Annotated in this window: 52 protein-coding genes and 1 tRNA gene; 9 read left to right on the plus strand and 44 right to left on the minus strand. The window is 36.2% G+C overall.

Going from position 1 to position 50,151, the window contains the following annotated elements:
• Positions 1–52 precede the first annotated feature (52 nt).
• The 9 genes from H9564_RS05670 to H9564_RS05710 form a co-directional block, all read right to left on the minus strand.
• Entirely contained in the window at positions 53–304 is a 252-nt protein-coding gene (locus H9564_RS05670; protein WP_191684533.1) for a hypothetical protein, read from the minus strand.
• A 17-nt stretch (positions 305–321) separates the two neighbouring features.
• Positions 322–1,899 carry a peptide chain release factor 3 gene (locus H9564_RS05675; protein WP_191684534.1) on the minus strand — a complete coding sequence of 526 codons (1,578 nt, stop codon included), beginning with the start codon at positions 1,897–1,899 and terminating at the stop codon, positions 322–324.
• 201 nt (positions 1,900–2,100) lie between these two features.
• Positions 2,101–3,126, minus strand: coding sequence for a hypothetical protein (locus tag H9564_RS05680; protein ID WP_191684535.1), 1,026 nt, complete (start codon positions 3,124–3,126; stop codon positions 2,101–2,103).
• Positions 3,096–3,680, minus strand: a complete 585-nt coding sequence (locus tag H9564_RS05685) for a glycosyltransferase family protein (protein ID WP_191684536.1) — start codon at positions 3,678–3,680, stop codon at positions 3,096–3,098. Before H9564_RS05685 ends, H9564_RS05680 begins: the two co-directional genes overlap by 31 nt.
• A 114-nt stretch (positions 3,681–3,794) precedes the next feature.
• Positions 3,795–4,889 carry an acyltransferase family protein gene (locus H9564_RS05690; RefSeq protein WP_191684537.1) on the minus strand — a complete coding sequence of 365 codons (1,095 nt, stop codon included), beginning with the start codon at positions 4,887–4,889 and terminating at the stop codon, positions 3,795–3,797.
• On the minus strand, positions 4,890–6,614 hold the full coding sequence (locus H9564_RS05695) for a glycosyltransferase family protein (protein WP_191684538.1): 1,725 nt from the start codon (positions 6,612–6,614) through the stop codon (positions 4,890–4,892). It abuts the gene before it with no gap.
• Positions 6,607–8,097 (minus strand): BCCT family transporter, encoded by a 1,491-nt coding sequence (locus H9564_RS05700; RefSeq protein ID WP_191684539.1) that lies wholly within the window; start codon positions 8,095–8,097, stop codon positions 6,607–6,609. The genes H9564_RS05695 and H9564_RS05700 overlap by 8 nt, the downstream gene beginning before the upstream one ends.
• Positions 8,098–8,101: 4 nt before the next feature.
• Positions 8,102–8,815, minus strand: a complete 714-nt coding sequence (locus H9564_RS05705) for an NTP transferase domain-containing protein (protein WP_191684540.1) — start codon at positions 8,813–8,815, stop codon at positions 8,102–8,104.
• Position 8,816: 1 nt separating this feature from the next.
• Entirely contained in the window at positions 8,817–10,553 is a 1,737-nt protein-coding gene (locus tag H9564_RS05710; protein ID WP_191684541.1) for a phosphotransferase, read from the minus strand.
• A 144-nt stretch (positions 10,554–10,697) separates the two neighbouring features.
• On the opposite strand from H9564_RS05710, the gene H9564_RS05715 reads away from it, so the two are divergent.
• Complete coding sequence (locus tag H9564_RS05715) at positions 10,698–11,735, plus strand: glycosyltransferase (RefSeq protein WP_191684542.1); 1,038 nt, start codon at positions 10,698–10,700, stop codon at positions 11,733–11,735.
• 25 nt (positions 11,736–11,760) lie between these two features.
• Here H9564_RS05715 and H9564_RS05720 read toward each other — a convergent pair whose 3' ends face one another.
• From H9564_RS05720 to H9564_RS05735, 4 genes are all read right to left on the minus strand, one after another.
• The gene (locus H9564_RS05720) at positions 11,761–12,864 is read right to left on the minus strand and encodes a glycosyltransferase (protein WP_191684543.1); all 1,104 of its coding nucleotides are present in this window, start codon (positions 12,862–12,864) and stop codon (positions 11,761–11,763) included.
• Positions 12,865–12,883: 19 nt separating this feature from the next.
• Positions 12,884–13,741: a beta-1,6-N-acetylglucosaminyltransferase gene (locus H9564_RS05725; protein ID WP_191684544.1), complete on the minus strand. Its 858-nt coding sequence runs from the start codon at positions 13,739–13,741 to the stop codon at positions 12,884–12,886.
• Between the two features lie 18 nt (positions 13,742–13,759).
• A complete protein-coding gene (locus H9564_RS05730) occupies positions 13,760–14,566 on the minus strand; it encodes a LicD family protein (RefSeq protein ID WP_191684545.1) in 807 nt (268 codons plus the stop codon).
• A 113-nt stretch (positions 14,567–14,679) separates the two neighbouring features.
• A complete protein-coding gene (locus tag H9564_RS05735; protein WP_191684546.1) occupies positions 14,680–16,791 on the minus strand; it encodes a KxYKxGKxW signal peptide domain-containing protein in 2,112 nt (703 codons plus the stop codon).
• A gap of 182 nt (positions 16,792–16,973) precedes the next feature.
• Here H9564_RS05735 and H9564_RS09310 point away from each other — a divergent pair, with 182 nt between their 5' ends.
• Positions 16,974–19,085 carry a GH25 family lysozyme gene (locus H9564_RS09310; protein WP_098045294.1) on the plus strand — a complete coding sequence of 704 codons (2,112 nt, stop codon included), beginning with the start codon at positions 16,974–16,976 and terminating at the stop codon, positions 19,083–19,085.
• Positions 19,086–19,241: 156 nt separating this feature from the next.
• On the opposite strand, the gene H9564_RS05745 is transcribed toward H9564_RS09310, so the two are convergent.
• The 3 genes from H9564_RS05745 to glf all read right to left on the minus strand — a co-directional run bounded on the left by H9564_RS05745 (position 19,242) and on the right by glf (position 23,561).
• The gene (locus tag H9564_RS05745; protein ID WP_191684547.1) at positions 19,242–20,879 is read right to left on the minus strand and encodes a KxYKxGKxW signal peptide domain-containing protein; all 1,638 of its coding nucleotides are present in this window, start codon (positions 20,877–20,879) and stop codon (positions 19,242–19,244) included.
• 135 nt (positions 20,880–21,014) lie between these two features.
• On the minus strand, positions 21,015–22,436 hold the full coding sequence (locus H9564_RS05750) for a flippase (protein WP_191684548.1): 1,422 nt from the start codon (positions 22,434–22,436) through the stop codon (positions 21,015–21,017).
• A 6-nt stretch (positions 22,437–22,442) separates the two neighbouring features.
• Positions 22,443–23,561 (minus strand): UDP-galactopyranose mutase, encoded by a 1,119-nt coding sequence (gene glf, locus H9564_RS05755; protein ID WP_191684549.1) that lies wholly within the window; start codon positions 23,559–23,561, stop codon positions 22,443–22,445.
• 182 nt (positions 23,562–23,743) lie between these two features.
• On the opposite strand from glf, the gene H9564_RS05760 reads away from it, so the two are divergent.
• On the plus strand, positions 23,744–24,211 hold the full coding sequence (locus H9564_RS05760; RefSeq protein ID WP_191684550.1) for a hypothetical protein: 468 nt from the start codon (positions 23,744–23,746) through the stop codon (positions 24,209–24,211).
• A gap of 39 nt (positions 24,212–24,250) precedes the next feature.
• On the opposite strand, the gene H9564_RS05765 is transcribed toward H9564_RS05760, so the two are convergent.
• The 7 genes from H9564_RS05765 to recX all read right to left on the minus strand — a co-directional run bounded on the left by H9564_RS05765 (position 24,251) and on the right by recX (position 30,379).
• A complete protein-coding gene (locus H9564_RS05765) occupies positions 24,251–25,267 on the minus strand; it encodes a sugar transferase (protein ID WP_191684551.1) in 1,017 nt (338 codons plus the stop codon).
• A 6-nt stretch (positions 25,268–25,273) separates the two neighbouring features.
• Positions 25,274–25,918, minus strand: a complete 645-nt coding sequence (locus H9564_RS05770) for a YveK family protein (protein WP_191684552.1) — start codon at positions 25,916–25,918, stop codon at positions 25,274–25,276.
• Positions 25,911–27,113: a hypothetical protein gene (locus H9564_RS05775; RefSeq protein ID WP_191684553.1), complete on the minus strand. Its 1,203-nt coding sequence runs from the start codon at positions 27,111–27,113 to the stop codon at positions 25,911–25,913. The genes H9564_RS05770 and H9564_RS05775 overlap by 8 nt, the downstream gene beginning before the upstream one ends.
• Before the next feature lie 16 nt (positions 27,114–27,129).
• The gene (locus tag H9564_RS05780) at positions 27,130–28,059 is read right to left on the minus strand and encodes a glycosyltransferase family 2 protein (RefSeq protein WP_191684554.1); all 930 of its coding nucleotides are present in this window, start codon (positions 28,057–28,059) and stop codon (positions 27,130–27,132) included.
• A gap of 15 nt (positions 28,060–28,074) precedes the next feature.
• Positions 28,075–28,836, minus strand: a complete 762-nt coding sequence (locus H9564_RS05785) for a DUF4422 domain-containing protein (protein ID WP_191684555.1) — start codon at positions 28,834–28,836, stop codon at positions 28,075–28,077.
• Positions 28,837–28,846: 10 nt separating this feature from the next.
• Positions 28,847–29,500 carry a sugar transferase gene (locus tag H9564_RS05790; protein WP_191684556.1) on the minus strand — a complete coding sequence of 218 codons (654 nt, stop codon included), beginning with the start codon at positions 29,498–29,500 and terminating at the stop codon, positions 28,847–28,849.
• Positions 29,501–29,587: 87 nt separating this feature from the next.
• Complete coding sequence (gene recX, locus H9564_RS05795) at positions 29,588–30,379, minus strand: recombination regulator RecX (protein WP_191684557.1); 792 nt, start codon at positions 30,377–30,379, stop codon at positions 29,588–29,590.
• Positions 30,380–30,479: 100 nt separating this feature from the next.
• On the opposite strand from recX, the gene H9564_RS05800 reads away from it, so the two are divergent.
• Both H9564_RS05800 and H9564_RS05805 read left to right on the plus strand, forming a co-directional pair.
• The gene (locus H9564_RS05800; RefSeq protein ID WP_191684558.1) at positions 30,480–30,692 is read left to right on the plus strand and encodes a hypothetical protein; all 213 of its coding nucleotides are present in this window, start codon (positions 30,480–30,482) and stop codon (positions 30,690–30,692) included.
• A gap of 25 nt (positions 30,693–30,717) precedes the next feature.
• On the plus strand, positions 30,718–30,960 hold the full coding sequence (locus H9564_RS05805; protein WP_191684559.1) for a DUF2922 domain-containing protein: 243 nt from the start codon (positions 30,718–30,720) through the stop codon (positions 30,958–30,960).
• A gap of 61 nt (positions 30,961–31,021) precedes the next feature.
• Here the strand turns inward: H9564_RS05805 and H9564_RS05810 are convergent, their stop codons facing one another.
• From H9564_RS05810 to map, 5 genes are all read right to left on the minus strand, one after another.
• Entirely contained in the window at positions 31,022–31,936 is a 915-nt protein-coding gene (locus tag H9564_RS05810; RefSeq protein WP_191684560.1) for a YihY/virulence factor BrkB family protein, read from the minus strand.
• 83 nt (positions 31,937–32,019) lie between these two features.
• Entirely contained in the window at positions 32,020–32,376 is a 357-nt protein-coding gene (locus H9564_RS05815) for a type II toxin-antitoxin system PemK/MazF family toxin (protein WP_191684561.1), read from the minus strand.
• Positions 32,360–32,593, minus strand: a complete 234-nt coding sequence (locus H9564_RS05820; protein WP_191684562.1) for an antitoxin of toxin-antitoxin stability system — start codon at positions 32,591–32,593, stop codon at positions 32,360–32,362. The genes H9564_RS05815 and H9564_RS05820 overlap by 17 nt, the downstream gene beginning before the upstream one ends.
• A gap of 183 nt (positions 32,594–32,776) precedes the next feature.
• Positions 32,777–34,282 carry a glutamate/gamma-aminobutyrate family transporter YjeM gene (gene yjeM / locus H9564_RS05825; RefSeq protein WP_191684563.1) on the minus strand — a complete coding sequence of 502 codons (1,506 nt, stop codon included), beginning with the start codon at positions 34,280–34,282 and terminating at the stop codon, positions 32,777–32,779.
• 533 nt (positions 34,283–34,815) lie between these two features.
• Entirely contained in the window at positions 34,816–35,670 is an 855-nt protein-coding gene (gene map, locus H9564_RS05830; RefSeq protein ID WP_191684564.1) for a type I methionyl aminopeptidase, read from the minus strand.
• A gap of 114 nt (positions 35,671–35,784) precedes the next feature.
• Between map and H9564_RS05835 the strand changes: the two genes are divergently transcribed.
• The 3 genes from H9564_RS05835 (at position 35,785) to H9564_RS05845 (ending at position 37,068) form a co-directional block, all read left to right on the plus strand.
• Positions 35,785–36,234: a flavodoxin gene (locus H9564_RS05835; RefSeq protein WP_191684565.1), complete on the plus strand. Its 450-nt coding sequence runs from the start codon at positions 35,785–35,787 to the stop codon at positions 36,232–36,234.
• Positions 36,234–36,671 carry a GtrA family protein gene (locus H9564_RS05840; protein ID WP_191684566.1) on the plus strand — a complete coding sequence of 146 codons (438 nt, stop codon included), beginning with the start codon at positions 36,234–36,236 and terminating at the stop codon, positions 36,669–36,671. Before H9564_RS05835 ends, H9564_RS05840 begins: the two co-directional genes overlap by 1 nt.
• A 118-nt stretch (positions 36,672–36,789) precedes the next feature.
• Positions 36,790–37,068 carry a hypothetical protein gene (locus H9564_RS05845; RefSeq protein ID WP_191684567.1) on the plus strand — a complete coding sequence of 93 codons (279 nt, stop codon included), beginning with the start codon at positions 36,790–36,792 and terminating at the stop codon, positions 37,066–37,068.
• Positions 37,069–37,113: 45 nt separating this feature from the next.
• Here the strand turns inward: H9564_RS05845 and wecB are convergent, their stop codons facing one another.
• The 5 genes from wecB to H9564_RS05870 all read right to left on the minus strand — a co-directional run bounded on the left by wecB (position 37,114) and on the right by H9564_RS05870 (position 41,634).
• A complete protein-coding gene (gene wecB, locus H9564_RS05850; protein ID WP_191684568.1) occupies positions 37,114–38,241 on the minus strand; it encodes a non-hydrolyzing UDP-N-acetylglucosamine 2-epimerase in 1,128 nt (375 codons plus the stop codon).
• A 93-nt stretch (positions 38,242–38,334) separates the two neighbouring features.
• Entirely contained in the window at positions 38,335–38,970 is a 636-nt protein-coding gene (locus H9564_RS05855; RefSeq protein WP_191684569.1) for a helix-turn-helix domain-containing protein, read from the minus strand.
• Positions 38,971–39,139: 169 nt separating this feature from the next.
• Positions 39,140–39,212: transfer RNA gene (locus H9564_RS05860), tRNA-Arg, on the minus strand.
• 77 nt (positions 39,213–39,289) lie between these two features.
• Complete coding sequence (locus tag H9564_RS05865; protein ID WP_191684570.1) at positions 39,290–40,600, minus strand: DEAD/DEAH box helicase; 1,311 nt, start codon at positions 40,598–40,600, stop codon at positions 39,290–39,292.
• A 14-nt stretch (positions 40,601–40,614) separates the two neighbouring features.
• Positions 40,615–41,634, minus strand: coding sequence for a Gfo/Idh/MocA family protein (locus H9564_RS05870; RefSeq protein ID WP_191684571.1), 1,020 nt, complete (start codon positions 41,632–41,634; stop codon positions 40,615–40,617).
• A 155-nt stretch (positions 41,635–41,789) separates the two neighbouring features.
• Between H9564_RS05870 and H9564_RS05875 the strand changes: the two genes are divergently transcribed.
• Positions 41,790–42,152, plus strand: coding sequence for a DUF4828 domain-containing protein (locus tag H9564_RS05875; protein WP_191684572.1), 363 nt, complete (start codon positions 41,790–41,792; stop codon positions 42,150–42,152).
• Positions 42,153–42,399: 247 nt separating this feature from the next.
• Here H9564_RS05875 and H9564_RS05880 read toward each other — a convergent pair whose 3' ends face one another.
• The 11 genes from H9564_RS05880 to H9564_RS09150 form a co-directional block, all read right to left on the minus strand.
• Complete coding sequence (locus H9564_RS05880; RefSeq protein WP_191684573.1) at positions 42,400–42,972, minus strand: LOG family protein; 573 nt, start codon at positions 42,970–42,972, stop codon at positions 42,400–42,402.
• Complete coding sequence (locus H9564_RS05885; protein WP_191684574.1) at positions 42,965–43,894, minus strand: lactate/malate family dehydrogenase; 930 nt, start codon at positions 43,892–43,894, stop codon at positions 42,965–42,967. Before H9564_RS05885 ends, H9564_RS05880 begins: the two co-directional genes overlap by 8 nt.
• A 76-nt stretch (positions 43,895–43,970) precedes the next feature.
• A complete protein-coding gene (locus H9564_RS05890; protein ID WP_191684575.1) occupies positions 43,971–45,494 on the minus strand; it encodes a glutamate--cysteine ligase in 1,524 nt (507 codons plus the stop codon).
• Positions 45,495–45,631: 137 nt separating this feature from the next.
• Positions 45,632–46,300 (minus strand): type 1 glutamine amidotransferase, encoded by a 669-nt coding sequence (locus H9564_RS05895; protein ID WP_191684576.1) that lies wholly within the window; start codon positions 46,298–46,300, stop codon positions 45,632–45,634.
• A 134-nt stretch (positions 46,301–46,434) separates the two neighbouring features.
• A complete protein-coding gene (locus H9564_RS05900) occupies positions 46,435–46,923 on the minus strand; it encodes a prolyl-tRNA synthetase associated domain-containing protein (protein ID WP_191684577.1) in 489 nt (162 codons plus the stop codon).
• A gap of 10 nt (positions 46,924–46,933) precedes the next feature.
• Positions 46,934–47,137: a hypothetical protein gene (locus H9564_RS05905; RefSeq protein WP_191684578.1), complete on the minus strand. Its 204-nt coding sequence runs from the start codon at positions 47,135–47,137 to the stop codon at positions 46,934–46,936.
• 152 nt (positions 47,138–47,289) lie between these two features.
• On the minus strand, positions 47,290–47,685 hold the full coding sequence (locus H9564_RS05910) for an iron-sulfur cluster biosynthesis family protein (protein ID WP_191684579.1): 396 nt from the start codon (positions 47,683–47,685) through the stop codon (positions 47,290–47,292).
• A 77-nt stretch (positions 47,686–47,762) separates the two neighbouring features.
• Positions 47,763–47,960, minus strand: coding sequence for a hypothetical protein (locus H9564_RS09140; protein ID WP_225209566.1), 198 nt, complete (start codon positions 47,958–47,960; stop codon positions 47,763–47,765).
• Complete coding sequence (locus H9564_RS09145; RefSeq protein WP_225209567.1) at positions 47,960–48,271, minus strand: helix-turn-helix transcriptional regulator; 312 nt, start codon at positions 48,269–48,271, stop codon at positions 47,960–47,962. The genes H9564_RS09140 and H9564_RS09145 overlap by 1 nt, the downstream gene beginning before the upstream one ends.
• Positions 48,272–48,458: 187 nt before the next feature.
• Positions 48,459–48,815 (minus strand): hypothetical protein, encoded by a 357-nt coding sequence (locus tag H9564_RS05920; RefSeq protein WP_191684580.1) that lies wholly within the window; start codon positions 48,813–48,815, stop codon positions 48,459–48,461.
• 564 nt (positions 48,816–49,379) lie between these two features.
• On the minus strand, positions 49,380–49,661 hold the full coding sequence (locus H9564_RS09150) for a helix-turn-helix domain-containing protein (protein ID WP_318241078.1): 282 nt from the start codon (positions 49,659–49,661) through the stop codon (positions 49,380–49,382).
• Positions 49,662–50,151: the final 490 nt, after the last annotated feature.

Consider the following 50,151-nt stretch of genomic DNA (forward strand, 5'->3'; position numbering starts at 1 on the left):
AGTGAGTATACAAAAAATGCAGGAAAACCGACAATTTTAAACCGCCGATTTCCTACATTTTACAGCCGCCCTCTACAAAATTAGCATTACCAACTTTACTAAAAGTATCTGTAGCAATATAAGTAAGGAATTGTCCCCTTTTCAAATTCAAATAGATTTGTTGTACTCGTGCTGAATGATAGCTCCAATCAGAATGAACTCCTAATTGACCAGCTTTTAGAAATGGAATAATCATTATTAAAGTAAATATCATTATCCCAACTATAGCTAAAATTTGTTCAGTCTTCTTCTCTTTTAATCTCATTGTTCAACCTTGATTTTTTACAACTTACTTGTCAACTTCACATCCGGATACTTCTGCTTAAACCAGTTCTCCGCAAATTGGTTTTCAAACAAGAATAATGGTTGATCATGAATATCTTTAACCAAGATATTCCGTGATGAAGACATCTTTTCGTCAAGTTGATCGGGATCAATCCAGCGAGCTGTCTTATTACCCATTGGTTCCATCACCACTTCAGAGTTATATTCATTTTGCATCCGGAATTTGAAGACTTCAAACTGCAGTTGACCAACGGCACCAAGAATGTAATCACCTGAAGTATACGAACGGAATAACTGAACTGCCCCTTCCTGAACTAACTGGTTAATCCCCTTATGGAAGGACTTTTGCTTCATCACGTTCTTTGCCGTTACTCGCATAAATAATTCAGGAGTAAATTGTGGAAGCTTCTCAAACTTAATATCTTTTTTGCCAGTATAGATCGAGTCACCAATTTGGAAGTTACCGGTATCATAAAGGCCAATGATATCTCCCGCTACGGCATTTTCAACGTTTTCCCGGGTATCTGCCATAAATTCAGTCACGTTAGACAAACGAATTGGCTTCTTAGTTCGCTCAAGAGTAACATCCATCCCCCGATCAAATTCTCCAGAACAAATCCGTACAAAGGCAATTCGATCACGGTGACGGGGGTTCATATTTGCCTGAATCTTAAAGACAAAGCCAGAAAATTCAGGATCAAGTGGTTTAACATCCCCATCATTCTCTGTATGGTGGGCACTTGGCGCTGGAGCAAACTTGAGATAGGTTTCCAAGAAAGTTTGTACCCCAAAGTTAGTCAATGCTGAACCAAAGAAGACTGGAGTTTGGTCACCAGCAGCGATCTTTTCTCGGTCAAGTTGGTTTCCGGCAACATCAACTAGTTCCATTCCATCAAGAGCATCTTGCCATTCGCCATCGCCCTCAAGCGGGTTATCTCCCTTAACATTGCCATCTTCATCAAGTGGCAAGTAAGGATTTTCCGGATCTTCAGGGTGCGTTAAAGCTACCCGTCGATTAAAGCGATCATAAATCCCCTTAAATTGCCGTCCAGAACCGATTGGCCAGTTAATTGGGTAGGTTTCGATTCCTAAAGTCTCTTCAACCTCGTTTAACAAGTCCAATGGATCACGGGCATCCCGGTCAAACTTATTCATAAAGGTGAAAATTGGAATTCCTCGCATCTTACAAATTTGGAAAAGCTTCTTTGTTTGTGGCTCAATCCCCTTAGCAGAGTCGATAACCATCACTGCAGAGTCAACTGCCATTAAAGTCCGATAAGTATCTTCAGAAAAGTCTTCGTGCCCTGGAGTATCAAGGATATTAATTCGCTTTCCTTGGAAATCAAACTGCATAACAGATGAAGTAACGGAAATTCCCCGCTTCTTTTCGATTTCCATCCAGTCAGACTTAGCAAAATTACCAGTCTTCCGGGCTTTAACAGTTCCCGCTTCACGAACAACCCCACCAAAAAGTAAGAGTTGTTCAGTAATTGTCGTTTTACCCGCGTCCGGGTGTGAAATAATGGCGAATGTCCGCCGCTTATTAACTGCTTCAGCAAGTTGTTTTGGTGACATTTTATTTTCCTTTCATTAAATAATTTATTTTGCGCAATAACTATATTAGTTTAATATATTCTGAATTGACTTACAACAATCACAAAAGCAAAAAGCACAACCTCAGTTGGATACCGAAGTTATACCTTAAGTCTTAGTAGTTTAATTTTATCTTACACTTCAAATTTCATATCTACTATTTTTTATAATTATTACCAAAAATCAATATTTCTTGTAGGGAATCCTAATTACATTAATTACTCTTGTAAAGACATAAGCATATACTATAACATTGGCAATAACTGTTATACAGAAAATAGAAATAGTTAATAGGCTAGGATTGGATTCAACTTTTAATTTTGAGTTTCCTTCATGAACTAATAGTAAAAATCTTCTATTAGAAAGATTCCTCACTCTCTTACCATTTATAAAAATCTTATAATTTATTTTCTTATAAAACGCTAAATTTAGCTTAGATTTCTTTGTCTGCTTGGCTGATAATTTAAAAATTGTGGAATTATAATTTGACTTTTTCCATTGTAATTTAGTATTGCTGTCTCCTAATTTATATATTTTGCCTATTTGTGAATCACTACTTTGCGTTCCTCTTCCCGGAAGATAGTCTTCAAACGATATAATGGGAGAATTATATACATTTCTATTGAAACTATTATTACTTAAAGTAAAATCAATACCGGATCTATCACTATACAATTCAGGTTGACGGTTTGTTTCTAAGTTAATAATTCCTATAGCTGCAAATATAACTAAGAATATATTCATACTGAAATATATTGTTTTAGAAGTAACACTATTTATATTCTTTGCACACAAAATAAATGCCAAGAGCACACTCAATACAAAAAAAAATAAAATTCTTCCTTGAAATTGGATAAAGCCAAAATACCTTATTAATTCTTCTTTATTATTTAACCTATTAACTGGGAAAATAACTAATACGTAAACCACTACTGAGAAAATAACTAATGATCGTAAGTATGGAATTTTCTTCCTAAATGCTTGAACTATCACCCAAACAAAAATCAATATTGTTATTATCCCAACATTCCAAGTTGTTGATAACATTGTGATAATTAATTTAAACATTGCTCCAAACGCTAAGCCCTGTTCAACATTAACTAAACTCTTATATGGCATCACAATAGAATTAAATAACCTTATATGCAAAAAGCTATAAATTGAATACATTGATAAAATTATAGAAAAAATGCTGTCACAGCTATCCATCTTATTTGCCTTCGCTCTATTTTTTTGATAATCATTAAATAAATAGTAACAATTACAACCAAAAAAGATGTTAACGCTAAAGAAATAAAATGACTATTTGCAATTCCACTCATTCCAATTGCAAGTAAAAGTATTCCCTTCCTTTTATTATTTTTTAAAATACATAAGTAACCTGCAACAGCAAGTGGAAGGAATGCATATGCAAGTACCTCTCCAAATGCCATTCTTGCATATAGTAAAATCAAGTGATAAGAGTTAAATATATATATACAAGAAGCTGAGAAATTCACTAGTTTATTAGAAGATATCTTACTTGCTAATAAGTACATATTTAAACAAGTTACAAGATTAATAAAGAAAAAGCCTAACAAAAAGCTTACAACAATATTATGAAATAAGAATCTAGGAAAAATAAAAATGATACTAGTTAACCATGGATAACAGCTCATTAATGCATTTAAATTATGTCCTGGTCCAATAAAGGAAATTTCACTAGGTACTTTCCCTACTTTTAATGATTCATATATCTGTTCAAATCTTCCTAAATGTACCATTCCATCATATATGACCATTTACAGCAATTAGGGAACAAATAAATGCCATCATGCATAACCCTAAAAAGGTTAATATATTATATTTACTATTTTCTAAGTTCATTTATTAATCACCTATATTTTTGTACATTTCTCTAAAAAATTGCTTACTATTCTAGTAATTGAATTGAGCAAATTATTAAAGATGATTCTTCTAGTCATAATATCAATTAAAACGGTAATTATAAACACAATAGACGTACAGAGTAATCCAAATAAGAAATATTGAGTACCTGATCCCGCATACAAATTCGATGAAAAAATATTTTGCCAAATGAATGGCCTAACAAACGAGTCCTCATGAATCAAATAAACACCGAACATTGAACCAGCAATGTAATTGATTATCCTACTATTAAAATGGCTGTTCTTAAAATAAGAAAATATAAATATAGACGTAAGTAGAACAAGAGGGCTATTTACATCAAATAAGTCAGCAATTCCATTAAAAAGCTTCTCATTAATTGCTAAAGTTGACAAAAGTATTGCTATCAATACGCATATTATCGCACCAATCATTGTATAGCCTTTGGAATTTAAAATCTTTCCACTATATTTTCTAATATAAGCACTGACAAAGTATATTAAAAAGAAATACGTAGTTGGCGTATATCCAAAACTGTCAACAAATGTATCAGGCTTATCATCAAATATTTGTAGGCCAATTGAAAGAAACGACCACAATAAAATCAATCCAATTATTAGTAATAATAATTTTTGTCTGGTTAAGTTTCTTATGATGATGTTCAAAAACGGCATTGCAAAAAGCATTACAATATACGAATACACAAACCAATATCCACTTGGCAAGGGAAATGGCAGCAATACTCTAACTACACTATCAGTTCCCCATATTCCGGTTGGATCAAATAGCTTAAATACCAAATATAATCCAAAACTATAAAATGCTGTAGTAATGATCAAATTTATTGGACGTCTAAAATTAAACTGCTTTTCACATAAAAAGTATGCTCCAATCATAACAAAAAGTACTACGCCTAGTTTTCCAAAATAATGAAGGAACAAGTTAACTTTAATTGCACCTGAGTATTTAGGATTGTAAGGATTCCAATCAAAAGTTCCTTTTAATGCATAGTGATGAAGTACGATCGCAAACATACTTAATATTCTGAGCAATTCAATACTCGAATTACGACTTTTTGCTTTCAATTATTCTCTCCTGTAACTTCTAATAACTGGTATTAACATAAATAATATTGATATAAACGAAATAATAAGGAGGATCTTATATACCCTAGGCATTATAAATCGTATATCTATTTTCATAGAATTCATCTTAATATCTGCATTATTAATTACCATATTCCCTTGTTTATTAACCTTATATTGCACTTTTTTATTATTCAAAGCAATATGATAATCTAAGCTTCGATAACCCAAAATAGGTAATTCAATATTTACCCCTTTTTGTCTTTTTATGTTTTTTACATAAAAACTTAGATTTTGCTCACCTATCTTTTCTACAAAGTCATATGATTTATTTTCTACTTTAATCTTTTGATTCCATATTTGATCCAATCTAGATGGCAATAATTCGTATTTTCTATTCTTTACATTCTCTACCTTAGGAAAGTAGTCTGGATGTTCTCCCATAGCCATAATAGTCTTTTTTTGCTCTGAAGCTATAGGAGTAGTGGCCATTATCTGTGCAATAACATCATTATTTAACCTTAAAACTTGACCACTTATTAAATAAGACTGTGCAGAAATACTCAAAATTACTGATAAAAGTGCCAAAATATGACTAATTTTAATTCCAATAAATTGCTGATAGTCCTTAAAATTATCAGCAAACATAATAATTGGAATTACTGAAAGCCATATTCCAAACCGCCACGGAGTATACTGTAAATTGTTAATTAATGGAACATGATTAAATGCTTTCCATGGAAAAATCTTTAAACAAAGGATAAACATGTATCCTTCTAGGATCGACAATCTAATTAATTTACTTTTCATATTCGAATTAAAAAAGCAATATACAACTATTAATAGTACCAATGCAGCGATAGATAGTTGTTCCCGCGACCACCATGAAATAAAATTTAGCATTTTCGGTAAAGTGGCGGCTTTTATATGTCCCTTACCAAAAGGTTCTAATATACCCGAACTAGATATTTTCAAAACACGATATATAATTGGGGACATCCCAACTAAGACTAACGGAAAGCTTAAGAAAGCATTAACAAAAAAAGATATACTAATTTTCTTTTGAAAAATCCGAAATAAAACAACACTTCCTAAAAGAAAGCCATATACTATTAAACTAAGTAAATGTGAAAATCCTATAAGAATAATACAGAGTGAGAACTTACAAATTAAGGTAATGTCAATTTTCTTTGAACCTAATAGTTCTTTACTAACAAAGAAAATTGGAAAGACAAAAATATTTATTATTGCAGCACTAGGTTGAATTTCATTTAAGAATTGATACAAAGTATATCCTGAAAAGGTGTAGATCGTAGCAAGGTAAAATGACATTTCAATATTATTTGTCCTGATACTCAAGCAAAGCCAAGTAACAATTAATGTAAGGAAAAATATCAAGAAACTAATCGCTACAACTTGATGTTGTGGAGATAAGAAAATAGTTATGAGTACCAAAGGCCATAGGGTAATGTCTGGATACATCCCATTAACTGCTTGTCCTATTTCAAAAAAGGTAGAAAAATTTACCCAACTAGGCATCTGTAAGTGTAAAAAAGCATTACGAATTTCAAGAATACGCTGAACATGAAAGATCCCGTCGCCAAATAACTTTACCCCTCCATTAAATTGACATTCAGCTGAATATATATAAAACATCATTAAAACTATAAGCAACGTCCCAATTCTTATTTGTCTTGTTTTTCCCATGTTTTCTTCCCTAAGCATGATTCCTACTCTCCCTATAAAACCCAACCACAATCATAATCATCACAATCATTGTTGGTAGTGCTGCAATAATTGCTACCGATTGAATATTATCCATATTACTATTACTGATTAATAGCGCCATTGGTAATACCATGAATATCACCGCCCAAAAGCCTCGAATTGCTTTACTAGGTTCTTCCTCAATTGCCAGCTGTTTATACGAATATTTAGAGATAACCATAGTAATGGAATCAAACACTGTCGAATACAAGCCAATCATTGCTAAAGCCAAAAGAACCAAGGCAATGCGATACTGGGGCAAAGTTTCCATTAGCTTAATAGCTACTTGGGAGTAGTTTTGACCATCTGATATTAATTGGGTAGCGTTGATTAACCCTTTAACTTGCCGCGACATCCCAAAACTACTTAACACAATGAAAGCACAAAAGGTTCCACCTAGTCCCCAAACATAACCGCGTAAAATGACATCCTTAATTGTCCGTCCCCGACTAATACTACCAATAAAAAATGGCGTGGCCACACACCAAACAATCCAATATGACCAGTAGTAGATTGTCCAGTTTTGGGTAAAACTATGGCTATGAGTTGTCGTCGCCATCCCAATGAAATTTTGGGTTAAATTACCTACTGCCTGGACACCGGCATCGACAATGTAACTAAAAGAACCGCTGAAAAGTAAAACATAGAGTAATAAACCAATAAAGAAGACATAACAAATCGTACTTAACCGCGAAATTGCTTTCATTCCAATTACTGAAGCAATCAAATAAATTGAAACAACCACGCAAATTAAAATAATCGATAGTTGTTTGACCTGATGGATCCTAAAAAGGACACCAACCGTTTGTGACAATAAAGGCATCGACATCGAGAAAGTTGTCGCTGTTCCTGCGATCAAAGCAAAGATCGCAATCAGATCAATCAATTTTCCCGCTATGCCATCAGTATATTTACCCAGTAATGGTCGACAGGCTTCTGAAAATTTCTGTCGTTTGTTTTTGGTCACATATAGCATATAGGCAAATGCCACCGCCAACATTAAATAAAATGACCAGGCAATCGGGCCCCAATGAAATAACGAATAAGTTAACGACCATTCCATCGTTGTCCCTTTTTGCTTGATAAACGGCTCACTGGAATACATTAACCATTCACATAAGGCGTAAAAGATAATATCAGCTGACATGGTCGAAGTAAAAATCATGACTCCCCAGCAAAGGTTTGAATATTCAGATTTGTCTGTTGAATCACCGAGCTTGATTCGGCCAATCCTTGAAAAAGCAGCGTACAGCGTACTGATAAAAAAGAACAATCCCACCAAAATATAGAGAAACGATAATTGATTATTTAGGAATGACCGAATGCCTTCCAAAATGAGTTGTGAATTTTTGGGGAAGCGTTCTAATAAAAAACTCAGGCCAAAAACAACAATAATCGGAATAGTAACTAAGGACCAGTCAATTTGTTTATACTTTTTCACGATCCTATCCTCTCTTTGTCAGCCGCTGATCAACCTGTTTCAATTGGTCGACACTATCAATTTCGATAATATCATTAGCCGCAATTGGCATTACATATAACGAAAACTCATCAAAGTAATCAAACATAGCAATATCATCCCAGTAAATATCATAATGATGAGCATGTTCAAACTCTGCTTCTAAGTAGCCTTTCAGACGCAGACTATCTTCCGCTTGCCATTTTGATAGGCTATATAAGCGCCAACCATGATCATTTCCTGAACGGTCGCATTGTAAGATCTTACCATTTTGATCGGGATGCATAATCCATTCATCAGTAAACTGATCAATCTTTGCTCCAGCATATCCAGAATGGGTAAACTCCCTCTTTAATAATTTTGGATTCATTACTAACTGATCGCCATCGAGGATTACCGTGTTTTTTAATTCATTACGAGCCACATACAATGATGAGATATTATTGTACTGGTTATAGTACGGATTATTAATCAGCTTCACACCTGGATACTTTTCTCCCAGATAATTAAATTGCTTGGCTAAATAACCGACAACAATTGAAATATCATAAATTCCATTTTGGTGCAGTCCTTCAATTACTGATTCGACCATTGGCTTCCCCGCAACCCTAATTAGCGGTTTAGGTGTTTTATAGGTTAACGGACGCATCCGGGTGCCTAAGCCCGCTGCCATAATAATTGCGTTTTCTATTTCTGCCATCTTATTTCCTTTCCAAGTACCGAAGCACCTTTTGACTGTACTCTTTTGCGTACCGATACTGAGCTAATGAGTATTCACCAAAGTCTAAGCCTAATGACTGCTTGTATTCGCACCAATTACTCCAAAGCAGACCACATATAGCAACATAAGCGTAAATCTTATATCGAATATCCTCACTAACCGGATGTTCAAAATACAAGCCAATTAAGTAATCGATCTGCGATTGATCGTACATTGAGTAAATTGCAAACATGGCAATATCAACATGGGGATCCTGCATTCCAGCATATTCCCAATCAATTAAGAAAATATTCCCCTGTTGATCAAACACAAAATTATCGGCATTCGCGTCAATATGACATAACGTCCACTCTTTATCTAAGCTATCCACATATTGCAAGAGCTTTTCTACTTGTTGCTTAACTTTACCGTAATCACGATAAGCAGAAGGAACACTGCGTAACTGCTCATACTTATTAATTTGACCAGCTAAATCAAATTGATGATCAACTTTTAAGTTCTCCTGATGCATTTGTTTCAATAGGTGCATGCATTGTTGAACATCATCCCAACTATTAGGATCACAATTTCGGGAGTTTTCAATAAACTCAGTTAGTTTATAGCCGTTCTGGGGATTTAAATACAAGGTCCGTTCTACATAAGGTAATCCTTTAATCCTTTGATAAACATCGTATTCTTGGTGACGATTAATTAATTGACCAGTTCCTGCTCCAGGGATCCGCATAATGTATCGTTTTCCCTGACAAGAAAAGATGAAGGAACGATTAGTCATCCCTTTCTTCAAGACGTGGATCTGATTAATTGCTTCTCCAGGAACGTTTAGCGTCTGTTCAATTACATCAATTGCGTCATTTTTTAAATGGTTGGAATTACCATCAAGATCACGCAATTCTTCATAAGAGTTGATTTCGGCATACTCATGCTCATCAACCAAATTGGCATCAATCACCGAGCCATGAAAGTCTAGCGTTGATTCCCAAAACTGATTAAGCCCGTCACAAGATTCTACCCGTTCAATTAATCGTTGTTTTAATTGTTTTCCTAACTCATTATTCAGATATGCAAGGCCAACCATTCGATTACCATCTTGATTAACCGGCTTAATGTTTCCCCGATTGGTTACTTGCCAGTTTGAATCCGAATTAGTTTGTCGACTAAACATATACCATGCTTGATCTTCAAGTTCTGAAAACGGATTGTTCTTAAACCAAAGATCACACGGGACAATATAACTATTTTCTAAATAATCCTTGGCCAGATACAATGAATACAGGTTATTCCATTCACCATATTTAGTATTAACTATTAATTCAATCCCATATTGATCGATCAAGTATTCATAATGTTCTTTCATAAAGCCAACAACAATTTTAATCCGCTTGATCCCTTTAGCTTGAAGCTGCTTGATCAGGCGCTCAATTAATGGTTCTCCATTAATTTCTAGCAATCCTTTAGGCTCCTCAGTATTAATGGGAACCATCCGCATCCCAAAGCCAGCAGCTAAAATGACTGCCTGTTGAGGATAGTGATTTTTAATGTACTTTTTTCCCTTAATCGTTAGAGATAGTTCTTCATTAAAGAGATTATTCTGCTTTAATTGATCTAATAATTGATTAACCTTGCCTAAAGAGATATTCAGCTGACTTGCCAAGTCTCTTTGAGTTATTTGAGGCTTTTTTAATTTTAATTTGAATAAATCTAGTAATTGCTTGTTCATATATTCTATCCTTTTATATAAAATTGAACAAAATTATTTTACCACTACTAATAACTATCCACAATCATTGCTAAAAGTAAATTTACTGTTCTTTATGTCTGGTGTATAGTTAAATCATTAAAACGTCATGGAAGGAAAGTACCAATGATTAAATTTGTTGCATCTCACCTCTCTGGAAATGGTGGGACTGAAACCGTGTTAGTCCCAGTACTCAATCATTTTGCTAAAAGTAACTCTGTCGAACTAGTTATTTTCGGAACTCCCGATAATGATTATTGGTTAAGTAAGTTAAATTCTAATGTAAAAGTTAAAACGATAAATTATTCAGGTAAATTTTCGGAGCTACTCTCTTTCACACAAGAAGCTTTTTCTATTAAGAAAAATGACCTTCTTATTTCACTTAGCCCATCATTTATTAAACTTTCTTCACTACTTCGGAAAGCGAAGTTATCAAATTTTAAAATAATTTCCTGGATTCACTTTTCTCTAGTTGATCAAGATCTTTTCAATCCGCATGACATCACATATGCAGACTATCATTTAGCAATCAGTAATAAAATTAAGAAACAATTAGTAAGTTTAGGAGTGTCAGAAAAAAATGTCGCGGTGATTTATAATCCTATCAAGCAAGAACATATTTGGCACTCCCAGCAACATAATGGGGTTAATATTGCCTATATTGGTCGTATCTCTTTTAAGGGCCAAAAAAATCTGAAAGAACTTTTTGACGGTTTGAAAAATTCTTCTAATACTAGCCTATTCATTATTGGTAATGGTTCAAAAGAAGAAGTAGCAAAATGTAAGAACTATATCGACAAAAATCAAATTACTTCAAAAGTTACTTGGGCTGGCTGGCAAAAAGATCCGTGGCATTATCTTGAAGATAAGAACATCGATGGAACAATTTTAACTTCCAACTTTGAAGGTTTACCAATGGTTTTCTTAGAGTCAATTTCTCGTGGTATACCAGTTATTTCTAGTCAATTTGACGGTTACGACGATGTTGTTAAAGACGGGATTAATGGTTTTTCCTATGAACCAGGCAATATTGATAAACTCACTAAAATAATTAGTAAAATTAAAGATATTAAAGACAAAAAGAAAACTCAAAATAGTATTAATGAATTCTATAATGATAATTATTTCGCTAAACTAGATGATATTATTAAGAAAATATATTAAAAAGTTGATGTAACGGAACTTTTCCTTACATCAACTTTTCTATATCTTCAGCTTGACGATCAACACTAAATTTCTCCAGATTACTATCGAGATAATCACGGTTCTTATCCTGGCTTAATGAACCTTCCAACTCACTAGCCCATTTAGCAACGTCCAACCCATGCATCTTCTTAATATTACTTGTCGCGAATATGTCCTCAACATTAGTATCCGAAGCTAAAATTTGCAGATTACTAATTTGTGATTCTAAAGCTACTAACGATAATCCTTCATACATACTTGGAAAAAGCAAGGCATCCATTGCTGAGTACCAACGATTAACATCAGCAATAAAATCGTATTGAATAACACTATCTCTAATTCCTAGTAACTGAATTTTTTCATTAATTTGCTCTTTTAATGGTCCCTTTCCCAGCATCAAAAATACACTATTCGGATTTGACTTGTGATAATCTGCAAATACTTCTAATGCAAAAAGCGGATTTTTGCGGTCTTGAAGGACTCCAACAAAGCCGACTAATTTTGTCTGAGTATCAATATTTAACTTATTCCGAATGTCTTCTCTGTTCTCCATTGAAAAAGAGAATTTAGGGATGTCAATTCCGTTAATACTAATAAATACATCATTGTCTTCATTAAACATCCATCTTGCCGCTTCCTTTGAGGTAGCAATTTTTTGATCAGAGTATTTATTAAATACTTTTTTTCCATGATTATTAACTGCCACTAAAGTTTTCATCAATAATCTGTTAGAAAACTCATGACTAAAATAAGAATTATGCGAATGGCACACTACTTTTTTTACTTTTCCATACCGTTTAGCATAAATTACGGGAAGATAATTCCAAGAAGACGAATAATTAAAGTAAACAATGTCATAGTGATGCTCTTTAAAGAAAGCTTTCCACCATTCCCAGTGTTCAATTGGGTTCTTGGTAACCGGGATAACTCGCTCAAACTGCCATCCCAACTTTTCACATTTTTTGTCAGTTAAATTTTCAGGATCAGTTCCGTAACCTACGGCATCAATTTTATATTTTATAGGATCAAATCGACTAAACACGTTAAAAATAACCTGCGTTAAACCACTACCACTAATAAAATCCCCAACAACCAGAACTCTTTTCATTTTTAACCTCCCACAAACTTTAAGGTAATAATTGTCTTAGTTTATCTGAATAAGGACTCTCGAATTTTCTACCAAACATTGCATTACTTTTCTTAATTGCTTCATAGTCTCGCTCGTCCAAAATTGCAGGAAAGCTATTATGAATATGCTCCCACTTAATAAACCGATGGTAATCATACTGCAATCGTGATTTAAATTGTGGAGTATTACAAATAATTGTCTGTACCCAGAATTCATCAGAGAAACTCCCGGTTTTTAACATCTTACGGAAATTTTCATGGTTATCAAAATAATCCAGACAATATTCGACCGCATCACGCGGTAAATCACACCAATTAGCTCCTGTATAGATTTCAAGATCGATTCCTAATTTTTTTAACTTATTTACTCTCAATAAGCTTTGAACCCAGGTGCTTAAACGATTGTAGACTTTACCAAACAAAGAGTGACGATCTATTTTATCGTAATTATAGTAAAACTTTTGCCAATTAAGGGCATTGTCACGTCCCTTTTTTACGTCAGCTTTATAATACCGTAAATAGATATTATTATTTTCCTCATAAAAATTCTTAATCTCTTCAACTGGCTTCAAAGGCCAATCTTGTCCAGAAATCAAGTGGACATAATCAATTTCTGTATCTTGCATTGCCCGATGCATTAATTCAACTGCAACTTGCCCAATTGACCAACTTCCCCAATTAACACTAATTTTTGAAAAATAATCCACACCTAATTGTTGAAGCTTCTGTTTTTGCGCTTCTGAAACTGGTGTTTTCTTGTCAAAATGAATAATTACTTTAAATGTTGGTCTAAGTTTTTTGGATAATTCAATAACCTGATCAATATCTTTATGAGCGATAATTAGTACTGCTTGCATGATTTACCTTCCATTATCTTATCTAAGCCATGCTTGTAGGTTATGGTTAACTTGTTTACTTTTTGGTGGAATTTCCATGTAATCATTACCATAAAGTTCAGTTAAATATCTATCCCAACAAGCAAAGGTATCGAATGTGTAATCCTCAAAGGTAACCTTATTGGATTTAAAATATTCTTCGACAGTTAAAATTTCTTTACCATAATCTCCCCAAAGGACATCACCAATTAGCCCCGTCTTATGGTAATCATAGCTCTGGGAAAGCTTTGATAATTGATTATTTGCTCTTTTAAGCCCATATAATTTAGCAAGTGGGATCAATGGTGTCTTAAGGACTTTCTTAGCAAAACTTCGCCCCTGCCCTGGTTTGGCAAAGCTTAACATTAAAATCTCACGGATAGTTGATATCTTCTTGTAAAGTTGCTTTTGTTGTTTTTCATCATCTGGTAACCCATCCATTGGGAAAACATCAATCCATAAATAGTCAGCCACATCATTACCAAATTGTTGACTCATCTTTGTCCGTAAATCAATGACTTTAATATATGGGTAGTTCGAATCACCAAACTGAAAATCAATCACCTTATAATATTTATGGAATACTGGATTTTTCTTTGCAATACTTACTAACCGATTGTAGCTTTCACGGTCCATGCACACATCAATGTCATCATCCCAAGGAATAAAGCCATGGTGACGGACCGCACCTAATAATGTCCCCGCACATAAGTACATTATTAAATCATTTTGCTTACAAAATTGATCAAAATTAACCAAGATATCTAGTAAATATTGTTTAACTTCTTTTCGTGTTAATTGTTTCATATTATTCCTGCTTTATTTTTAATCTAACCTAGTAATTATAAGCTATTCCCATTATTGTTACAATTTACAAAAATAAGAGATTCCTATCAGCTTGATAAGAATCTCTTAACGAATTAATCAACTGTAATTGCTTGTCCCGCATATTCACGAGCAAATTGAGCGGTTGTGATCCAACCTTTTGCACCATAATCATATGCATTCCAACCAAATGAACCTTGATTAGCGTAATTGTAACAAGGATCAAAGATCCGGAACCAACCATTTTGATAACCAACAATTACCTTACAGTGGTTTCTTGCCCAGTAAGTATTTTCATATCTGGAGTAACCATAATATTCAACTGGATGACCTGAATTAATGATATTAATAATATCCTGAACACTGCTTCCTGAAATGTTCCGAACTGAAGAATCAAAGTGATGAGCAAGATCTACTAAAGAATCTGGTTGAATAACTAGTCTAAAACCAGCACCTGTATAAATGTTACCTGATTGACGTGGTTGTAATAAGTTCAATGCATATCCCATATTAATATATTCCTTAGGACTTAATAGCATTGCTAATGAATAAACTGAACATCCCTCAGCAACTGGAAATTGACTATACCATTGTGGGAACCATAAACGACCACTATTATCAGCATGGTATGTCCAGCCATTAACATTTACCCAGCGATTTTGGTATAAATTAGCATTAACCGGATCAAAGTAATACTCAATCCCATTGATAATATGATATCCAGTATCAGCCCAAGCATTAACTAAATCAAAGAAATACCAACTACCATTGATTAGATGCCAATTAGTCCAAGCAAAGGCATTAACATTATCAAAGTAATACCAAGCATTATTAATCTTTTGCCAACCAGTTAAGGCATTAGCATTGTTATTATCAAAGTAGTACCAGAAACCTGCCGCTGACTTATACCAGCCAGTGTGTGCCCAAGCGTTTGTTGGATCGAGGTAGTACCAGAAGCCTGCTTGAGTCTTAAACCAACCAGTATCCGCTGAAGCATTAGTATTATTAAAGTGATACCACTTATTATTAAGCTTTTGCCAACCAAGAAGGCTTGCTCCATCATTGTTGAAGTAGTACCAAAAACCTGCCGGTGACTTGAACCAACCAATAGAAGCTGTTCCATCATTGTTGAAATGATACCAAGAACCATTTAGTTTTTGCCAGCTATTAAAGGCAAAGCTGTTTGCACTTCGATTGTAATAATAGACATGACCAGCGATTTGATTTAACCCATCATTAAGAGTAGTAGTATCAATCACTCCAGTTAATGGATTGAACTTATAGGTGTGACCATTCACCGTAAGTTCAGTTTGCCGAATACCGGTACTTGGATCGTAATACTTTAATAGCTTAGTATTAGCATCAACTAACATTCCCTTTAATTGATGCCCAGATGCGGGATCGAAGTAATAGTAATTACCACTAATTAAAGTATCACCGGTTGCCATTTGCGCATTTTCTGGTTTGAAGTAATAAGTGTTACCATCAAGGTTTTGCCAACCAAGATATGCACTACCATCACCTTTGAAACTATACCAATGACCGTCAACATACTGCCAACCAGTCTTCATTGCACCAAGTGTTCCATCTGCCTTACCATTCAGGTAATAGAAATTATTGTTAATCTTCTGAATACCACTTTCTAGAACTGCGGTTTCTGGATTCATATAATACCAATTACCATGAAGATAGTTCCAGCCAGTATATGCACTACCATCGCCTTTAAAGCCATACCAGTTACCATCAACATACTGCCAACCAGTCTTCATTGCACCATACGTACCATCATGTTGTTCGTTTAGGTAGTAGGTTTTATTATTAATCTTTTGAATTCCAGTTTCCATCTTGGCGTTATCTGGATTCATGTAGTACCAGTTATTATCAATGTTTTGCCAATCTTTATTTTGATTACCATTATTAAAGTGGTACCAATCATTGCCAGTGGTTTGCCAACCATTTGCATTTTGGCCACTAGTATTCTTCCAAGTACCATTTTGATTCGTATAACCGTTAATGTTAGTAGTTATATTTGAATCATTAGACTTGTCATTATTACCTAAAAAGTACTCGTTTTGAGTCGAGGTGACGTCAGTATTATCGGAAGCAGATGCTTGGTTCAAATTAGCTGAAACTGCAAATGATAACACAGCAACCGCTGCAGTAACCCAAAGCTTTCCTGATTTATAAAGCTTAAAATGTTTTTTCATAATTACCTTCCCAAATAAAAATAATTTAACACTAGTAATATATCACTATTTTTTATTTCTTCCTACACGTTAATCATAAAAAAATTACAATTTGTTAACAGATCTTAATATTATTGAAATTAAACAATTAGTATTAGGAATTATAATAGTTATCGTTATATAAATTTTTTAGGAGGATTATAGTGACTCAGAAGAACCATATCTATCTTGCTTCAACATTAACATTATTATCTTTATCAACCTCGTTATATTTAAATTCTAAAAACGTTCAAGCTGATACTAATCAGGTACAGACCGAACAAGTAAATTCAAATGACAATTTAAGTGCTAATTCCGCTTCAACACAAAGTCAAAGCGCCCCTTCAGCAAGTACTTTTGCTACTAGTTCTAATAATGTAGCTAGTGAAAGCACTGCTGAATCAACGCAATCATTAAGTATTAACAGTCAAAATTCGGCTGCTCCTGCAACTGCATATACGACCGTAAAGGCAGCTGCACAAACTGCTTATGATGGCACACCAGTAATCAATATTGGTGACGCTAACTACCCTCGAGTAGATGCTGTTGATATTAGTGGTTATCAAGCTAGTATGACTCCTAATAATTTTGTTACCTTAAAAAATCTCGGAGTTAAAACAGCAATTGTTAAGGTTACTGAAGGAACCTACTATATTAATCGATATGCTGGTCAACAAATTAATTATGCTAAAAATGCTGGCTTAAATGTTCAAGTGTATCACTATGCCAAATTTGGCAGCCAGGGTGCTGCTATCAATGAGGCTAACTATTTAGCAAATGAAATGGAAGCCTTAGGACTAGATAAAAACACCTTAATTTATGCTGACATGGAAGATACAACTACCAAATATTACGGAGTTGCTAATCATTTAAATGCTTTCTGGAATCAATTAAATAATCGTGGCTTTACTAACCACGCAGTCTATGCCTCAACTTCTTATGATCAAACTTATAATGTTAGTTCAACAGTCGGGAAAAACCGTACTTGGATTGCCCAATACCTTTATTCACCATCTTCAGCTAACCTAAGGAACCAGAACTATGGAGCATGGCAGTTTAACGCCCATGGGCGCATCCCTGGATATAATGGTGACTTAGATATTTCGATCGATTATCAAGGGTTAGTAGCTAACTCAGGTGAATGGTCTAACAATAATGGAAAATGGTCATATTCAATTAATGGCAATAATGTTACTGGCTGGCAACGAATAAATAATAACTGGTACTACTTCAATCAAGATGGCACCGCGCAAACTGGCTGGTATCAATCAGGTGCTGGCAACTGGTATTACTTTGACTATACTAATGCCTGGGCTTTGACTGGTTGGCAATATATTAATAATAATTGGTATTACTTTGATTACAGTAATGCATGGGCTGACAAGGGCTGGCAGAACATCAATAATAATTGGTATTACTTCGATCTAACAAATGCTTGGGCGCTGCGTGGTTGGCAAACAATTAACGGTAATCGTTATTACTTTGACCCTAGTAACGTTTGGGCACTCAAAGGATTTCAATATTTAGACAATGCTTGGTATTATTTTGATGATAGTAATGCCTGGTTGAGTCATGGTTGGCGCTACAATGGTGGACAATGGTATTACTTAAGTCCAAGTACTGGTCAATTAGAAAGTGGTCTTCAAACAATTAACGGCAAAGTTTACTATCTTCAGCCAAACCACAATGGCTACTTTGGTGCAATGCAGACTGGCTGGTTTAACTTGAACAGTCACTGGTACTTCTTTAATAATGGTGGTGATGCTGCTACCGGATGGTTTAAATCTCCAGCTGGCTGGTGGTACTACTTTGATGATAATGGTCAAGCACGTACTGGTTGGCAAACCATCAATGGACATCAATATTACTTTGATCCTACCAATGCTTCTAATTATAGAGGTTGGTACCGTCATAATAATAGTTGGTACTACTTTGACACTGCTAATGCCTGGGCAGTTACTGGATGGTTTAAATCACCAGGTGGCTGGTGGTACTATTTTGACAATGATGGTCGTGCACGAACTGGCTGGCAAACCATTAATAATCACAAATATTACTTTGATCTAACTAATGCAAGTGCTTATACAAACTGGCAAAAATTAGATGGTAAATGGTACTACTTCGATCCAAATAACGCTTGGACCCTAACAGGTTGGCAAAATATTAATGGACATCGGTATTACTTTGATAACGATGGGCATGCTGTAACTGGCTACCAATATATTGATGGTAAACTTTATCATTTTGATCAGGATAATGCATGGCTATTAGATTAACTAACAATATAGCAAATAAAAAGCTTAGAGTTTGAGTAAAATCAAATCCTAAGCTTTTTATTATGAATGCCTATACAAGATAAACAAAAAACCGATAATTAGCTTTCTCGCTAACTATCAGTTCGTTATACCTAATCAAATATCAGATTAATTAAATTATAGTCCTTCACGAATAATTTTCTGAGGATCTAACCAAGTCCCGTTATTAATAAATGAACTAGCTAAAGCACGGTTAAAATTGTGATCTCGGGTAATACCAATGTGGACGTGTGAAGTATCACGAATACCAATAACATCCCCAGTACTGATCTGTTGTCCCTCATGAACGAGAATATTATTCTTGCTGGAGAATGCCTCTTGATAAACAACTAGATATTTACCAGTATCAACTACGGCATACCAACTTAATCCGGAACCATATCCGACAATCTTAACAGTACCACCGTGAATAGCATGTACTTCTCTACCTGGATGATCAATTGAACCAAAGTCTAAGCCATCATGAAAACCATTTAATCGGAATTCACCACCGGCATGAACACCAAATAATTGTCCGCCACCAAAGTAACCTTCACCATCTTGAGGGAATGGCCAATCCCAACCATCAGCCCAAGAGCCATTAGAATTAAAGGTATAAGTCTTGCCATTAATCTCTTGAGTACCAGTTAACATCCAAGCATTAGTTGGATCCATGTAATACCATTTACCATTGATTTTTTGCCAACCGGTATCCGCCCAGGCGTTATCCCAATTAAAATGGTACCAATGATTATTGATGTACTGCCAATCTCGTAAACCACTAGCATTATTCCAATCAAAATAATACCAACGACCATCTATACTTTGCCAACCACGTAAACCACTAGCACTATTTTGGTTAAAGTAGTACCAGAAGCCTGCTGCTGACTTATACCAACCAGTATGGGCCCAAGCATTTTCTGGATCTAAATAGTACCAAAAACCCGCTGGTGTTTTAAACCAACCGGTATCTGCAGAAGAATTAACTTCATCAAAATGGTACCATTTGTTATTAATTTTCTGCCAACCCTTTGCACCATTGGCACTATTTTGATCGAAGTAATACCAAAAACCTGCTGCCGACTTGTACCAGCCTGTATGAGCCCAAGCATTTTCTGGATCTAAATAGTACCAAAAACTTGCAGCACTTTGATACCAACCGGTATCAGCAGATGCATTAACCTCATCAAAGTGATACCACTTATTGTTGATATTTTGCCAGCCGGTCCGTGATTGACCATCATTATCAAAGTAATACCACCAACCAGCCGGTGATTCAAACCAACCTGTTTGTGCAGTTCCATCTTCTTTAATATAATGCCAATTATCATTTACTTTTTGCCAACCAGTATTTTTTACATCTGATTGAGCAGAAATATCACTAGCCTGATTATTTAAATCAGCTGCATCGATATTATTAGAGCTTTGAGAACTAGCATTTACTTGATTAGTTGTATTCACTACAACCTTACTTTGAGCAAATGAGGTTTCAGTATTGATATTTTGATTTTTTTGGGTTGCAGCAGCTTGAGCACTTGCAACTGAGGCACTAGCAGAATTGCTATTTTCATTATTAGCAATAGTCAAAGTTGTACTTTGAGAAGCATTACTTTCTGCTGTGGTTTGAGTTTGCGTAGTTTGGATCTGATTATTAGTCGTATCAGCATGAACATGCTTTACTTGTGTTCCAGCAATAAAACCGATCGAAACAATCGCTGCTGTAATCCATTGCTTTCCTGACTTGTAAAGTTTAAATCTTTTCTTGCGACTATTCAAAACGTTTTAATCCTCCTAAAAGTGGGACGAAATCTATTTTTTAAATTAATTTTTAAACATAACACTTTGTCAAGTATAAAAGATAAAATTCATGCTCGCAACTTCTCAATAAAATTGTTAGGTTTTTGTCATATATTAATTCTTACCGATAATATTTTTTGCTTGGCTCAAAATTTTAGCATGAAGGATAAACAGGCCAGATAAGTAAATTGCTATTCCGACGGCAACTTCCAATGCTAAATTTGCAATTGTCATTTGGATAGTATTACTGATTCGATTGACAATTATAAACATTACTAACCCGCTAACTGCATATTTCCAAACTTCTCCAAACATCTTACGTCGGCTAATTGTCTTTCTAATCATTGCTAGCTGAGAAGCAGTAACCAAGAATTCTGAACCAACTGTTGCCAAAGTTGCCCCGTTAGCTCCCCAAAACGGAATTAGAACCAGATTAAACGCAACATTACTTACTGCTCCAATAGTTACTGAAGTCGTAAATTCTTTTACCCGATTAACTGGCATTAAGTATTGGGTACCAGTAACATTACTCCAGGCAATTAATACAATTACCGGTGATTCAAGGAACATAATCTGTCCAGCCATTTGAAAGCCACTTCCCAAAAACCAAGGCGCAAATTGTTTTGATATTGCCATTAAGCCGAACATCATTGGAATTGAAATAGATGAAACAAATTCAAAAGAAGAGTATAGGCTATTTCTTACACCCTTAATATCACCCTTAGCATACTTATTAGCAACATGCGGTAACATTACTGTCCCAGTTGCGGTAACAATAGCTAAAACAAATTTAACGATTTTATCTGACTGACCAAAATTACCCAATGCTGCTTGAGAATCCATATGTCCTAGCATTAGTCGATTTAATACAAGATAAACCTGAGTAGTAATTGTTGGAATAAACAGTAATAATGATGGGTAAAAGTGCTTAAATGGATGCCACTCACTAATTTTTACCCAAATAATATTGCCTTTTAAGTAAGGCCATAAAGTCAAATTACCAATAACTTGAGCCCCACCCAAAATTAAAATATATTTTGCTAAATCAGCTGTAGTTTTTATAAATGTAAAAATTAAAATTACCGATGCTAATTTCACCAGTGCATTTCTCACTACTGTAATTTTAAAATTCTCTAGTCCCATAAAATACCATGAAACATCTAAGCCAGTCGCAACAATCCATAGCCCTTGCATGAGAAAATAATATTTAAAAGTCGTACTAAAAAGAAAAACAGCAGCTAAATATGCAATAAGGGATAAAGAAACGGTCAATAATTGTAACGCTTCAACTCCCCAAAAAGTTCGCGAACGTTCATATAAGTCATCACGATGGTAGGCCACTTCTCGATTACCATAAAGAGTAATTCCCATTTGCCCCATAAGGTAAAAGAAAGTTACCCATGCATTAGTGTATTCGTTAATCCCAACATCATGTGCACCCAAGACACGAGAAATATAAGGAACAGTGATCAATGGAATGATCATATTCAGAATTTGATATCCCGCATTATACAAATAGTTCTTGATAACTTTCATTGCTAATTATTTAAACTCCTTATCTACGGCAACTAAGGCTGCATGGAGAACTTGATCCATGTTGTAATAACGATATTGACCTAATCGACCACCAAAGATAACATTCTTTGCTTCCTTATCAGCTAATTGAACATACTTCTTATAAAGCTCATTATTTTGCTGATTATTAATTGGGTAGTATGGTTCATCCCCACGGTGCCAATCTGCTGGATATTCACGAGTAATAATCGTCTTATCCTTATCACCCTTACCAAATTCAAAATGCTTATGTTCAATAATCCGGGTATATGGTGTTTCAGCATCCGTATAATTAATTACTGCATTTCCTTGGTAATTTCCAGTATTCTTTTCCTCAGTTTCAAAGCGAAGACTCCGGTATTGGAGTTCGCCCAACTGATAATTAAAGAATTGATCGATCATTCCAGTGAAAACGATCTTAGGATAATTAGCTAAATAATCATCCTTTTTATCAAAGAAGTCAACTCCAGTTTCAACATCAATCAATTCGTTATCAAGCATTTTTTCTACAATTTGCGTGTAACCACCAATTGGAATTCCTTGATAAAGATCATTGAAGTAGTTGTTATCGTAAGTTAAGCGAACAGGTAAACGTCGAATAATGAAGGCTGGCAATTCTGTTGCTTTCTGTCCCCATTGTTTTTCGGTATATCCCTTAATGAGCTTCTCATAAATATCACGGCCAATGAGAGAAATTGCTTGCTCCTCAAGATTTTGCGGTTCTTTCCCTGCCATTTCCTGCCGTTGTTCATTAATCTTTGCCATTGCTTCATCTGGAGTCCGTACTCCCCACATCTCACTAAATGTATTCATGTTAAATGGCAAGTTATACATTTTACCCTTGTAATTTGCTACCGGGCTATTCGTATAACGATTAAATTCCGCAAATTGGTTAATGTAATTCCAAATTTCTTTATTTGAAGTATGGAAAATGTGAGCACCATATTGGTGAACTTGGATTCCGTCAACTTCCTTAGTATAAATATTCCCGGCAATGTGATCTCGCTTTTCAATTACCTTAACCTTTTTCCCACGTTTAGCTGCTTCGTAAGCAAAGGTAGCACCAAACAAACCGGCACCAACTATAAGGTAGTCATACTTCGTCATAAATACTCATCCTTCCCCAGTATCGTTAATTATTTATTGATGAAAATTTTAGTTAATGTTAAAATCACCTTGTTTGAGTTTATTCACCTAGTAATAAACTTCCTGCAAATGCTATAATTATACTATTAAATACTTATCAAGTATAGTTGATTTAAACCTTTCAATATAGGAGAGATACTTATATGAAAAAATTCAGTCGTTTATTTTTCCCTGGAATGCTAGTTATTCTTTTAACCTTTGGTCTAGCAGGATGTGGTTCACAAAAGAACAATAAAGATTCTGCATCTTCTTCTCACTCAAAAACAGAGAAAGTCGTTAAGAAGAATAAAAAGGCAACAAAGAGTAATAATAACAATAGTGCTTCTACTAACAAAACAAATAAGAACAGCAATACTAATTCTTCTAGTAGTAAGAATAGTGTGGCATCTTCACATTCAAGTTCTTCAGCTGTGAACAACAATAGTAACACTAATAGTCAGAAGCAATTAGGATTAAATGATGTTGCGGTTTGGACTGATCAATATGGAGTTACTCACCATGTTGATAGTGATGGAATGGACCGCCAAACAATTTCTGGTAGTTCACAAACAAAATATCAGGATTGGTCAGGAAGCCTTCCAAGCAATGCTCAAATTGTTCATCAAAATTAATAACAAAAAAACTCTGGATTCTTAATAGTCCAGAGTTTTTTACTGTGTAATTATTTCTATTTTTTCTACAGCTTTTTTTATAAATTCACCTTTTCTAAGACTTTTAGCTATCTTAATAGTATTCATTTTCATTTCTGAATATTGTTCTTCAGTAATATTTTCTAAAATACCATCAAGAGTTTCTAAACTACTTACAGCAACCCCTAATTTATTTTTTAGAATAAAATTAGCTAAAGCTGCCTCTTTCCAAATGATTACCGGTTGTCCACTACTTAAATAGAGAGAAACTTTATGAGGATTATTGTAACGCATGTAGTTACCGAATTTTCCACCGCATGTATCAAGCTCGTCACCATCCCATACTAAGCCAAAATTTTGTGTCAATTTTTTAGGTAATTCATCAGGACTTAATTGCCCTTGGTAGGAAACACCCTCTAAATATTGTTTACTTGGATTAGAACCAAAGATTTCCATTCTACTCTTTTCTAAGTCAATTTTATTAAGGAACTTAGATTTAGCTAAATTTCCAGCAAAACAAATAGTTTTATCATAACCTGAAGCTTGATTAATTTCCTGAGGATTATCATAGTCAAAAATACCCAATTCAACCATTGGAACGGTAACACCATTTTCTTGAAGCCACTGCTTCATCTTAGAATTATGCACAATTAATCCATCAGTTGCATTAAAGAGTGCCCGCTCTCCTTGCCAATATTCAGAATCATTTTGAAAAAGTCGTAGTGATTCAACATCATGAATAATAAAGAAAAGGCGTTTTGACTTTAAACGCATTCTCTTTATCAATTTTTTCATCACATAACTCGAATAAGTCGGATATTGAAAGAAGAGTTCATCAAATTTATCTACACGATTAAACAAGTGCGGAATTGTCCAGTACGCTGACTTTAATTTATCTAGTTTAGATTTATTGTTTAATTGCTGATGAATTATTTCAAAACCATTTTGAGATAAAAAATAATCTACATCTCTTTTAGCTTTTGGCCCCGCATCATTGCCATCCCCATAATCAGCAACCGTAAAAACTATTTTTTTCATTTCAACCTACTCTTTATGCCCAAAATTTTTAACAGTAAAAATTATAAATTCAATAATTAACCCTAATAGGGCTCCTAAAGCAAAACCAACAATAACATGTTTTTTCGTACTAGGAGTGGTCCTACTATCAGTGTTATTAACGGTTGCTTTCTGTAAAAGAGTAACTTTACCAGATCCTGGTTGTAAACGTGGCAATTCCTCTTTCATTGCTTTAGCAGCTGCGTTAACAATCTTTACAGACGCTTCTCTAGTTGATGTTTTGGCTTTTAACTCCATTACTAATGATTGCTGAGAAACTTTAGCTTCAAGTGCTTCCTTAATATCATCAGTTGAATATTTTTTCTTCATTGACTTTGATAAATTTTTTCGTGCAGCTTGAGCAATAGTACCATTTTCAGCAATATCTTTATAAGTCGGCATCATATTATTATCTTCCCCAACTACCGATATATTAGTTCCGTTAGGCATTGATCGTAATTCATGAGGAACATTATGAGCAATTACAATTTGGCGACTAGCAGTGTAGATAGTTGATTTTTTTCTTTTAGCATCTACTCCCATTACACAGGCTCCAAAGACAGCAAAAATAAGAATAATTATAACTGGCTTACCATATCGTTTTACTAAAGTATTAAAAGTGACGTTATTCATTTTTATCCTCCGATATTAACTTTTTTGAGAAATAACAGTTTGCAAAAAATGCAATTAGAAATGGATTATATCCAAAGTCTAACAAGCGTTGCTCTACTATCGCACTAATAGTAACTACAACTATAATACTTGCTAAGGCAAAATCAGCTTTTTGAATTGAATGATAGGATATCAAAGTTATAAGAAGAACAATTACCAGAGTAACAATTATTCCGTAAATAACAAATAGCCGTATAAATGCTGAATCAACATAGAAATAATTAGCACCTTCAGCAGCTGCATTTTTTATTCCACCAACAGCACCAAGTCCATTTTCATGAATATGCTGTCCCAACAAGGAAAATCCATATTTATTTATAGCTTCATGACTATAATATAAGCGACCAGATAATAAACTATTCATTCTTTCAAACAAATGTTGGCTTGGGGTATATAAGTATGAAAGAAAAACAGTAATATAAGCCGCTAATACTGGAAATGTCCAGTAAAAAATTGCAATTGTCCTCGAAACCATAAATCCTTTTTTTGCTCGTTGACCAATCATCATTATTGGAATAACTAAAATCAATGCATATGCATTTAATCGAGCATCACAAAATTTAATAAGAAAAATTGCTAGCAAAACAAATACTATGTAGCTTTTCCATGAGAGCTGCTTAAAGTAAAGATAGCAATACGCTAACACTAAATACAATACATGAGCGGCAAAATCAGTCGGATAAATAATTCCGAATGCTCTCCTTATAGTATCAATGTCCCGATGAAAAATTAGATTTTTTGTTAAACCAATTAAGGAAGTAAAAAAGATAAAGGAAAGGAGAATTGTTCCTAATACGAGGTATAAATAAATAATCTTCTTAAATTCTACATTTCTCGCCCCAAGAACAAAGATTCCCATCGGAAAAAGAATAAATTCACCTGATGTTCGCCAAGTAATAAACAAAAGACTAAAAACTAAAAGGTTTATAATTACCTTCTTTGTGGTATTTGAATCAAAAAAGATAATCTTAAACAAAACAATCGCTAATGGTAAAAAAGCAATCTGATGTAAAAGATTACCTGGAAAATAAGCAGTATACGTCGAAGTTTGAAGGAAAGCAATTACAAAATAAAATGCAAATGCTATTTCATAAAGTACCTGACCATTCAATTCAAGATTAATCAACCGTTGATATTTGGATGATAAATATTGCACCTTTCCTTATTCCTCCCTACTTTTTCTCTTTCACGATATAGATTGGTCGTTGTTTTGTTTGCATATAGATCTTTCCAATATACCTACCAACAATTCCAAGGCAGAATAGCTGTACACCACCAATAAATAACATAATACATACAAGGGACGCCCAGCCAAATGCACTGCCATCTGGCGAAACAAGATGGCGAATTATTACAATGATAATACCAATTACAGCAATAAAAGCTGATACACCACCAATCCAAGTAGCAATTGACAGTGGTGCCTCGGAGAAATCGGTTATACCATCAACTGCATACTTAAACAATTTCCATGTTGACCAGTCAGTAGTTCCAGCAACTCGCTGAACATTCTTATAAGGAAGGTACTTAGTTTTAAAGCCAACCCAGTTAAAAATCCCCTTTGAGAAACGGTTATATTCTTTTAAAGATAAGACGGCATTAACCATTTGGCGAGTCATCATTCGATAATCACGAGCACCATTAACAATCTTAGTATCGGAAATCTTGTTAATAACATCGTAGAATTTATCACTAAGGAATGATTTAACTTTCGCTTCACCAGTACGATCTGTCCGTCGCATACCAACACAATCATATTCTCCTGTAGAGATATACTTATACATTATTGGTAAATATTCAGGAGGATCTTGTAAATCGACATCCATTACAACAACATAATCCCCTGTTGTTGCTTCTAGTCCAGCATATAATCCTGCTTCTTTTCCAAAATTTCTAGAAAAAGAAACATAATGAACCTTATCTGGAGCTTGCTCATGTAATTTTCGCAATTCTTCCAGAGTCCCATCAGATGAACCATCATTAACAAACCAGTATTCAACCTCTACTGGCATTTTATTCATAATTTTTTCTACAGCTGGATAAAATAATGGAATAGATTCTTCTTCGTTATAACAAGGTACAACGATTGATAATTTAGGCAATTAAACCTGCCTCCTTTAAGCGTGACCCGTAATCTTACGTAAAATAAACTTTCCACCCTTTTTAAACCAGTTAGTATGTTCCATAAAGACATACTTAACTTCAACGGTAGAGAATTCAGGATGAACCTCTAGCCAAGTATCAAGAAGAAGTTCACTTAGGAAGCCGTAGACCCGCTGTTCGTACGCTGAGTAAGATGATATATCCACCCGAGATTCAACATCAGCAAGAACATCAAACATCCATGTACAATACTCATCCAGCGGTTTGCGTTTCATAATAAACATATTAAACATGTGAGCCCATGTTCGCTTCATGACCTTTTCAAATGCAGGTACGTACTCAGGATAATTTTGGTGGATCACCTGACGCATTACCTCAAATGGTTCATGCTCATGAGCGTGGAGGTAGTGAGATTCATTTGTCTCGATATAGTAACGTCGTTTAGGTGGCAAGATAATATCATGATCCTTAAGCAAGTCAGCCACTTGTTCACTTGACAATACCTCATCCAGTGATTTTTGGTGGTTAAGACTTAGGTAACGACGATAGTGAACTAAGCCCATTGCATCAACGTCTAAGTTCTTCCATCCCCAGTAAATCGCTGTTAATTCATTATAGTAAGGGTTCTTCGCTGAAATATTGTCTCCCGTATTATCACCCTGGAAAGTATGGTTAACATCAGGATGAATCTCTTTACCAACAAAGACTGGTAAATACAATGGGTCTTTGGGCATTGCATAATTCTTATGAGCAGCAACTAATACTTTTGTCTTCACGATTTTCTCCTTAATAAGCTGCATTTGGCTTAATCATGACTTTAACAGTCTCAAACATAATCTTTAAATCAAGCCAAACAGAGCGTTCATTAATATAAGTTAAATCAAGTTCAACCATCTGGTCAAAACTCAAGGCATTTCGACCACCAACTTGCCACATCCCAGTAGCACCCGGTTTAACCATTAGGCGCTGGCGATCATAATCAGTATATTCTTTCACTTCATATGGTAGAGGTGGGCGCGGACCAACAATACTCATTGAACCACCAACCACATTTAAGAGTTGTGGAAGTTCATCCAAACTATACTTCCGGATAAACTTCCCTACCTTCGTAATCCGTGGATCATCCTTCATCTTGAACATTGCACCCTTAATTTCATTCTGGGCCCGAAGCTTTTCCAAAAGTTCATCCGCATTAGTCACCATTGAGCGAAACTTAAACATCCGAAATGGCTTTCCATGTTCGCCAATCCGCGTTTGAGTATAAAAAACGGGACCTTTCGGATCATTTATTTTAATTGCAATCGCGATGATTAAGAAAACTGGACTAAGGATCACCACCGCCACTGAAGATGCCACAACATCAAAGAGCCGTTTGGTAAATCGGTAACCATACTGATGGTGTAGTTTTCTTTCATCAATATGTAGTTTCTTTTCTGTCATTATACTTTCTCTTTTAATTTTTTTATTTGTAACTTTTCTACGTATCTTACACATTTTACCAGTATTTTACCAGTCTGAAAAGGCTTCTCACAATTCATGGTTGTCTAACCACTCTTGAACTGCGTCTAAATCAAAGCCCTTTCGGTACATTGCCTGTTTAAACTTTATCTCTCGTTCACGGCCATCGTACCGCCGATAACGACGCCAAAGTTTCTCAGCTTGGCGTTCCAGTAATTCCTCTTGTTGTTCAAAATCTTCTTGCGGTTCTACTTGCTCTTTAATTTGATCATAAATTGAACTTGGATACCCTTTGGTTATTAATCCCTGGCGAACCTTTTGCTCCTGACGACGGGTCGGTTGCGAACGATAACGGCGAAACAGTTTTTTCGCTAGTTTGGTTGCATTTTCAAGTTGGCGTTCAGGAGTAAATTGGGCTAGTGCATCATCAATATCATTTTCCCCAATCTTTTTTATTCGGAGCCTTTGTCTAATATTTTCCGGTCCCTTGAGGTCGGTATTCATTTCCGTCCGCACATAACTAGCAGCGTACTCATGATCATCAAGTAATTTCTGATCACGGAGTTTTTGTAAAACTGGATCAATAAATTCTTCAGGTGTTTCGAGCTCCCGAAGTTTCTTGATAACATCACTTTCCGTCCGTAACTGATGGGACAAGTAATCGAGCATTCGAGAATAAGCACGAGCAATCTGGTTGGCGGTCGTAATCTGGGCTTCGAGTTCCTTATCAATCTCCATTCCCTTCATCAACCGAAATTGAATTAGGACACTCTCTGCTACAGGAAAGGTATACTTACCATCAAGATAAACGTTATACCTTCCTTGACGCTTCTGTGCCTCAATCTTAGTGATTTTTGCCATTTTCAAAATCCCTTCTTTACAAATACATTTCTCGTTCGTTGTTATAGGTGTAAGAAGTGGCCGCTACTTATTAAAAATTAAACCTAAAGGAGAATTCATTATGAGCATGACTCGGAAGTTCAAAGCCGCTAAAATTCAGTTAACGTTGGTTGGAGAAAAGCACCCTAAAGGAGTAAAGCACATCCTTAACAACGTTACCGAAACCGTTAGTGAAGAACAATTTACCCTTCTCAGCTCAGCTATGGAAGCCTTAACCGGAGAAAAGCTAACTAATGCGGACGTGATTGGAACTCAATCAATCGTAATGGACTAATAGTTTAGAAAGGAAGTTTTAATTTATGAAAACTCTCAATTTAATGTTTAAGGGTAGTCTTGGCAAGAAGCATTTACTAAAGTTGAGCTATGCTAATGACCAATTAAACGCTGAAACCGTTCGTCAAGCAATGAACCAGCTTTCAAACACCCACCTGTTCTTTAAGAACGATGAAGATATTTACGCAACCCCAGTTTCTGCAAAGTATGTTGATACAATCCCAACTGTCCTTTTCAATGACGAAAAGGAGGCTCCTGTCGCTGAATAACTAATCATTCCATCTTAATAATCCTTAACGAGGCCGGAAAATAAATATTTTCCGATCTCTTTTATTTTTTAACAATTCGTTTTCGAGCATCATCATGCTCAGTTTTAATGAGCTGCCAGAAATGCTCTTTTTCAACTAATTCGCCATCATGAGCTTCTTGAAATGCCGCATTAATTGCCGCCCCCATCATGATGAGGTAACCAGAAAAGTCAAGCCAAACCATCATTGCAATAAAAGCACCAATCGTCTTATAACCAATTACACCATGACTAAACAGGATAGTATATAAGCCAAATAATTTAGAGAGCCATAGCCAAAAGATTGAAACCAGAAACGCCCCAACCGCAGCAAAACGTAACCTAACCTTAGCATTAGGAACAAAATAATAGAGCATCGTCAGAGCAATGAAAATGACCGCAAAAGTGATCGGCCACTTCAAACTACTAAACAGGTAGATGTAACGACGGTTAAAGTGGAGGAATGGTTGAAGCCATTTGAGGAATTGTTCACCGACCCCATACAGGAAAACAATCACAAAGATAATGATCACAACAACAATCATCCAAATAAACGAGATTACCCGATTACTGATTGGATTTTGGTTTTCCGCAATTCCATAGGCATGATTAACACTTCTTTGAAAAGCAGCGATCCCTTGACTCGTCGACCAAAGTGCAATCAAGGCCCCAGTAGTCAAGACCCCACCACTTCCTTGCTGAAGGAAATCCAGAACTAATGGCCGAATAAAACTATACACTGTTGCTGGAACCAATGTCTGAAGGTAAGTCAATACAGTATTCGCGTCAATCCCAATCATTGGTAGTAAGTTTCCAATTACCAATAAAGCCGGAAAGATTGAAAGTAATGTATAGTACGCGAGTGTCGCTGCCGAGCTTGAGAGTTGGGCTAAGGTAAAATGCTTAACCAACATTGCAATTAGATTCTTTAATTTTACCTTATTTTCCTTCCTAATCATTAGCCAACTCCTCATAGTAATACCCGTTCATTATACATTATTTTGAATTGCGTGAAAAAAGAAAGTCAGCAGTAAGAGCTTACCTAGCTGTTTAAAATTTCTTCATGAATCATTAATGCACGAGCCCAATCTTGAGGACTGGCAACTTCTCCACTAAATTCAGCTTTTCGTTTATGGATACTAAATGTAAAAATTTGGAGCGGGTTAATAAAACCTTCTACTTGTTTTGTATGTAATGGAATAAAGAAATCTCTTAAGCAATTATTATAAGCATGTGTAATCGGCATCACCATTACTAAGCCAGTAACTCTACTATAATTAGATGAACTCATCACAATCGCTGGATGCCTTCCGCAAATTTCTTCACCAACGGATAGTTCAAAATTAATCCAAATTATATCTTGCTTTTGGGGAATATAGTTATTATTGTGGTAGCTCATCTTCTTTTACCCCACCATTAACAAATCTTGTATCATCACCATCATAAAGATGATTCTCTACAAATTTGCTATCCTTAAACGGATTTTTTCGTTTAGGCATGTATACAATTGCACCATTCCGATCCTGATATACCTCATATTCGCTACTACGGTTTTTAATTGATTTTGGAACAGTAAGGACATCCGACGTACCAACTCGTCTCATTTTAATTGTCATTGTTTTCCCCTCCTTGAATATATATTTTATATACGTAATAACACTTCCTACAATTAATTTTGAAGGGGGATAAATAATCCTCCATAAATTTAAAACGGAAAAAAGCGGAAAAGTTTCGAAGCAACTCGAATTTTTCCGCTTTTTATAATTTTAATATTGAGATTTCTAAGAAACCAGTTCTTCTTAATCCTTGATATGGTGCTTCTTTGAAGAAACATTGTAGAAGATCCAAGCAACAAGGGCAAAGAAGACTGGACCAGCAATTGTCCAGAATGCTGTTTGCCAATCCTTATCAAGCATTGGTTGGATGAACGTAAACAGGATCCCGACAATTAGGATAATTTCAACAAACCATACCAAGACATCTGTCCAGAAACGATTCTTAAAGACTTCAAATGGCCGTTCGATATCCTTCTTCCGCTTAAAGAATGGGAAGGCACCAACCAAGAAGAGGTATGGGAAACAAGTAGAAACGTTAGCCATATCAGTCAAGATGGTGTAGAACTGTTGAGCTGCAGAACCACCGAAGGCAACTAAGAAGATAATGATGGAAACAACAGTAACCTGTAACCACATTGCATTAGCAGGCATCCCCGCCTTGTTCAACTTAGTCAACTTCTTTGGCCATAATTCAGGGTTAGAACCAAGAATAAAGGCCTTAATTGGTGAGTACATCAAAACAAATAGTGCACCTAAGAATCCAAGTGCCTGAGCAAAAGCAACGATCCGGGTCATGACAGCACCCCAAACAACAGCAGTTGCGTGAGGAAGGCCAAATGCTAGGCCTAACTTAACCCCTAAAATATTGAAGAGAACGTAAGTAGCATTCCCAAGGTTAGTAGTGCTCTTAGCAAAATCATGGTTATAGTTGGCAAACCAGCCAGCCATCAAAATCATCAAAACATAGGCGCCAATAGTAAAAATTGATGCAATAATCAAACCACGAGGAAAAGTCTTTTCAGGGTTCTTCATACTATCGGTAACTGATCCAAGTGACTCCATCCCACCATAAGCAAAGATAGCGTAAACAACGAATGAAATAATTGCAATTGGTGTTTGGAATTGTGGGTTTGGTGATAATACAAAATCCTTAGCGCTGTGAATTGGTTGGGCTAAGGCACCCTTATTTGCAATCAAAACGATAAATGCTGCAATAACATAGATAATGTTAACAATAACAGTAAAGATCCCACCAAGAGACCCAACCTTGGCAATTGCAGTCATCCCACGAGAACTAAAGTATGTACATGCAATCATCAAGATAATTCCGAGAACCCCAATGACTTCAGTTGAATTCAATCCCATGAAATGCCATTGTTGAGTGGTATCCTTACCAAAGATCAAAGCTGAAAAAGTAATCCAAATCCGAGAAGCGGTGGAAACCATCCAGACAATCCATGATGCTAGCCAAACGAAAGTTCCGATAAATGCTAATTTTTCACCAATTGATCCAGCAAGCCAAGAATAAATACCACCCTTAGCATCCTTAAAGGCTGAACCATATTCGGCCATCATTAAGCCACACGGGAAGAAGAAACAAATCCCCGCTAAGGCATACCAGATAATACTCCCATAGCTCATTTGTAAGTACGCGTTTGAAACATTACCAAAACCAAAGATGGCGGTAATAATCATCGTGACCAAGCCAAAGGTAGTAATCATTTTTTTATTACTACTCTGCTCATCCAAAATAAAAACCTCCAAAATATAGGAAAAGATTCTTAAATAAAAATAAGAATTTATTTAATATTTTAAGTATATCCCTATTTGATAAAAATAAAAGACCTTTTGCAAAAATTCTTATTATTTTCTAATATTATTTATGCAATATTTAATAATTATTCACGCATAAAATTCACAATTGAAGTAAATATACTCTACTATACGTATATTTATAAATTTGACCTCAGGAATTTATGAGTCATTTCTTTGAACAGAGTCTACTAAATACTTATTTTTTCTTTCTCATAATCAATAAAAAGGCAGACCACTAAATTTTCTTTAGTGAATCTGCCCTTTTGCATATTAATATATGAAGACCACTTATTTAACTTTGGTGGTTACTTAATTTTATTATGGCCTGAGTCAACAAACTAGGCAATAAAGTCGAAACGTGTTCGCCCTAACCTTCCTCAAGCTAACGACCTCTATCTCTGACGACAAGTCGTCATTCAGTGGAGAAATCGTTAGCCACCGGAAGGTTTTAATAGGCTCACACTCTTTTACTCATAATGTCCAGCTATATCCTTAGCGATCTTGCTGTAGTGATCAAGGTACTTAGCATAGTTGTCATCATAAATGTACTTAGCATCAGCTTCGGGATCTTGAGAGGTTAAAATCTTAGGACCCTTATCCGTAACGACAAGTGTATGTTCATATTGACAAGACCAACCACCATCGGCAGTCTTAGCTAGCCAACCACTTGGGTCACTAGTATCAGCTTCCCAAGTACCGGTGTTAATCATTGGTTCAACAGTGATTGTCATACCGTTCTTCAGACGAAGACCTTGGCCGTGTTCACCATAATGAGGAACCATTGGATCTTCGTGCATCGTTGGTTGAATTCCGTGACCAACAAATTCCCGAACATCCCCATAACTGTTCTCATCTTCGGTATAGTGTTGAATAACAGCACCAATATCACCGATCCGGTGACCAGCAACACATTGATCGATTCCCATAAATAATGACTTCTTGGTAACATCCATCAACTTTTGAATTTCAGGCTTAACATTACCAATCCCATAACTCCAGCAGGAATCACTAAAGAAGCCATCAACACTGACAACTGTATCAATCTTAGCTAAATCCCCGTCCTTAAAAATTAATTTCTTCCGTGGGAAACCGTGACAAATCTCATCATTGAGGCTGACGCAGGTTGCATACTTATAACCCTCAAAGCCAATTTGTTCAGCTTTAGCACCGGCAGCTTTAAAGTACTTCCGAGCGAAGTCTTCAACTTCCCAACTTGAGATCCCGGGCTTAATAAATTGCCGGATTCCGATGTGCATAGCAGCAAGTGCGGCACCGGCCTTTTCCATCGCTTCAATTTCGCGTGGTGATTTTAATGTAATCATTAAATTGTCCCCTTCATTAATTTTATACGTAAACTAGTATAACACTTGTCACCAAAGAAGTTGTAAACCATGCTATACTATGAAGCGTAATTTATTTTAAACGGGGGAATAAAAATGCCTAAAGCACTTGTTGTCTACGCTACTATTACCGGTAACAACGAAGACGTTGCCGACATTATTACTGAATCATTTGAAGATCAAGGTGTTGAAGTCGACGAAACTGAAATCACAATGGCAGACGTTGAAGATTTTAAGGACGTCGATATTTGTGTTGTTTGTCCTTATACCTATGATGAGGGTGCCCTTCCAGATGAAGGACTAGACTTCTATGATGACCTTCAAGAGGCTGACTTATCTGGCAAAGTTTATGGGGTCGCTGGCTCAGGTGATACATACTACGCTGATGACTATTGTAAGGCTGTTGACCTTTTTGGCGATGCTTTTGAAAAGGCTCATGCTACAAAGGGTGCCGATAATGTCCACATTAACTTATCACCTGACGAAGATGATATTAAAACTCTCGATGAATTTGTCGCAAAGCTAATTAAAAAGGCAGCTAAATAATGATTAAACAACTCTGGAGTAAGTATAAGTCAATTATCGCCTACCTGTTCTGGGGCGTTGTTACCACTGTTATTAACTTAGCTGTCTTCCAAATTTTAAGTCCTGGCCTTCACTGGAACGTCGAAGTGGCCACAGTACTTGCTTGGTTTGCTTCAGTTTTAGTGGCCTACTTTACTAATAAAGTCTGGGTTTTCGGCTCACATTACACGACGGTTAGTGATTTTGTGGTGGAAATTCTCCGCTTCTTCTTCTATCGTGGATTAACCTTAGTGATTGATATGGTAATCACCTATGTCGGGATCCAAGTCTTAAAGTTTGATACACCATTTCAACAATTCATTGTTAAGTTTATTGATAATGTTATTGTCGTAATTGCAAATTATATCTTCTCAAAATGGCTAATCTTCAAGGATAACCGTGGAATTGAAGACAAATAAATATTAGCAGTCTTGATCAGTGATTGATGAAGGCTGTTATTTTTTCTTGGTCGCTTTTCATAATGCCAAAGCAACTAAATTTCATGATAATATGGGGTTGGAAGGATTTCTCAAATTAATGAAAAAACAAATTGATCCAAGTGATCAGCTTGTTATGCAAATTCAATCAGAAATGAAACGAATCCGTGAAGATCCACTAAGGAGGCATGGCTTTATGAAGTATGAACTCGATTTGATGGATGCACGAAGAGAAGGTCGTCTAGAAGGAAAAGAAGAAGGAGCGATCGAAGCATTAGTTCAGTTAGGATTTGAAACTGAACAAATTGCTACTAAACTTACCAAAATGTATAACATAAGTCATGATGAAGCTTTAAAATTAATCCAAAAAGTTAAATAAAACCAAATAGAGCTCCAAAGCTCGGTAAGGCCGAACTCTGGGGCTCTATTTATTACTTAAATACTCTTCGATAATATCCAAAATCCGTTCACTGGCATGACCATCCCCAAACGGGTTCTCGGCCTGATCCATTTTCTTATAGGCTTTATGGTCATTAAGCAGACTAAAGACAGCCTGTTGGATACTTGTTGGATCCGTACCAACAATTTTAACAGCACCTACATCGACTGCTTCTTGACGTTCAGTCTTTTCTCGCAATAGCAAGACAGGCTTATGAATTGCCGGTGCCTCTTCTTGGATGCTACCTGAATCAGTTACAATAAAATCACACCGGGCAGCAATGTTTAAGAAATCACCATGGTTTAGTGGCTTAATTAGGTGAATTCGTTCCTTACTTCCCAAGACCTCATCTGCCAGGCTCATTACTTCACTATTCGGATAAACCGGATAAATTAGTTCAACATCCCTATTGGTTTCAACAATATCCTTCATCGTATGAAAGACCCGTTCCATGGGAGCACCAATACTCTCCGGACGTTGCATTGTCAAAATAATAATCCGATGATCACCCGGGATCTTTCCCAGAATTTCACTATGAAAATCTGTGCTTAACCGTTCTTTAACTGAATCAATTACTGGATTACCGGTAACATAAATTTGTTGTGCCGGATGATGTTCACTTAAAAGGTTATCCCGAGCACGTGTGGTTGGAGCAAAGTAAAGATCAGCTAGATTGTCGGTTATCCGTCGGTGAATCTCATCCGGAAATGGCAGGTACTTATCATAAGTCCGTAACCCCGCTTCAACATGCCCCAAAGGAAAGTGGTTATAAAAACTAACTAGGCTTGCTGCTAAACTAGTTACGCCATCCCCAACCACCAGAAACATGTCTGGCTGTCCGGCATTAATGACGTTATTTAAGTTATGAATTAACTGACTCAATTGCTCAGCATAATTAGTGTTTTTAAGCCCAGACAGATCTAAGTCAAAATCTGGCGTTAATTTTAAATAATCCATTGTTTGCTGAAGGAGTGGCCGCTGTTGTTGTGCGGCAATCACAATTGATGGCTTCCAAGTATTTGGATCCTGCTTCATCTGCTCGATGATTGGTGCAAGCTTTATTGCTTCAGCTCGGGTTCCAAATAAAAACATAATTTTAAATGGCTTTTGCACAGTGACAACTCCTTTTTTTAAATACTATTTTAATTGTACAACAATTTAATAATATTTTTAAAAAGCAAAATTTATTTCCCGGGAAATGAATCTTTACCTGTTTTTATTACCCAACTTAGGATCTTGTTTCCACATATACTTCTGCAAAATATTTTGGATTCCTACTAAAATAAGCCACGGTGAGGAGAAGTAACGTTCTGGCATCCCCTGATGGACAAAATAAACCCCAATAATCATGTCAAGAACAATTAGAAAATAGATCACCTTTGCCAGCAACGATAATCTTTGTCCAGGACGTTGTTTTCCCTTATAATACATCCGCTGACTCATGCCGAGGAAAAAGGGTGTAATAAACTGCTCATAAATAATCGCAATTACAATGACAACCGTTATCACATTCCATGCAATCTGACCTTCCCTACTTGTTGGAACATCAACGAAACAGCCAAGTCCAAGGATAATCCAAATAAAGCCAGATAATACGCTAAATGCGTTAAATGCCTTTCCCTGTTCTAAATAATTTTTCAAATTCTGGTCCTCCTTTAAGAGAGAATCAATTGAAATTTGGTAAACATCACTAACTTTTACTAGCTTATTTAAATCGGGATAGGTCTTGCCATGCTCCCAATTAGAAATAGCTTGTCGGGTTACAAAAAGCCTTTTTGCTACCTTCGCCTGTGTTAGCTTTAACTTCTGACGTCGTTCTTTAATTCGTTCTCCAAATTCCATCTGCTTCTCCTTGTTCTTGAGGATAAGTATATTAAATGCTAATAAATAATCCTAGCAATAGCCTATTGCACCGTTGATATATAAAGAAAAATAAGACCGAGAAAAGCAAATTGTTTTTCTCAGTCTTAAACTATTTAATAGTTTTCACTAAAAATCTAAGTACGAAATATGGTCCCATCCGGAATCGAACCGGAATCGGCCGCTTAGGAGGCGGATGTACTATCCAGTTATACTATAGGACCAGACAAAGAGTATTATCGCATTTACGATTGAACTCGTAAAGAAGATTTTACTCTTTTTTTGTTAATTATTTAACTGTTTATTTTGCGCCCTCACTCTTACGACGGTGCTTTAGACGAATCCCCTTATTTTTCCGGTTCTTCTTATGTGGCTTTTTCTTTGGCTTCCTTGGTTTACCAAGAGTATGGTGAACACTCTTTTCCACACTCGTCTGATCGCTCCATTGCTCTTGTTGCAATTGACGACTATTCTGCCGACGTAATGAAACAGATTTTTGACCCTTTTGTGGCTTTTGATCTGTAATCTGATCGTTATTAATGTAAAGGTGTTCCAAGTTGTAATCAGTGTCTTTAAGAAGCTTTTTCAAATCACGGATATCGTGATCGTCCCCAAGGTTAATTACTAATCCCGGTTCACCCTGACGACCGGTTCGTCCAACACGGTGAACATAAGTATTAGTCTCGGTTGGCAAATCAAAGTTAATCACTGCTGGGAGTTTAGGAATATCGATCCCTCGAGCAGCAACATCCGTCGTTAATAATAACTTAATTTGCCGTTTCCGGAACATTCGCATTGCCTTTTCCCGCTGTGTTTGTTTTTGTCGACCACCTAACGTCCCAATTGACATATGTTCATGGCGAAGACGGCTAGCAGCATAATGGAGTGTCCGCGTACTATTAAAGAATACCAAACCACGAAAGTCCTTAATACTGGTCAAGTGACGAAGGACCGCCGTCTTTTGGGCATTAGTCCGGGCGTCAATATAACCATGACGAACAGTTCCTCGAGTATGATCCTTAGAGGTAACGTCAAGGGTTAAAATATCACGGCCGAACATGACTGAAAGTTGTTTAAATACCGGTGACTTAGTAGCAGAGAAAAACGCTAATTGGGCACTCAATGGTGTAGCTCGTTCGATATCTTCAACTACTGCTAAGGTATCATCCCGTAATAAATCATCAGCTTCGTCAATTACCATTGTCTGCAAGTGACCAAGCTTTAGGTGACGGTTATCTAACATATGAAGAACCCGTCCAGGTGTCCCCACAACAACATCGGGATGTTTACGTAGCTTCATTACTTGGCGACGAAGGTTTGCACCACCTGTTAGAGCTAATACCTTAACGCCAATGATATTCCCCCATTCGCGCATTACCCTTGTCGTCTGCATTGCCAATTCTTGTGACGGTGCAAGAACTAATAATTGAGTCCCCGCGCCAGGCATAATTTTAGGCAAAAGTGGTAAAGTAAATGCTAGTGTCTTCCCAGAACCAGTAGGCGCAATTCCGAGAATCGACTTATCCTCTGCCAAGGGCTTAGCAACAGCTTCCTGAATTTCAGTAGGTTGTTTAAATTGCTGGCTAAATTTTTCTTGAAATTGTTCGATCAAATGTTATCCCCATCCTATTCTTGATCTTTATCTGCCGGAAATTCTAATTGTGCTGATTGACGAAGTGAGTACATTACGGAGTTAACAGTTTCGGAAAGATCCATCCATCCCTTGTACTTCTTCATCTGTTCTTCATTGTCTGGATCATTAAATAAGTCTGCAAAATCATTCATTTCATCCGTCATTGAATTCTTTTCAACCGGTGCATCAAGTTGGTGAGCCTTTTTATCAGAATCGTAGTAAGTTACCTTTTGAGTTTCAAAAATACTATCGAAAACAAGAGTATCCTTAAGACCGTAAACTTCAGATGGCAAGTATGAATTAGCAGTCTTCCCAAAGTTCAATGTAACACTGAACTTATCGTAGTTCAAAATAGCAACACCCTTAGCGTCAATGCCGGTCTTGCAAATGGTTGGGTAGTAAACAACTGACTGTGGTTGGCCAAACATTGTAACGGCTCCATAAACAGCGTAAACACCAAGATCCATCAAAGCACCACCAGCGTACTTCAAGGTAAAAATGTTTGGATAAGGCTTATCCCCCGCAAGGACCTTATCATAGCGGGAAGAATACTTCATTACAGTAATCGTTGCCCCTTGAACGTAGTGTTCCTTCATTTCATCAACTTTCTTCAAAGCTTCCCGATATAGTGCTGTGTGAATATGACGAGCTGCTTCAACTAAACGAGCCTTCGGGTGAGCTGCAAGTAATGATTGGATGCCAGAAAATTCACTTGGGTTTACAAATGCTGGCTTTTCAACGATCACGAACTTATCATTTTCAATTGCCATCCGTGCTTGTTGGTAATGCAAACTGTTCGGTGAAGCGATGTATACAACGTCGAAGTCACCGTCTTCAAAGAATTTTTCAAGATCATCATAGAATTCTGTAGCACCATATGGCTGGCCGAATTCCTTAGCCCGGTCCATTGTCCGTGAATAAACTGCGGTCAATTTATATTTACCGGTAGTTTTAGCTGCGTCCAGCATTTGGTCTGTAATAATATGAGTTCCAATAATTCCTAACTTAAGCATTTGAGCCAACTCCCTTATCAGATATTTAACTTGTTACATTTATCATACCAATTATTGTCTGTTTTTAACAGAAATGAAATCTTTCGATCATATAAATATGTGTATAATGTTCTTGTAGAAATGACTTATCACATAATTGAGGAGATTGATGGAATATGAAAAAAAAGGGAATGTTACTTTTCGGCGCGGGACTAATGGCTGGACTCTCCAGTACTTTAGGGTTCAGTCACGCGAAGAAAAGTAGCACGACGACTGCGTTACCAATATTTTATGCCGGTACTTGGCGATACTATGATCAGGAACGCAATCGGTCCCATAAAATCACCATCTCTCCGGAACTAAAACTTGGGATTGATAATCAAGAAATTCCCGCAACGGTTCAATTAGTCCGTGAAGATAAATTAGTTTACCTCGATAAATTCGGTTACCACATCACTATTCAAGCTAACGACCAGCGGCCCGTATCTTTAATCGATGAGGCTGACGATCAGGTCTATGCAATTCAACCACTTAAGTAAGCTGCAATGATTGTGGCTTTTTTTGATCCAATTATTTTCTCAACAACATGGCTAAAACGTGCTCAGCCGAGACTTCCTCAAGCTAACAACCTTCCCTTCCGACGATAAAACAGTAACTATTCTCGACAACATGGCTAAAATGCGCTCGCCAGAAGCTTGCTAGAGTTAGCAACCTCCTTCCTAGGCACAAGTCGCCTTCGTCAGGAGAAATTGCTAACTTTCCGCAAGCTTTTTGCTGGCTCGCACTCTACTTTTCATACGTCCTATGTCTTGGTGCTGTGTAGTGTTCCATAAATTGAAGGATTCGATTAAAATCATCACCAAAGTACATGCTATCAAGGTAAATCTTTTCAAGAAAGCCTTCTTGACTCATGTGCTCGAACGCTTCTTTTAGTGGTGAATAAAAGTCATCTTGATTATAAAAAGCAACAGGCTTAGGATTTTCGCCGATTGTAATCCACGAGGCCGCTTGGCTAATTTCTTCAAGTGTTCCAATACCACCAGGCAGGGCTAACATGCCATCAGCCATTGCCATCATTTTTTCTTTTCGGTGATCCATATCAGGAACAATTTTAAGATCTTGAATTTTCGAGTAAGCAGCACCACGACTGGCAAGGGTTTCGGTAATAATTCCGTGAACAGTTCCCCCGTTATCAAGAACACCGTCAGCAACCGCACCCATTAGGCCAAACTGTCCACCACCATAGACTAATTCAATTTGGTGAGCTGCCATCCATTCTCCTAATTCCTGCGCCTTTTTTAAATATTTCCCGTCATTGCCATTTCGGGCTCCGCAATATACAGCTAACGATTTAATCATTTGTTTTCCCTCCTTGTTGTAGGATCGTAAGTTGTTGTTGGATTGCATTAGCAGCAGTTTTAACAGCCGCTTCTTCCACTGGATAAAGATTTAATAATAATGGGTGCCCTTGGCCGTTACGATTAAGCAATGTCGGAAAACTAACGTATCCTGAATATCGAGGCTGGTAGATTGCTACTGAAGCGCTCAGTTCACCATTACCTAAAATTGTAGAAATCATTTGAAGGATCCATGTCACAACAGCACTGGCATTGTAACCAAGTCCCTTAAACGTGTACCAATTATCAAGGTCGGCAGTAATCCTTAATTGATTTTGGTCAAGGTGATGACCATTAATGCTCTTATCTAGATCCTGACCATTAACGGTAACTGTAGACCAGGCAAAGATCTTCTCGCCGTTATGTTGACCATAAACAAAGCCACTAACATTTTGGGATGACAATTCCGCAGCCTTTGCAACTGCCTGACGCATTCGAGCTGTATCAATTGTGGTCCCGATGCCAATTACCTGCTTAGTTGGTAAAGCTAGTTGTTGTTGCAGGTAGGCGGTAATTGCTTCATTGGGATCACTAATGTTCAGAACAATCCCATCAAACCCACTTTGTTTTACCTGCGGAGCAATTTCACGAACTGCTTTTCCGTTTCGAGTAAGTTCCGCCATTTGTTGTTTTTCTAGAAGGCTACTATCCCCAAACGCGGTTACAAGGATATCCGCATTTTTTAGGGCTGCGTAGTCCTGAAGAATAATTTCAGTTCTCGTGCTTAATGCAGTTTGGGCATTTTCCAAATCAGCCTTTAATCCAACAACTAATTCATCATTCTGATCAATCAAAACCAATTGATCTACCTTATCAGTTGCAACAAGGTCATGAGCCAATAAACGCCCAATATGACCTAACCCAATAATTCCAATCTTTCTCATTATCTTATCCCCGATCAAAAATGGAGCATCACAAAATATCATTGTGAGGCTCCGTTATTTTTTAGTATTCGCTCTATTATTCTTCCTGAAATTTAGCTGCTTCAGGAAATGTATCTAAGATGTACTTACGTGGGCCGTCAGGAAATTCAAATTCGCCTTGCGCTTCATAAGTCTCATCGTGGTCGCCAACAGTTAACGTTACTCCATCATCACTGAAGGAAACATTAACCCCTAATTCAATTGCAGCTTTGATTAAACGTTGTGTATCATCCGAATACTTTTCACTAATTGCTTGAAGGGGATGAGCCATGTTCATGTTAGCAGTAAAACGATCATTAGCTAGCTTTAAACCAAATGAAAGAAGATTACCATTTTCAATTTGGTCCGCTAATTGACCACTAATTGTTAAGGCTGGATCATCTACCCGCCGTTGAACAAACTTAAGAGCAAGACGGTATTCCCGTGGTGCATTAAATTCATCAACTAAGTCCTGCAATTCAGCAATAATCTTAATTGCCGCCTCATGCATTTCTGGCGTTTGTTCCTTTGGCTTTTGTAAAGCGACCTCATTATTAAGCTTCCGCGCCGCCGCTAATTTTTCTGGTAAATTATCCGGAAGTGGCTTGATTAAGGTATTAATCATTAATAACTCAAGGAAATTAATGGTATCATCACTCACCCCAGTCCGGGAAAGTGGATCTAGGTCAAAGGAACGAAACTCAAGGTAGTTAATTCCCTTTGTTAACATCCCTTGTAAGTCACCAACATCCTGATTATGACGACGACAACGGACAGGACCAAAGAATTCTTTGATACTGTAATATGTCCCGTTATCAATGAATTCCTGCAGCTTAGCAAAGTGCTCTTCTAATGAATTATAACCAACTTGTTCATTAGGAAGGTTATCATCACCATAATCACTGCACCGCAAACTCCGAACTGGTAATTCAAGGTGTTCAGGGATGTGCATATCCTCTGAAACCGGACTTGCTCCATAAAGGTAAGTGAACAACCATTGGTAAATGACAAAGGCTTGTGCCATCTTGAAGTAAAGGTGATTTTGAAAATCAATAAGTGAACTATATTCGTCCTTATAGAATTGGTCATATAAGGTCTTTACTAATCCTTTATTTAAACTGAAGTTAACGTGAACATCACCCAGTAGCTCCTGGGTAATTCCATATTTCTTACCTAAGTAATCATGATTAGCTTGATCCCAAGTCTTCGTATTATCCGTCATTAGGTAATCTAAATCATGGTTATATACAGGCGCTGGAGCCATACTAAGTGGCCATAAACGTTCATCCTCATGAAGTTGACCAACCATAATTTGCTCGAGCATCTTCAATTGAAGAACAGCATTCTTACTCCCAACAACTGGTGACGTCTCGAAATCAATCATATTGTCAGTAAAGCCAGAATTTAAATATAAGTTATGGCGACGGGAACGAAGAGCTTCCGGATATGGGTAACGACTGGCGCGCCCATTAGTTAGTACCCGGTGTTTCTTTGCTTCCAACCCAAATTCTGATGCGAATAGCTTTGCGTTCAATTCGGGCTTGCTCAATGCTTGACGAATTGCATCATATCGATCAGCCATTCAAGATCACCTCATTTCTCATATACCATTACACAATAACACTTTGAACACAAAGTTAGCAACCTCAAAAGTAAAGTGATAAGTGCTTAAACTAGCTATTTATGACGTCTCACTAATCCATTGATAGCTAGGTAGCATTATCTGGTAATGTAATTTAATAGCTTAAACATTACTTGTTTATTTTCTGCTGGAACATCATGCTCAATAATTTCAGCAGTTGTCTGGTGAAGATCATTATCCTTAAGCGGATATTCACTATCATTAATTGCAATTTCACGCACGTTGTCCTTCATTGGCTCAAAATGGAATTGAAGACCAATCACATTATCGTGGTAAAGGAAACCCTGATTTTCGTTCAAATCGCTACTAAAAAGCAACTTAGCATCATCAGGAATCTCAAACATATCCTGATGCCAGTGCAAAGCAGTTAACTTATCTGGGATCCCCGGAATTGCATCGTTTTGCCGATAAACTGGAGCCCAGCCAACTTCCTTGTGTGGCGCTTGAGTAACCTGGTAGCCCAACGCCTTAACTATTTGTTGTGCACCCAAACAAGCACCAAAAATTGGCTTACGCTCATCAAGCGTTTTCTTAATTAATTCACGTTCTTGTTCTAGCCAAGGGAAGTCATCATTAGGGCTCATTGGACCACCGAGAATAACTAACATATCGGTCTCATCCACGGTTGGCAAGTTACCAAATTGATCCGGGTGGTAAACATACATTTCGTTATTATTAGCATGGATCCAATCCCGAATTGATCCAGGCCCTTCATTTGAAGTGTGTTGTAAAATATTAACTCTCATTAATCAATACTCCTATACTTTATTTACTCCCCAATAAATATTATCATTGATAAATTTTAATGTTATTAGGGCTAGGTGTCAATAAAAGCGCATTCAAATAGTCAATTATCAATTATTTGATATTTCCTGAGAAATTAGTCGTTAATGATTCGAGTATTAATTTTATTACATTCTAGGAATTTTAGTAAGTCGGTAGTTCTTAAAATAATTGTCTGGGTATTATCGTTCGGGTGGACACCAATTAAATCGTTATCCACAAGGACTTGACGGGAAACAATCAATTTTACTTGCTTATCTTGATCATTAAGGAGGTTAAATGGGGAAACGCTTCCCGGTTCTATCCCTAGAATTTGCTTCAACTCAATTAGTGAAACAAACGATAGCCGGGATGTTCCAACTGCCTGCCGAAATGTTTTTTCAACGAACTGATTATTTTCCAAAAGGACATATAAAAAATAGCTTTTCCGGTTATGGGTACGTAAGAAAAGGTTCTTTGTCCGGGCAAACGAATACTTTTCTACATACCGATCTGCTTCAGCGCTAGTAAAAACTACTGGGTGGTGGATAACTTCATAATTAATCTTGGCTTTGTCTAATAACTGGTAAATTTGTTGTGGGTTCATAATTCTCTTCCTATATTTTGTGAAAGTTAACTTGCTGGTACTTCATTGAAATCTTTTGCACCTCAAACCCGTATTCCGACAATTCCTTCTTATAATGAAGAAAAGAGTGATCTAAAGGTACCCCAGCAATACGACCAATTTCAGCAAATGTAAGGCTAAAATCTTCGTCATAGTTATCTTGAATGTACTGCCATAGTTGATTGTATTTACTCATTTTTCTTTCTTTTGGTTACCTATCTCCTACTACCATATGGTTTAATTTATCATTTCAAATATTAGACATCAATACTAGCGGTTAATTCCATAAATAAGAAAAGCCTAGCGCATTTTCAAGATTAGAATGCACTAGGCTCTATTTAATAAACTTTAGCAATCATGGGTTCCAGTATATTCACCCTTTAATGGTTCACTAATATCAACTACTTCAACATTATCAGTAAGGATCTTAGTTGGGCTAACTAATGGCATCGTAAAATGTTTTGGATCGAAGCGTAACTCCATCTGATTTTCAAATTGAATGTTTGCGTAAGGCTCACTCTTGATATAAATATCACCAATATTTGAACTAACCTTTTCGTCAAAATCAGGTAAGTCGACATCCTTATTAACGAAAATTAAACGGTAATTAGCGTCAAGATTACAATTGCCGATCGCTGAAAATGGGCCAACACCATCATCAAAATCTAACACCACTTGTTTATCAGGACTAAGGTACTTTTTAATCCGTTCTAATGCAGCGTCAGTAACAGTTAATGTCTTCATAAGCAAGTCCCCCTAACCTTTTGATATTTACATTTTACTCAATTATTAAGAAAAATAAAGAAATTAGCTTATGAAAATTACTTACTTGCCTGATTCTTATCAATCCGATTAACTGTTAATGGATACTTTGCATCTAATTTTGGATTAAGTTTCCACAGTTCAAGCCACTTTTTTAATGGACTAAATAACATCCAGCCACCAATCCAAAGAATTCCGACAATCGAAGAAGCAGCATCATTGTGAATTAACGGGAAGCAGCATCCCCAAAGCATCATTACAATAATGTAGCAAGTATTGTAAATCCGCTTAAAGTTCTTAAATTCTTCATGACGTTGGTACAATTGTGATTGAAGTTGTGCATCTGCAGACTGAATTTTTCCTGTTGCTTAGCTGAATCCGTCCGCGGGAAAAGATCACCAACTTCAACTCCTAACGCTCCTGCTACTAGGTTAAGGGTTGAGATACTAGCATCTTCTCCGGCTTCTAACCGTTGAATTGTCCGCACCGATACTTTGGCCTTTTCAGCTAGTTGTTCTTGCGAAAGGTGTTTTGTCAACCGCAGCGCTTTGATATTATTTTTTATCATTTCTGATACCCCCTTACTTTATTTATAGGATATCAATTTCTACTCCTTTTAACCACGACATTTAGCCGACAGGAACCCGTCAATGAGACGACAGGAAATATTATTCCCCGGGAAATGTTTTATTTAAAAAGATCAAAAAGAAGGATGGCTAATTTTTCTCAACCATCCCTCTTTCAGAATATTTCAATTATACGTTTTCACCAATCTTAACGTGCCAAATAAAGAAACCAATGCCAACAACAAGGCTAATTACCGCATATAGGAACATCCAATTATTGAAGAAGCCACCAGCAATCCCAATAATTCCACCAACAATTAACAAAATGAGGTTGGTAATATCACCGCCAAGGAAGGGATTATTTTCTTGGACAATATAAACTACCCCTGCGCCAATAAATAATCCAGATAAAATAATTTCTAAAGTAGCGTAGATGTAATTGGGACTGGTCCAAATTCCTAGAATACCATTTACAATTGCATCAACTAATAACCATGCAGCCAATACTAACAGCAAAATACCAACAACTAATTTAGCAATTCTCATTGTAGGTCTCCTCTCAAAACATAGCTACTTTTATTATTGAGTTGTTGGGCAAAAAACTCAAAGAATATTGCTTGGGAGGTTGGAAAATGTCGGCAAAATAAGTATTGATATTTCCCCGGAAATATTACCGAGCAATTTCCAGGCAATATAATTTATGATGACAATTTGGACATTCTAATTTTCTAAATTTTGGTGTATGTGCTGAGAAAGTAAATCTGGCTAATGAAGGCGTAAACTTGGTACCACAGTTTGGACAGATATATTGTACTTGAGAGTAGTAATACTTAGTAAGAAAAGCGGAGAGGAATATCACTAATATCAACATAACTATAATGCTTAAAATCATTGCATCAAAATGATCAGCCCTTCCGAAGTAATATGCACTAGCTACTCCAACCAACTCAATTAGTATCAAACCAAAGCCAAAGAATAGTGTTCTACTTCTCAGTTTTGTTAATATTGCTTCTTTTTTCATAATCTGTGCAATGTTAGTAAAATCATTTAAATTCATTTTTCGTGTAGTAACCGTTTGAACCAGCCGCTGTAATTGTTTCTGACGTTGCTTTAAAAGTAAAATTTCTTTTTCATTTTCGCTAATTTGTTTCCGGAATAGTAACTGTAGTGAATCAAAGGCACATTGATCATTAAATAAACTTTTAATCTGACTAATTGAAAAATCCAATTAACCAGCTCTAATTTCTGAATCTGTTTTTCTTGATAGTAACGATAACCGTTCTTACCAATCGAATCCGGGGTTACCAAATTCTTTTCTTCATAAAAACAAATTGCGCGCGGCGTCATATTTAATTTCTTTGCTACCTCACCAATAGAATATTTTTCTGACACTGCCGTCACCTCCTGATTAAACAATACAGTTTCACGTAGGGTAAATGTCAAGATAAGAACAACAATTTGAAAAGTAAGAGCTACCTATAGTTATCGATAACTTGTCATATTAACGAAAAATTCAAAAGCGTGACTACTAAGAAACAATAATCACGCTTTTATCTTACTCATTTTCTTCTTTTAATTTGCTCTTTTGTATTTTAATTTACTAATCCTAATAAAACTGCTGTGAAATTAAGAAGCAACCGTGTAGCCTTCTTTAACTAAAATTTCGCTTACAATTTTAAACTGCTTTTCCGGCATTACAATTTCATATGTCGTTGAACCATCTTTGTTTTCCTATTTGCTACTTTAATTATTTTAGCTCTAAATTTTAGCAAACTATTAAAATGACCTGTTAACATAAATTGAACAATCATAACCACCCGTAAAACGGGTGGTTTGTACAACGGCTATAAGCCGATCAGAAAAGCCAGCGTCTCAAGGCGCT

It is taken from the genome of Limosilactobacillus avistercoris, from assembly GCF_014836425.1.
Lineage (GTDB): Bacteria > Bacillota > Bacilli > Lactobacillales > Lactobacillaceae > Limosilactobacillus > Limosilactobacillus agrestimuris.

Bases quoted from the DNA above. Each gene is read 5' to 3' on its own strand.
- H9564_RS05670 (WP_191684533.1), bottom strand. From the start codon at position 304: ATGAGATTAAAAGAGAAGAAGACTGAACAAATTTTAGCTATAGTTGGG.
- H9564_RS05675 (WP_191684534.1), bottom strand. From the start codon at position 1,899: ATGTCACCAAAACAACTTGCTGAAGCAGTTAATAAGCGGCGGACATTC.
- H9564_RS05680 (WP_191684535.1), bottom strand. From the start codon at position 3,126: ATGGATAGCTGTGACAGCATTTTTTCTATAATTTTATCAATGTATTCA.
- H9564_RS05685 (WP_191684536.1), bottom strand. From the start codon at position 3,680: ATGGTACATTTAGGAAGATTTGAACAGATATATGAATCATTAAAAGTA.
- H9564_RS05695 (WP_191684538.1), bottom strand. From the start codon at position 6,614: ATGCTTAGGGAAGAAAACATGGGAAAAACAAGACAAATAAGAATTGGG.
- H9564_RS05705 (WP_191684540.1), bottom strand. From the start codon at position 8,815: ATGGCAGAAATAGAAAACGCAATTATTATGGCAGCGGGCTTAGGCACC.
- H9564_RS05710 (WP_191684541.1), bottom strand. From the start codon at position 10,553: ATGAACAAGCAATTACTAGATTTATTCAAATTAAAATTAAAAAAGCCT.
- H9564_RS05715 (WP_191684542.1), top strand. From the start codon at position 10,698: ATGATTAAATTTGTTGCATCTCACCTCTCTGGAAATGGTGGGACTGAA.
- H9564_RS05720 (WP_191684543.1), bottom strand. From the start codon at position 12,864: ATGAAAAGAGTTCTGGTTGTTGGGGATTTTATTAGTGGTAGTGGTTTA.
- H9564_RS05725 (WP_191684544.1), bottom strand. From the start codon at position 13,741: ATGCAAGCAGTACTAATTATCGCTCATAAAGATATTGATCAGGTTATT.
- H9564_RS05730 (WP_191684545.1), bottom strand. From the start codon at position 14,566: ATGAAACAATTAACACGAAAAGAAGTTAAACAATATTTACTAGATATC.
- H9564_RS05735 (WP_191684546.1), bottom strand. From the start codon at position 16,791: ATGAAAAAACATTTTAAGCTTTATAAATCAGGAAAGCTTTGGGTTACT.
- H9564_RS05750 (WP_191684548.1), bottom strand. From the start codon at position 22,436: ATGAAAGTTATCAAGAACTATTTGTATAATGCGGGATATCAAATTCTG.
- glf (WP_191684549.1), bottom strand. From the start codon at position 23,561: ATGACGAAGTATGACTACCTTATAGTTGGTGCCGGTTTGTTTGGTGCT.
- H9564_RS05760 (WP_191684550.1), top strand. From the start codon at position 23,744: ATGAAAAAATTCAGTCGTTTATTTTTCCCTGGAATGCTAGTTATTCTT.
- H9564_RS05765 (WP_191684551.1), bottom strand. From the start codon at position 25,267: ATGAAAAAAATAGTTTTTACGGTTGCTGATTATGGGGATGGCAATGAT.
- H9564_RS05770 (WP_191684552.1), bottom strand. From the start codon at position 25,918: ATGAATAACGTCACTTTTAATACTTTAGTAAAACGATATGGTAAGCCA.
- H9564_RS05790 (WP_191684556.1), bottom strand. From the start codon at position 29,500: ATGACAGAAAAGAAACTACATATTGATGAAAGAAAACTACACCATCAG.
- recX (WP_191684557.1), bottom strand. From the start codon at position 30,379: ATGGCAAAAATCACTAAGATTGAGGCACAGAAGCGTCAAGGAAGGTAT.
- H9564_RS05800 (WP_191684558.1), top strand. From the start codon at position 30,480: ATGAGCATGACTCGGAAGTTCAAAGCCGCTAAAATTCAGTTAACGTTG.
- H9564_RS05805 (WP_191684559.1), top strand. From the start codon at position 30,718: ATGAAAACTCTCAATTTAATGTTTAAGGGTAGTCTTGGCAAGAAGCAT.
- H9564_RS05810 (WP_191684560.1), bottom strand. From the start codon at position 31,936: ATGATTAGGAAGGAAAATAAGGTAAAATTAAAGAATCTAATTGCAATG.
- H9564_RS05815 (WP_191684561.1), bottom strand. From the start codon at position 32,376: ATGAGCTACCACAATAATAACTATATTCCCCAAAAGCAAGATATAATT.
- H9564_RS05820 (WP_191684562.1), bottom strand. From the start codon at position 32,593: ATGACAATTAAAATGAGACGAGTTGGTACGTCGGATGTCCTTACTGTT.
- map (WP_191684564.1), bottom strand. From the start codon at position 35,670: ATGATTACATTAAAATCACCACGCGAAATTGAAGCGATGGAAAAGGCC.
- H9564_RS05835 (WP_191684565.1), top strand. From the start codon at position 35,785: ATGCCTAAAGCACTTGTTGTCTACGCTACTATTACCGGTAACAACGAA.
- H9564_RS05840 (WP_191684566.1), top strand. From the start codon at position 36,234: ATGATTAAACAACTCTGGAGTAAGTATAAGTCAATTATCGCCTACCTG.
- H9564_RS05845 (WP_191684567.1), top strand. From the start codon at position 36,790: ATGAAAAAACAAATTGATCCAAGTGATCAGCTTGTTATGCAAATTCAA.
- H9564_RS05855 (WP_191684569.1), bottom strand. From the start codon at position 38,970: ATGGAATTTGGAGAACGAATTAAAGAACGACGTCAGAAGTTAAAGCTA.
- H9564_RS05870 (WP_191684571.1), bottom strand. From the start codon at position 41,634: ATGCTTAAGTTAGGAATTATTGGAACTCATATTATTACAGACCAAATG.
- H9564_RS05875 (WP_191684572.1), top strand. From the start codon at position 41,790: ATGAAAAAAAAGGGAATGTTACTTTTCGGCGCGGGACTAATGGCTGGA.
- H9564_RS05880 (WP_191684573.1), bottom strand. From the start codon at position 42,972: ATGATTAAATCGTTAGCTGTATATTGCGGAGCCCGAAATGGCAATGAC.
- H9564_RS05885 (WP_191684574.1), bottom strand. From the start codon at position 43,894: ATGAGAAAGATTGGAATTATTGGGTTAGGTCATATTGGGCGTTTATTG.
- H9564_RS05890 (WP_191684575.1), bottom strand. From the start codon at position 45,494: ATGGCTGATCGATATGATGCAATTCGTCAAGCATTGAGCAAGCCCGAA.
- H9564_RS05895 (WP_191684576.1), bottom strand. From the start codon at position 46,300: ATGAGAGTTAATATTTTACAACACACTTCAAATGAAGGGCCTGGATCA.
- H9564_RS05900 (WP_191684577.1), bottom strand. From the start codon at position 46,923: ATGAACCCACAACAAATTTACCAGTTATTAGACAAAGCCAAGATTAAT.
- H9564_RS05905 (WP_191684578.1), bottom strand. From the start codon at position 47,137: ATGAGTAAATACAATCAACTATGGCAGTACATTCAAGATAACTATGAC.
- H9564_RS05910 (WP_191684579.1), bottom strand. From the start codon at position 47,685: ATGAAGACATTAACTGTTACTGACGCTGCATTAGAACGGATTAAAAAG.
- H9564_RS09140 (WP_225209566.1), bottom strand. From the start codon at position 47,960: ATGATGCTTTGGGGATGCTGCTTCCCGTTAATTCACAATGATGCTGCT.
- H9564_RS09145 (WP_225209567.1), bottom strand. From the start codon at position 48,271: ATGATAAAAAATAATATCAAAGCGCTGCGGTTGACAAAACACCTTTCG.
- H9564_RS05920 (WP_191684580.1), bottom strand. From the start codon at position 48,815: ATGAGAATTGCTAAATTAGTTGTTGGTATTTTGCTGTTAGTATTGGCT.